General features: G+C 50.4%; 43 protein-coding genes and 1 pseudogene (2 of these 44 running past the window's edge). 16 read left to right on the top strand and 28 right to left on the bottom strand.

The window, feature by feature from the left end:
* Both I2123_RS22670 and I2123_RS22665 read left to right on the top strand, forming a co-directional pair.
* Positions 1 to 239 carry the final stretch of a hypothetical protein gene (locus I2123_RS22670; RefSeq protein WP_213052849.1) on the top strand. It extends 1,144 nt beyond the left edge of the window, so only the last 239 of its 1,383 coding nucleotides appear in the window; its start codon lies off the left edge, out of view; the stop codon is at positions 237 to 239.
* A 230-nt stretch (positions 240 to 469) separates the two neighbouring features.
* Positions 470 to 1,870 (top strand): ISNCY family transposase, encoded by a 1,401-nt coding sequence (locus tag I2123_RS22665; protein ID WP_213050626.1) that lies wholly within the window; start codon positions 470 to 472, stop codon positions 1,868 to 1,870.
* Positions 1,871 to 2,012: 142 nt separating this feature from the next.
* Here I2123_RS22665 and I2123_RS22660 read toward each other — a convergent pair whose 3' ends face one another.
* Positions 2,013 to 2,387, bottom strand: coding sequence for a helix-turn-helix domain-containing protein (locus I2123_RS22660; RefSeq protein ID WP_213052848.1), 375 nt, complete (start codon positions 2,385 to 2,387; stop codon positions 2,013 to 2,015).
* Positions 2,388 to 2,498: 111 nt separating this feature from the next.
* Between I2123_RS22660 and I2123_RS22655 the strand changes: the two genes are divergently transcribed.
* From I2123_RS22655 to I2123_RS22640, 4 genes are all read left to right on the top strand, one after another.
* Positions 2,499 to 2,942 carry a helix-turn-helix domain-containing protein gene (locus I2123_RS22655; RefSeq protein WP_244879950.1) on the top strand — a complete coding sequence of 148 codons (444 nt, stop codon included), beginning with the start codon at positions 2,499 to 2,501 and terminating at the stop codon, positions 2,940 to 2,942.
* Between the two features lie 214 nt (positions 2,943 to 3,156).
* Positions 3,157 to 5,184, top strand: coding sequence for a toxin-antitoxin system YwqK family antitoxin (locus tag I2123_RS22650; protein ID WP_244879949.1), 2,028 nt, complete (start codon positions 3,157 to 3,159; stop codon positions 5,182 to 5,184).
* 24 nt (positions 5,185 to 5,208) lie between these two features.
* Positions 5,209 to 5,916 (top strand): DUF1266 domain-containing protein, encoded by a 708-nt coding sequence (locus tag I2123_RS22645; RefSeq protein ID WP_244879948.1) that lies wholly within the window; start codon positions 5,209 to 5,211, stop codon positions 5,914 to 5,916.
* Positions 5,913 to 8,576 carry a DnaJ domain-containing protein gene (locus tag I2123_RS22640; RefSeq protein ID WP_213052846.1) on the top strand — a complete coding sequence of 888 codons (2,664 nt, stop codon included), beginning with the start codon at positions 5,913 to 5,915 and terminating at the stop codon, positions 8,574 to 8,576. Before I2123_RS22645 ends, I2123_RS22640 begins: the two co-directional genes overlap by 4 nt.
* A 51-nt stretch (positions 8,577 to 8,627) precedes the next feature.
* On the opposite strand, the gene I2123_RS22635 is transcribed toward I2123_RS22640, so the two are convergent.
* Positions 8,628 to 10,319, bottom strand: a complete 1,692-nt coding sequence (locus I2123_RS22635; protein WP_213052845.1) for a molecular chaperone HscC — start codon at positions 10,317 to 10,319, stop codon at positions 8,628 to 8,630.
* Positions 10,320 to 10,511: 192 nt separating this feature from the next.
* Between I2123_RS22635 and uraH the strand changes: the two genes are divergently transcribed.
* From uraH to I2123_RS22620, 3 genes are all read left to right on the top strand, one after another.
* Positions 10,512 to 10,922 (top strand): hydroxyisourate hydrolase, encoded by a 411-nt coding sequence (uraH, locus tag I2123_RS22630; protein ID WP_213052844.1) that lies wholly within the window; start codon positions 10,512 to 10,514, stop codon positions 10,920 to 10,922.
* Positions 10,923 to 11,215: 293 nt separating this feature from the next.
* A complete protein-coding gene (locus I2123_RS22625) occupies positions 11,216 to 12,442 on the top strand; it encodes an MFS transporter (protein ID WP_213052843.1) in 1,227 nt (408 codons plus the stop codon).
* 134 nt (positions 12,443 to 12,576) lie between these two features.
* The gene (locus I2123_RS22620; RefSeq protein ID WP_112167924.1) at positions 12,577 to 13,977 is read left to right on the top strand and encodes a M24 family metallopeptidase; all 1,401 of its coding nucleotides are present in this window, start codon (positions 12,577 to 12,579) and stop codon (positions 13,975 to 13,977) included.
* A 43-nt stretch (positions 13,978 to 14,020) separates the two neighbouring features.
* Here I2123_RS22620 and I2123_RS22615 read toward each other — a convergent pair whose 3' ends face one another.
* Positions 14,021 to 15,457: a glycoside hydrolase family 1 protein gene (locus I2123_RS22615; protein ID WP_112167923.1), complete on the bottom strand. Its 1,437-nt coding sequence runs from the start codon at positions 15,455 to 15,457 to the stop codon at positions 14,021 to 14,023.
* 312 nt (positions 15,458 to 15,769) lie between these two features.
* Here I2123_RS22615 and I2123_RS22610 point away from each other — a divergent pair, with 312 nt between their 5' ends.
* From I2123_RS22610 to I2123_RS22600, 3 genes are all read left to right on the top strand, one after another.
* The gene (locus tag I2123_RS22610) at positions 15,770 to 17,977 is read left to right on the top strand and encodes a DUF4401 domain-containing protein (protein ID WP_213052842.1); all 2,208 of its coding nucleotides are present in this window, start codon (positions 15,770 to 15,772) and stop codon (positions 17,975 to 17,977) included.
* A complete protein-coding gene (locus I2123_RS22605) occupies positions 17,964 to 18,500 on the top strand; it encodes a GDYXXLXY domain-containing protein (RefSeq protein WP_112167921.1) in 537 nt (178 codons plus the stop codon). Before I2123_RS22610 ends, I2123_RS22605 begins: the two co-directional genes overlap by 14 nt.
* Before the next feature lie 313 nt (positions 18,501 to 18,813).
* Positions 18,814 to 19,746 carry a LysR family transcriptional regulator gene (locus I2123_RS22600; protein WP_112167920.1) on the top strand — a complete coding sequence of 311 codons (933 nt, stop codon included), beginning with the start codon at positions 18,814 to 18,816 and terminating at the stop codon, positions 19,744 to 19,746.
* A gap of 120 nt (positions 19,747 to 19,866) precedes the next feature.
* Here the strand turns inward: I2123_RS22600 and I2123_RS22595 are convergent, their stop codons facing one another.
* From I2123_RS22595 to I2123_RS22500, 20 genes are all read right to left on the bottom strand, one after another.
* Entirely contained in the window at positions 19,867 to 20,772 is a 906-nt protein-coding gene (locus I2123_RS22595; protein ID WP_213052841.1) for a LysR family transcriptional regulator, read from the bottom strand.
* A gap of 376 nt (positions 20,773 to 21,148) precedes the next feature.
* Positions 21,149 to 27,556 carry an autotransporter outer membrane beta-barrel domain-containing protein gene (locus I2123_RS22590; RefSeq protein WP_213052840.1) on the bottom strand — a complete coding sequence of 2,136 codons (6,408 nt, stop codon included), beginning with the start codon at positions 27,554 to 27,556 and terminating at the stop codon, positions 21,149 to 21,151.
* A 1,175-nt stretch (positions 27,557 to 28,731) separates the two neighbouring features.
* Positions 28,732 to 29,769 carry a fimbrial protein gene (locus I2123_RS22585; RefSeq protein ID WP_213052839.1) on the bottom strand — a complete coding sequence of 346 codons (1,038 nt, stop codon included), beginning with the start codon at positions 29,767 to 29,769 and terminating at the stop codon, positions 28,732 to 28,734.
* 174 nt (positions 29,770 to 29,943) lie between these two features.
* Positions 29,944 to 30,690, bottom strand: a complete 747-nt coding sequence (locus I2123_RS22580; RefSeq protein ID WP_213052838.1) for a fimbrial biogenesis chaperone — start codon at positions 30,688 to 30,690, stop codon at positions 29,944 to 29,946.
* A 19-nt stretch (positions 30,691 to 30,709) separates the two neighbouring features.
* Complete coding sequence (locus I2123_RS22575) at positions 30,710 to 33,160, bottom strand: fimbria/pilus outer membrane usher protein (RefSeq protein WP_213052837.1); 2,451 nt, start codon at positions 33,158 to 33,160, stop codon at positions 30,710 to 30,712.
* Between the two features lie 268 nt (positions 33,161 to 33,428).
* Positions 33,429 to 34,184, bottom strand: a complete 756-nt coding sequence (locus I2123_RS22570) for a fimbria/pilus periplasmic chaperone (protein WP_213052836.1) — start codon at positions 34,182 to 34,184, stop codon at positions 33,429 to 33,431.
* Positions 34,185 to 34,249: 65 nt separating this feature from the next.
* Positions 34,250 to 34,807 (bottom strand): fimbrial protein, encoded by a 558-nt coding sequence (locus I2123_RS22565; protein ID WP_213052835.1) that lies wholly within the window; start codon positions 34,805 to 34,807, stop codon positions 34,250 to 34,252.
* A 496-nt stretch (positions 34,808 to 35,303) separates the two neighbouring features.
* Positions 35,304 to 36,569 carry a Y-family DNA polymerase gene (locus tag I2123_RS22560; RefSeq protein ID WP_213052834.1) on the bottom strand — a complete coding sequence of 422 codons (1,266 nt, stop codon included), beginning with the start codon at positions 36,567 to 36,569 and terminating at the stop codon, positions 35,304 to 35,306.
* Positions 36,570 to 36,571: 2 nt separating this feature from the next.
* Positions 36,572 to 36,991, bottom strand: coding sequence for a translesion error-prone DNA polymerase V autoproteolytic subunit (locus I2123_RS22555; protein ID WP_112167943.1), 420 nt, complete (start codon positions 36,989 to 36,991; stop codon positions 36,572 to 36,574).
* 246 nt (positions 36,992 to 37,237) lie between these two features.
* Positions 37,238 to 37,972 carry a 3-oxoacyl-ACP reductase FabG gene (gene fabG, locus I2123_RS22550; RefSeq protein ID WP_213052924.1) on the bottom strand — a complete coding sequence of 245 codons (735 nt, stop codon included), beginning with the start codon at positions 37,970 to 37,972 and terminating at the stop codon, positions 37,238 to 37,240.
* 3 nt (positions 37,973 to 37,975) lie between these two features.
* Positions 37,976 to 38,218 (bottom strand): acyl carrier protein, encoded by a 243-nt coding sequence (locus I2123_RS22545; protein ID WP_112167911.1) that lies wholly within the window; start codon positions 38,216 to 38,218, stop codon positions 37,976 to 37,978.
* Positions 38,219 to 38,233: 15 nt separating this feature from the next.
* Positions 38,234 to 38,998 (bottom strand): MaoC/PaaZ C-terminal domain-containing protein, encoded by a 765-nt coding sequence (locus I2123_RS22540; RefSeq protein WP_213052833.1) that lies wholly within the window; start codon positions 38,996 to 38,998, stop codon positions 38,234 to 38,236.
* Complete coding sequence (locus I2123_RS22535) at positions 38,995 to 40,251, bottom strand: beta-ketoacyl-[acyl-carrier-protein] synthase family protein (protein ID WP_213052832.1); 1,257 nt, start codon at positions 40,249 to 40,251, stop codon at positions 38,995 to 38,997. The genes I2123_RS22540 and I2123_RS22535 overlap by 4 nt, the downstream gene beginning before the upstream one ends.
* Before the next feature lie 24 nt (positions 40,252 to 40,275).
* A complete protein-coding gene (locus tag I2123_RS22530; protein ID WP_213052831.1) occupies positions 40,276 to 41,646 on the bottom strand; it encodes an efflux transporter outer membrane subunit in 1,371 nt (456 codons plus the stop codon).
* Entirely contained in the window at positions 41,643 to 43,595 is a 1,953-nt protein-coding gene (locus tag I2123_RS22525; RefSeq protein ID WP_213052830.1) for an ABC transporter permease, read from the bottom strand. The genes I2123_RS22530 and I2123_RS22525 overlap by 4 nt, the downstream gene beginning before the upstream one ends.
* Positions 43,588 to 44,745 (bottom strand): efflux RND transporter periplasmic adaptor subunit, encoded by a 1,158-nt coding sequence (locus I2123_RS22520; protein ID WP_112167906.1) that lies wholly within the window; start codon positions 44,743 to 44,745, stop codon positions 43,588 to 43,590. Before I2123_RS22520 ends, I2123_RS22525 begins: the two co-directional genes overlap by 8 nt.
* Positions 44,742 to 46,865 carry a peptidase domain-containing ABC transporter gene (locus I2123_RS22515; protein WP_213052829.1) on the bottom strand — a complete coding sequence of 708 codons (2,124 nt, stop codon included), beginning with the start codon at positions 46,863 to 46,865 and terminating at the stop codon, positions 44,742 to 44,744. Before I2123_RS22515 ends, I2123_RS22520 begins: the two co-directional genes overlap by 4 nt.
* Before the next feature lie 14 nt (positions 46,866 to 46,879).
* Entirely contained in the window at positions 46,880 to 47,821 is a 942-nt protein-coding gene (locus I2123_RS22510; RefSeq protein ID WP_213052828.1) for an LpxL/LpxP family acyltransferase, read from the bottom strand.
* A 142-nt stretch (positions 47,822 to 47,963) separates the two neighbouring features.
* Complete coding sequence (locus I2123_RS22505) at positions 47,964 to 48,143, bottom strand: DUF4762 family protein (protein ID WP_112167904.1); 180 nt, start codon at positions 48,141 to 48,143, stop codon at positions 47,964 to 47,966.
* Positions 48,144 to 48,396: 253 nt separating this feature from the next.
* Positions 48,397 to 49,149 (bottom strand): hypothetical protein, encoded by a 753-nt coding sequence (locus I2123_RS22500; protein ID WP_213052827.1) that lies wholly within the window; start codon positions 49,147 to 49,149, stop codon positions 48,397 to 48,399.
* A 116-nt stretch (positions 49,150 to 49,265) separates the two neighbouring features.
* Here I2123_RS22500 and I2123_RS22495 point away from each other — a divergent pair, with 116 nt between their 5' ends.
* Both I2123_RS22495 and I2123_RS22490 read left to right on the top strand, forming a co-directional pair.
* A complete protein-coding gene (locus I2123_RS22495; protein WP_213052826.1) occupies positions 49,266 to 49,475 on the top strand; it encodes a DUF6434 domain-containing protein in 210 nt (69 codons plus the stop codon).
* Positions 49,476 to 49,564: 89 nt separating this feature from the next.
* Positions 49,565 to 49,834, top strand: a complete 270-nt coding sequence (locus I2123_RS22490; protein WP_244207814.1) for a hypothetical protein — start codon at positions 49,565 to 49,567, stop codon at positions 49,832 to 49,834.
* 88 nt (positions 49,835 to 49,922) lie between these two features.
* Here the strand turns inward: I2123_RS22490 and I2123_RS22485 are convergent, their stop codons facing one another.
* The 3 genes from I2123_RS22485 to I2123_RS22475 form a co-directional block, all read right to left on the bottom strand.
* Complete coding sequence (locus tag I2123_RS22485) at positions 49,923 to 53,048, bottom strand: efflux RND transporter permease subunit (RefSeq protein ID WP_213052825.1); 3,126 nt, start codon at positions 53,046 to 53,048, stop codon at positions 49,923 to 49,925.
* Positions 53,049 to 53,065: 17 nt separating this feature from the next.
* Complete coding sequence (locus I2123_RS22480; protein WP_213052824.1) at positions 53,066 to 54,217, bottom strand: efflux RND transporter periplasmic adaptor subunit; 1,152 nt, start codon at positions 54,215 to 54,217, stop codon at positions 53,066 to 53,068.
* Between the two features lie 67 nt (positions 54,218 to 54,284).
* The gene (locus I2123_RS22475) at positions 54,285 to 54,620 is read right to left on the bottom strand and encodes a helix-turn-helix domain-containing protein (protein ID WP_112167899.1); all 336 of its coding nucleotides are present in this window, start codon (positions 54,618 to 54,620) and stop codon (positions 54,285 to 54,287) included.
* A gap of 345 nt (positions 54,621 to 54,965) precedes the next feature.
* On the opposite strand from I2123_RS22475, the pseudogene I2123_RS22470 reads away from it, so the two are divergent.
* Positions 54,966 to 55,450, top strand: a pseudogene (locus I2123_RS22470) (aldo/keto reductase).
* A gap of 33 nt (positions 55,451 to 55,483) precedes the next feature.
* The gene (locus I2123_RS22465; protein WP_213052823.1) at positions 55,484 to 56,473 is read left to right on the top strand and encodes an aldo/keto reductase; all 990 of its coding nucleotides are present in this window, start codon (positions 55,484 to 55,486) and stop codon (positions 56,471 to 56,473) included.
* A 59-nt stretch (positions 56,474 to 56,532) separates the two neighbouring features.
* On the opposite strand, the gene I2123_RS22460 is transcribed toward I2123_RS22465, so the two are convergent.
* A complete protein-coding gene (locus I2123_RS22460) occupies positions 56,533 to 57,426 on the bottom strand; it encodes a LysR family transcriptional regulator (protein ID WP_213052822.1) in 894 nt (297 codons plus the stop codon).
* On the bottom strand, positions 57,419 to 57,671 hold the final stretch of the coding sequence (locus I2123_RS22455; protein ID WP_213052821.1) for a LysR substrate-binding domain-containing protein. The gene runs 665 nt beyond the window's last position; 253 of the gene's 918 nt are visible here — the last part of the coding sequence; its start codon lies beyond the right edge, outside the window; the stop codon is at positions 57,419 to 57,421. The genes I2123_RS22460 and I2123_RS22455 overlap by 8 nt, the downstream gene beginning before the upstream one ends.

Below are 57,671 nucleotides of genomic sequence, written 5' to 3'. Positions count from 1 at the left end.
ATGAACCCTCAGAACCCGTGATGAAAGACCACTTCATACCGATGTTTAGTGGTATTTATGCAACTTTCTTCACATTGTCTACGCTATTTGTTGGTTTGGGATTATTCGGTGAATTTCCTTCCTTATTGCTTTCAATACTCATTGCAGTAGCCGTTCTAGTAATTATTATGGGGGGTGGGTACATTTTAACAGTGTTAACTAGCGACCGTGCCTGGGATGAAATGCGTAATTTAAAATAAAAATACTCATAAAGCACCTCGATGTGGTTCTTGCCGATCCATCATTAGCAACGGATGACTGCACGGAAGAACTTAGTCGTAAACAACACCTCAGATATCATATTTAACATAATCATGATTATGCGCACCAAGGTTGTAGCAGCTAAATTGAAATGTCCGGATCTGGCTATTTTCAAATGTCCGTTTTATTGTCGTGGTTCCAGGTGTTTTATCCGCTGAGGACACGACTGATGACGGCACACGGTTCGGAGTTTTTCACGATGAATGAAGTTAACCGCCTCAAGATTTTGCAGGATGTCATTGATAACAGGCTGACCACACGTCTGGCCGCGCTGCGACTTAATATCACGGACCGTCACTGCCGTCGTCTTCTCGAACGTTACCGGCAGTCAGGTCCGCTTTCGGTCGCCAATCGCCGCCGTGGCATGCGCGGTAATCATCAGCTTCAGCCCGGGATCGCAGAACTTGCGCTGTCCATCATTCGTGAACGCTACGCGGATTTTGGACCTACGCTGGCTTGCGAGAAGCTGGCCGAACAGCACGATCTTGTCCTTGCTAAAGAGACTGTCCGCAGGCTCATGACCCAGTCAGGATTATGGATCCCACGGAAGCTTCGGGCGCCTAAAATTCATCAGCCCCGTTATCGGCGGGCCTGCACCGGTGAACTGGTTCAGATTGATGGTTGTGATCATCACTGGTTCGAGGATCGCGCTCCCGCCTGCACGCTGCTGGTCTACGTCGATGACGCAACCAGCCGGCTGATGATGCTCAGCTTTGTCCACAGCGAGTCCACGTTCAGCTATTTCAATGCCACCCGCGCCTATCTTGAACGCCATGGACGCCCGCTGGCGTTTTACAGCGATAAGGCCAGCGTTTTTCGCATAAATAACCCGCACGCTCACGGCGGTTCTGGCCAGACTCAGTTCGGTCGCGCTTTGGAGAGTCTCAACATCACGGGGATTTGTGCCAACAGCAGCCAGGCTAAGGGCCGCGTTGAACGCGCACATCTTACGTTGCAGGATCGTCTGGTAAAGGAGCTGCGTTTGAGGAATATCAGCACACCGGAGGACGCCAATGCCTTTGCCGATGAATATATGGCCGACTACAACCGGCGTTTTGCCAAACCGCCGCGCCATGACTTTGACGTTCACCGGCCGCTGGAACGAGAGGATGATCTGGATGCTATCTTCACATGGCGCGAACCGCGCCGCATCTCAAAAAGCCTGACATTACAATATGATAAGGTATTGTATTTACTTGAGGATAATGAACTCAGTCGCCGTTTTCAGGGAAAATACGCAGAGGTCTGGCAATATCCGAATGGCACGATTGAGCTGCGTGCAAACGGGACTTCCCTGCCCTTTACCACTTATGACCGGCTGGGAGACATTGATCAGGGAGCCATCGTGGACAACAAGCGGCTGGGCCGGACGCTGCAGATGATAAAACTGGTGCAGGAACAGCGGGACAACACGCGCTCGCAGGCGCTGCCGCGTCAGGATGGAGAAGCACCGAGAAGAAAAAAATCACCGGGCAAGAAGTCTCAGCGCTCGCTGAATCAGGGCGATATATTGGACGCGCTCACACAATTACAAACGCAGTCAGAATCCATCTTTGGCAAACCTGGCTAAACCAGACGGTGCTTTATCAGACGGACATTTTAACTTAGCCAAAAGGCGGACATTTAAAACCAGCCTAAACAAAGGTTGTAGTCGCTAAATCGAGACGTCCGCTTTAATGTCGCTCTCAGACAGTGCTTTACAGCAAAACGGCTTAATATCTCGAAGGAATGTTATTTATCGCCTTCAATATCCCTTTTTCCATGGTGATATAATTACCAGTTTTTAACTGTGCCAGGATTTTCATAATGCTACTACGCGAAAGAAACGTACGGTTCATGACATAGGAAACGATGCTGATACTATTTCTCAATTCTTCTGTTTCATACATCAGTTCATACAACTGATAACAAATGATTTCATAGGAAGATAACGCTGATATTTTTGCACAGTGATCATAAACGCGCGTTGCAGAGTAAATTAACATCCAGGCCAGATTTTTCCACAAATTTTCCCGCTCAATAATTTTGTTCGCTTCCTCAAGCGGCAGATAACTCACTTCTGAACCATCATTAATACGGATGAACAAATCTTCCTACTGATCCCACCGGGGAAACGTCTGTATATCCGTATCGACGGTCAGCCGCAATGTTATTTTATCCGTAAAGGCTGGTGCAGCCTGTATCATCACGCCGACGAAGTGCTGATAGGCACCTGTTCTCTGCCAGGTATTATCGGCATTGGCGGCGCCATCCCTGAAGACGCAAAAATGTATATAAAAACGCAGGTTGAATCGGAAATTGCCATCGCTGCGTTTGATGATATGCAGGCAATAATCGAAAATCTCGGGTTATGGGAAGATCTTTCCAAGCACATTGCCCGATTGACAAATCTTCTTTACATAAAAAACGTCCAGCTCACAGCGCCCACCTCCTATGAAATTCTGCGTTTCCAGCTGCTTGAGCTGATAAAAGAACCGGCGGAAATTCGCGAAAATATCGCTGCAGCAAATTACATACAACTAAAAACACAATTGTCGCGCAGCACAATTATGAAAGTGTTGGCGCAATTAAAACAGGGCGGCTACGTGAAGATAGATAACGGTATTCTGAAAGAAATTTCCCACTTGCCGCTGCGATACTAAATTAGGTGCTGCCCCTCACTGTAATTCGCACAGGCGTGTCGCTGTAAATGCAGTGACAAAAGGCTGAGCCCTTGAAATCTGACCGTTGCCGGGACGTTCTCAAAGAATTGATTCAACATAAAATTAACCGTCAGAAACATTTCATGTAACCTAAGCGCTCTTTTTCAAATGAGCAGGTCAGGGAATGAGAGCGATTAAGTCACTGTTGGGCATAATGCTGTTAAGTTTGAGCGCGTTGGCAAGCAACGCTGTTGCGGCTTCCAACGACACGCCACCTCCGTTTTACGAGGGTAAAACGCTGGCGCATCCGATAATCTCGGGCGCGCGCTACAGCAGCGCCCTTTTGGTCTTTATTGAGGAAAATAAGGCCGTAAAAGGCTATTACTGCTTCTGTAGTGAAGAAGACCAAAGTGTCGATCATCTTCCCCACCTGCTCGGTACCTTCCCCGACTCCACCATCGAATCCGTATTTTATGCCGACGTAGATAAGGCAGGTCAGGTCACGCTGGTGCTGAGTAAAAGTCACGGCAAGTTCGCCCTGCGCAGCTGGCGTTATATTGAAGATGACGGCAGCTATATTCCGGTTCAGAGTTTACAACCGGTTCTCGATAAGTTGGTACGCAACAACAAAGACCTCAATGCCACGCTGATAAAACGCGCACTCGGCCAGCTTCCACCTTATGACTACAGCGCGGAATACCCTACGTTCGGCAACCCCGATTTCGATAATATCGACTTTACCCAGGGCAAAGTTGTCGGCTGGTATCTTGACGATGGCACGCCTTCCACTGCGGCGAAACAGCCCGCAGACAACGTCTACGCTTATAAAAAAACGTTTGCCGAAAAAGAGGGCTTATTTCTCACCGCGACTTACCGGCGTGAGGAAGACAGCGACAAACCTGAATTTCGTGTTACCGCCATCAGCTGGCAAGCCGATCCCAGTAAATTCAGCGGCAGCGAGAATGGACCCTATGTCTATTACTCGAAGCAATATGGTTTAGTGAAAGGATTTTTCCAAAAAGGCATTCCCAGCGGGAAATGGGTGACCGTCGGCGAGAACTTTGCCAGTTCCGGCAACTATGTCGCGGGACATCAGCAAGGTCAGTGGACTCTCAGCGATCAGCAAGAAACGTCGACGGGCTTGATGAAAAACGATGAGCGCGAAGGCCGCTGGGAGATAACCGACGGCATGGATGGCGAAACCCCTGAGCTGAGCGGTTTCGATACGTATCAGAATGGTCAACGCCAGGGTCCGAGCGAGCGCCGTCTGGCGGGCGTGTTGCGTTCGAAGGGCGATTATGTCGATGACCAGCCCGAAGGCATGTGGATCACTGAAAACGGCGAAGGCCCGTTCGTGAAAGGCGTGGCTAACGGTATGTGGAAGCTAAAGACGGGCGACGGCGAGATTCAGCAGGTCGAACTGGTCGCGGGCGTAAAACAGGGTGAACTGCGCTGGAGTGACAAAAACGGCAAGCTGATGCAAATCATTCATTACAAAGATAATCTTGCTGACGGCCTATATCAGAAATTTAACGCAGCTGGCACACGGATTTATCAGGCTGACTATGTGATGGGGAAACTGGATGGCCGTGAAATCGACTATTACGACGATGGCACCACTGTGCGCGCCGACCGCGGGTACCGCAATGGCAAACTCGACGGCCTGAATGTCTACAATTTCCCCGACGGCAAACCGAAGTCCGTATCCACCCTCGATCATGGCTATGAAGTCGGTCTGATGCAGGAATTTACCGCGGCCGGAGTCAAAATCACCGAGCGCAACTACTGCCCTCTGTCGCTAAGCGGTCGTGGCTACTGCGGCAAACAGCAAACCTTCAATCCTGACGGCTCCCCGCTCACCGAGGCCGATTATCTGTTTAACCGACAGCAAACCAATAACAGTTGGTACGCCAATGGTCAGCGCCAGGATGAAACACGCATCGGCCCCGACGACAGCTACACCCAAATCAGCTATTACCCTAACGGTCAGATGCAGTGCATTAGTCGCGCTAAGGGATTCAGCCGTTTAGTGGTCGATGGCAAAGAGTACAAAGATTATCAGGGCGCGCTGCGTCAGGGCGAAAGCGCGTGTTATTACCCGGATGGCAAGGTCAAAAGCAGCGGCATCTGGAAAGACGGCAGACTGACTACAGCCTGTGAAACACGTTTCGATGAGAACGGTAAGCAGACCGCTCCCGGCCCGAAAGGCTGCGTCATCCCGAAATGGGAGTATGAAAGCTGATGTACCACACAGGAGAAATTCTCAGTGATTGATGATTCTGCACGGCGCTGGTTGCTCGCGCTCTCAGCCCCGATGGTGGCGATAAATGCCGGACCGGGTGCCGATTACGGCTGCGATAAATTTTATCCCTTTGATACCAGCGTTGACCTGAGTGAGAGCTGGGGCATTGATTCCCGAGAGCAGTTGTTTGAGATGATTCTAAGAATGGTCGACAACGGCCATGCGGATGATCTGGCCCATTACTTCAGACTATGGCACCGTCTGAGCCTGACTGAGTGGCACAATTATGCGGCGCATCAAACGCCGGACGTACAGGTCCTGCTGGCACTGGTGGCAGACAGCGCCGTCATGTGCGGTGACGGCGGGATCCGCGCCTGGGATTTAGCAAGGATGGGCTTTCTTTGCCGTATCGGGCTGCTTAACGGCTGGATAACGCCGGAAGAAAACGTCTGGCTGCACAGCCGTCTTGCGGTGCGCGCCCGTTACTACTACACCAGCTGGCAGCGCTATAACGCCGGTTTTATCATCGGAAGACTCTACTGGCAGTCACTCAACGCCTCTGAAGCCGATGCCCGGCGTTATGCTTTTAGCATCGACGCAGGCAGTACCACCAACATTGAATTAATGCGCCAGCTTTATACGCATCCGGAGAGCCCGATGCCTCAACTTCCGTGGCACATCACGATGATTGAGATGGACAAACCCGCATCCTTACCGGAGATGGAGCTATGAGCAGCCAGCCATGTTGGGAAATACTGGGCATCGAACCGACGCAGGATCAGCAGCTGATCCGCCAGGCCTACCGCGATCTGCTGCCCACGTATCACCCCGAAAATGATCCGGAAGGTTTTAAGCGTCTGCGTGAGGCCTATGAACAGGCGCGAAAAGGTGTGGATGAACCCGCAATCCTGATGCCGTTTGAGCCACCGGCTCCCCCGCCAGAGGCGCCAGCCGCCGATCCCACCGGGCTTATCGACGCCTTCAGCGCACTTATCCATTCTCCTGCTGAGCGATATTTGCCGGTGTCTTGGCTGCGGTTTATCAGCCAACTCGACGATCACCCCGTCACCACTGTCGATAAACTTCGCTGGCCGTTGCTGGAAGCCGTTTTGCAGGTGAATTTTGTTTCTGCCGACTGCCTGATGCTGCTGGCCAACCGCCTGCAATGGCGGATGCGCTTGCCGGAACTTGAGACTGAAATGGCGCAGCGGGCGGACGACTTGCTGAATTTTGCCGAGGGCGGCGATATTTTCGATCTCTCCACCCTCGCCTCTCTCACTCTGGCGGCGCAAGACGAAACGCTGGGCTATTTCCATCAGGTCCGGCATTTTTACTGGGAACAACCGACCGGCTGGTTGCGATACCTGCTGGAGGAACCGCGCGTGATGTTCTGGCCATCATGCCCGCGCCTGATGAACCAGATGGCACGCTGGTTTAATTTAGCGGCGTTGTCGAACGCGCAGCTGCGTGACTACTGTCTGCAACAGCTTGAACTCAATCCGGATGACCCGGAGTGGCTTTATCTGAGCGCCAGCCACAGCAGCATGATGGGCGATGATGAAAGCGCGTTGCCCCTGTGGCTACGTCTGCATGAGAATCATCAACATGCCGAAGCCGAACAGTGGCTGCTGGGGTGGTGTGCACGTCATTATGCGGATTATCTGCCCCTGCTGATCCAGGCACTTGACCGCCCGGATATTCCGCCGGTGGAAACCGGTGCCGGGGAGGATGAATATGCTTACCGGCCGCAGGCACAATCACCTCAAACTCTGGTGCGCTGGGCAGCCGCGACGCTGGTCGAGGTTTCCCCGCTGGCCGCTGACTTTATCAGCTGGAAATCGGGCCGTTATCGCCCGCAGATTATGTTCCCGCATCTTATGCAGGAAGATGGCACCGATGACCTCCTGCACCTCTACTGGCAGGCGAGTATGCTGACGATGGGCAATGAAGCCTTATTACAGGCGATCCTTGACCAGCCACTCCCCGCGATGCCGTTGCAGGCGACCCTCTTACGCGGCCTGCAGCGACAGGCTGCACAGCGTCTGGCATGGCTTCAGGGCTCGCCGGTGCTGGCGCAGTTCAGCACATGGCTATATGCAGCCGATGAGACACCCTTGCCGGAGATTTTTGCCGACAGCGATTCTGCTGCCTGGGAGCAGAGCATTGCCTGGTTGTGGCACTGGCGGCCGCTTCCTCCTCACAGCCTGAGCAAACTGGCGCAACATCCGGCGTATGGCGAGAGCGTATTGCCGGCGCATACCAGCTGGCTGTGCTATCTCATCGAGAACGCGGATATTGATCTGCCGGAAGACGGTCAGACGTCGCCGCATGACGCGCTGCGTCAGGTGATGTTGCTGGAAACAATGCTCGACCTGAAAGTCGACAACATCGCCCTGCTCAGCAGTCTGAAAGATTTTCCGCTGGATGAGCAGCATCCCTTCTGGTCGATGTATGAGGTGTTTACCCGAATTGACCCGGCTCAGGGCGACGAAGTCGGCCAGCTAAAAAGCCATCTGATTCTGGATAACTCGCTGCATTTCAACTGCTGGACCCGGCTGCCGGTCAGTATCGAAGAATATATTGCCCGTAGTGATGAAAGCTCCTCCAGCTCGGCCCACTATTTCTACCGCTATCAGCCAGAGTGGCAGGAACGGCTGGGACAATCCCCCTTCCCTTATCAGGCGTTGTATCACGCGGTATTTCTGTCGCATTACAATGCACGTTGCGCCGAGGACAATCTGGCGGAACTTGAGGCGCTCACCGCCACTTCGCCGGAGGAAGTGGCCTTCAAACAGCAATTGCTGGCGCGCCAGTTGCCGGTATTTCCGACGGACGAAAAGCTTGCCAGCGGGGCAATCTGCGCATCGGCGGTCGCTCAGGGGATCCATCAGTCAGACAGTAATCCGGAGTATTTGCTGGATGATAAACTGAGTACCGCTGCCCGAAACTGTGCGGACGATCCGTCGATGGATATCGCGTTAAGATTAGCGGCAGCAACTCTGCTGCAGGTCAATACCACCCGCCAGAATGAGTTCAGCCAGTACCCGCAGCGCCGCAGTTATTTCTGGCAGTTCTGGCGAATTAATTCACGCGTTGGACGCATGGGGCTGGTTTTGCAGATTGTGCTGGGGAGCGAGCTCGCTATCATGCTGGTTAACGCTATTCTTGCGGAGGGGCAACTGGCGAATACCGCGCTGTCGGCGCTGTTGGTCGTGATGAACCTTTACAGCGCCGTTGTGCGCCGTGGGCGGGATCTGGGTCTGGCCAGTGCGGATAAACTGAAAGAGATTAAAATCCCACCGCTCAAATTGCTGGGAATGTATCTGTTTAAGCGCGGAATGTCTGAACCAAACCGCTATGGCCCGCCGCCCGGCTGGCGGCGAAAAAAATAGTCAAAAAATCGTGTATGCCGCCCTTCTTACCGGGCGGCATACCTTTTCACGTTATAACGTTAATTCCGCAAGCAGACCTTCGAGCCGCTGGCGCAACGGCGAGATCCGACTTTCCTGTTGGCTGGCTAACTCCTTTTCGAACTCTTCCAGCCACACTCCTATCTGCCCGCGGGTATCGCCCAGCGATTGCGCCCAGGCTTTCTCTAAACGCGCCAGCAGATTGCGGTTTGCCAGCGTGTCGCGGGGGTGAATTTTCACCGCGGTTAATCGCTCACGGCTACGCTGTTGCTGTTCAGGGCTAAGGCCAATCGGACTGTGGTCGATCACTTTACTCATTGTCTCACCGCTGTCGGGCAAGTTCACATCCACTTCCAGCAATCCGTTAATGTCATAACTAAAACGCACGTCGATATTCTGTAACGCGCCGTTAGGTTTGACCGGCACCTGCAATTCATCAATAAAGATGTTATTTGCCACCAGAGGATTCTCGCCCTGATAGATAGCAATACGGATAAACGTCTGGTCGACATGACGGGTGGTGAACGTCTCCACCCGCGAAGCAGGCACGACCGTATTGCGCTCAAGGATCGGGGAAAATATCCCGTTCCTTTGCTCGCTGGCGGTGGCAATGCCCAGCGTATAGGGGCAAACATCGGTGAGGATCACCTCTTCAATATCCTCATTGCGCAACCGACAGGCCGCCTGTGCGGCGGCACCCAGCGCCACAATGGTACCGGGATCCAGATGCTGATGAGGTAATTTTCCGAACAGTTTGACGACGAGCTTTTGAATCACCGGCATACGCGATGCCCCGCCTACCAGCACCAGATGATCAAGCTGCTCCGGACGCAGGCGTGCATCGTGCAGCGCCTGTTCTACGGGGGCGCGCAACCGGGTCATCAGCGGCAACCAGATCTCTTCCAGTTTCTGTTCGTCAAAGGAGAGCGTCCATGCCTGATCCTGCCACTGCCAGCACAGCTGATGCGTGGCATTATGCTGACCGAGCTGGCATTTTAGCTGTTCAGCACTGTCGTACAGACGCGCCAGCTCGGTCGCGGGAATTGCCACGACATCGAGTTTCCACTCACTGAGACAGGCTTTAATGATCGCCTGCGTAAAGTCTTCGCCGCCCAGATAGTTGTCGCCCGCCGAACCATGCACTTCAATCAGCGGCAGATCATACTCGAGCACCGTGACGTCAAAGGTTCCACCGCCGAGATCAAACACCAGCGTGCGGCCGGTATTCTGGGTGTGCAACCCGTAGGCCATCGAGGCGGCGGTAGGTTCGTTAATCAGCCTGACGGCATTCAGCCCCGCCAGTTCTGCGGCAAAACGGGTCTGTTTGCGCTGTTCGTCGCTGAAATAGGCGGGAACCGAGATAACCACATCGGTGATGTCATGGCCGAGATAGGCCTGAGCATCCGCTTTCAGGGATTTAAGCACCAGCGCCGACAGCTCCGGTGCATCGAAGGTTTGTGTATCAAGTCGAAACTGTTTTTTGCTGCCCATAAAACGCTTAAAGAGCGCCGCTGAACGCTGCGGATGGGTTGTCAGACGCGAAAGTGCCGGGCGGCCAATTAACATACGGCCATCGTCATCCAGACTCACCACTGAAGGCGTCAAAAATTCATTCAATGCATTGGGGATTAGCCGCGCCTCACCGTCTTGCCAGACACTGATCAGACTGTTGGTGGTGCCTAAATCAATGCCAATCGCCGGGACAGCCATCTTCAGTTCCGTCATGATTCTTTCTCGTCGGGGATGTATTTCGGATGAATAATGACATAAATGTCATCGTTTTGACACGTGGTGGTTAACCTCAGGAAGGTAATATTTCTTTATTCAAACAGTACTGAAAAAACAGGCTGATAATAAATCACCGATTTTCATTCTTTGAATTTAAATATCAACATTTCAAATAAAAAAGGAATTCACATGACCTCCATTAAAACCTTATTCGCTGGCCTTTTTTTGAATGTCGCCTGCCTGACCTCGGCATTTGCAGCGAACCCGCTGAGCGTTCACGTACTGAATTTGCAGGACGGACTTCCTTCTGCCGGTGTCACCGTGTTGCTGGAAAAACAACAAGGTAATCAGTGGGTCCGCCTGAGTGACGGTGTCACTAACGATCAGGGTCGGATCCCAGCGCTCTATCCAAAAGACGGGACGATGGAAAAAGGGAATTACCGTGTGACATTCAAAACAGGCGAATGGTTTGAAAAACATCACACCCCGACATTCTTCCCGGAGATCCCGGTGATATTCAAAGCTGACGGTTCTGTTCCACACTATCATATTCCCCTGCTGGTCAGCCCTTACGGTTTCTCCAGTTATCGCGGCAATTAATAGGCGTTATATAACAGACAGAAAATTTAATAATGGCCGGGGATCCGGCCATTAACTCTCAGGTCAGGCGTCGGCCTGCCATTGTCAGCCTGCTGTTCAATTCCCCAAAAAATCCCGCTGCTGGTCAGAAAAAACCTAAAATAGGGTCTTTGCGCGTTTTTTTCTCATAGACGACCCTGTATGACTGTCTTTCTTTCACTTTTGCACGGTATACAGAAGGAGATACATTCCGTTGCGTACCCTTTTTGACCATTCAAACGGGTAACGAGCATGAATATTGCCTGAGGCTGTTTATGAAATTACGTTCCCTGCAAGTTCTCTGTTTGCTCAACTTTTTCATCGCCGATGTCCGCGACGGGCTGGGGCCATTTTTAGGCATATTTCTGGTGTCCCATCACTGGCGGGCGGAAGAGATTGGTCTGGTTATGACGCTCGGCGGTCTGGCCGGATTAGTCGCCACGTTCCCGTCCGGGATGATTGTGGATGCCACGCGTTATAAGCGACTGTTAATTATCACCTCATCCCTGCTGATCACCCTGAGCACGCTGGCCCTGTGGTACTTCCCTGTCTCTGCCGTCGTGATTGCCTCGCAAATCATCACGGGTTTAGCAGCCGCGATCGTCGCACCCGCCATTGCCGGGATCACCCTGGGGATCGCCGGTCAGCAAGGTTTTTTGGGACAGATGGGCCGAAACGAAGCTTTCAATCACGGCGGTAATATGGCGGTCGCCGTGCTGGCGGCGGTGACATGCTGGATCTGGGGAACCGGATCGGTATTTTTACTGATGACAACAATGGCGGTGTTTACCGTCATAACGACATTAGCGATTAATAAAAACGACATCGATCATAATGTGGCGCGCGGTAGTGAAAAACACGATGGCCTGGCCGTTTCTGTTCCTTTTTTTGCGTTGCTGAAGCGGCCTGAGCTGGCCGTAACGGGCTTTACCCTGCTTCTTTTCCACCTGGCCAATGCGGCACAATTGCCGATGCTGAGCATGCAGGTTGCCTCTTCCCCTTCTGGCTCTATATTCACACCGGGCACTTATGCCGCACTCACCGTCGCTATCTCTCAGGCCGTCATGATCCCGGTGGCTCTGCTCACTTCGCGATACGCATCTCAGTATGGCTATGCAAAACTTATCGTCATTGCGCTTATTGTGTTGCCTTTTCGGGCTGCCATTGCGTCCTTTTGGAGTAACGAGTTCGTGTTATTTCCTGTGCAAGCGCTGGACGGCGTGGCCGCGGGTATTTTAGGTGTTGCCATCCCTGGGCTGATTGCCTCGTTGTTTAATGGCACAGGTCATATCAACGCAGCACTTGGCCTTGTGATGCTGCTGCAAGGGCTGGGCGCCTCGCTCAGCCCGGCGCTGGCCGGTGCCATTGTCAGCCATACTTCCTGGAGTTTTGCCTATCTCATTCTTGGAGGAATTGCCCTGTGTGCCCTTGCCATCTGGCTGATCTTTTGCAGGCACGTCTTTCATTCGGCAGGTGGCATGAAGAGAAATCAATCGGCTTAGCGTTCATTATTTATTGGCAGGCCAGCTCGCTGAGGGTTGTTCATCCCCGAAAGCCGCAAACGGCTTCGGAACGGGATAAGATAGCCGTAAGATCTCAGGCACTACCCTATTTTATTCCGTTAAGGAGAATGGCAATGACCTCGTCACAACCCCGTTTTGAACTGACCGCTGTCCCGTCGCCAAAGACGTTTCCCCATGTGAAAATGCCTGTTATCAGCGACAACGTGATGGCGCTGCGGCTGAAGAAGATTCTGACGGCTATGCAGCAGCATAATCTCGATGCCCTGATCATCTATGCCGATAAAGAACATGGCGGGAATTTTGAATACCTTGCTGGCTTTATTCCCCGTTTTGAAGAGGCATTGCTGATATTGACCGCTGACGGACAACTTAGCTACGTGATGGGAAATGAGAACCTCAAGCTGGTGCCTTATGCGCGAAACAGCGGAAAGTGTCTCCATGCGCCAGCCTTTTCGCTGCCGAATCAGCCGATGGATAACGATGCTCCGCTGACTGAGGTATTGGCTCAGGCTGGTTTGAAGCATGAAAACCGGATTGGCGTCGTTGGCTGGAAGTTGTTCACCAGCAAGCTTGGCGATAATCAGTATCAGTTCGATGTGCCTGCTTTCATTCTGGAAGCGGTTATCGACATTGCCGGAAAACGGGAAAACGTGGTCAATGCCACCTCGCTGTTTATCTCTCCCGCGCACGGCGTACGCCGTTTAAATACAGCCAGCGAAATCGCCTTTTATGAGTACGGCGCAAACCTGGCTTCCACCAATATATTGGCTGCGCTGGATGAGATTGCACCGGGGAAAACGGAGAAACAGATAGGTCAGTTGCTGTCTGCCGATGGGCAGCCGGGCAACGTCGTGATGATCGCCGCCACCGGTGATCGTTTCGCTAATGCCTGTTTGTATCCGACGGATAAAGAGATCCGCCTCGGAGATAAATTCTCGCTAACGGTCGGGTTTAAGGGTGGGCTGAGCAGCCGTTCGGCCTATGTCGTGGCAGCACAACATGAACTGGCGCCTGCGGTGGCGGACTATCTTTCAGCGTTGGCCATTCCTTACTATCACGCGGTTACCACCTGGCTCGAAACGCTTCAACCAGGCCTGACGGGCGGTGAACTTTATCAAACCATCGAAAACGTGATGCCGAAAGAGAAGTTTCACTGGCATCTGAACCCCGGTCATCTGGTGGCCGATGAAGAGTGGCTCTGCTCCCCTGTCTATGCGAATTCAACGATCAGGCTTGAGAGTGGGATGATTTTTCAGATAGACATTATCCCTTCGCTGCCCGGCTACGGCGGATGCAGCATTGAAGATACTGTTGCGCTGGCTGATGCCACACTGAGAAACGAGCTGCAAAGCCACTTCCCGGAAGTCTGGCAACGGATGGAAACGCGCAAAGCCTATCTGCGGGATGTGCTCAATATCAGGGTGTCAGAGGACGTGATTATCCTGTCTAACACGGTGGGATATCTGCGCCCTTTCCTGCTTGATAAAAACCGGGCGCTGGTTCGTCAGCGCTGACAGGCATTTTGAGGGCTGACGACGATGTCATCAGCCCGCATCCTCAGCTCAGGTCCTCACCGTTCGTCGCGATGACTTTCTGATACCAGTGGAATGATTTCTTCCTGTAACGGTTGCCCGTGCCGCTGATGTTATCGTCGAGATCGACATAAATCAGCCCGTAGCGTTTGCTCATCTCACCGGTAGACATACTCACCAGATCGATACAGCCCCACGGGGTGTATCCCATCAGTTCCACACCGTCTTCAACCGCATCGGCCATGGCTTCAATATGCTGACGCAAATATTTAATGCGGTAATCATCGGCAATGTAGTGGTTTTCATCTGGCTTATCGATAGCACCCAGCCCGTTCTCAACAATGAACAGCGGTTTCTCATAACGGTCATAAAGCTGATTGAGCGCAATACGAAGTCCCACCGGATCAATTTCCCAGCCCCACTCGCTGGCCTCCAGGAAAGGATTGCGTGCGCCGCCGAGCAGGTTTCCCTCGGCAGATAATGCATCCGGATTGGTTTTGTTGATGGTGGAAGACATGTAATAGCTAAACCCAATGTAATCCACTGTATGTTGTTCAATAAGCGCCAAATCCCCCGGCTGAATGTCCAGTTCTACGCCCTTCGACGCCCAGAGTCTTTTTGCGTAGTACGGATACTTACCGCCCGCCTGCACGTCGGCACAATAAAAATTGAATGCCTGAGTCTCTTTCAGGGTCTCAAGCTGATTAACCGGATCACAGTCGTAAGCATAATTCGTCGCATAGAGGATCATGCAACCTATCTGAATCTTGGCATTGGTTTCATGGGCAATTTTCACCGCCAAACTGCTTGCGACGAACTGGTTATGCCACGCCTGATATTTGGCCTGATCGTCGAGTGCGCCAGTTTTTACGGTCAGCCCCTGACTCATAATAGGAAAATGCGCCGCGCTGTTGATCTCGTTAAAGGTCATCCAGTAGTTAACTTTATGGCCATAACGCGTCAGCACCGTGCGGGCAAAACGCTCAAAGTGACCTATAAGTTCACGGTTTTTCCAGCCACCAAACTCTTTCGCCAGATGCAGCGGCATTTCATAATGGGAAAGGGTGATAACGGGTTCAATGCCCTGCGCGATGCAGGCGTCGATAACCTCATCATAATGTTTCAATCCCGCTTCATTGGGTTGCTGCTCGATGCCGTTGGGATAAATTCGGGTCCAGGCAATTGAAAACCGGTAACACTTGAAGCCCATTTCCGCAAACAGCGCAATGTCATCCTGAAAGCGATGGTAGTGATCAATACCCTTGTGATTAGGATAAGTATGGCGCGTTGTATCAAGTGAGAAATCAAACTCAGGCGAGGAGACAATACTTAACCGTTTTTTTCCTCCGGGGATGGCATCGACTATCGACAGCCCTTTGCCGTCCTGATCGTATGCCCCTTCAACCTGGTTGGCGGCCGTCGCCCCACCCCACATAAAGTTTTGCGGAAACTTCTCTTTCATCACTTCCTCCTTAAAATCCCGCTCTGGGATCGACTCAATAACGTCTGTCTGATCATTGCTGCCAGCCACATCAACCGCGGTACATTGTCCATGGGCTGACCAATGGGCTAAACGATACACTGTAACGTCCCGACGGAGAAATAAAAGCAGCGATTTCAACGGCCCTTTGAAGATCAGCCTGAGTTCGGTAAAACAGAAATTTGAACGCTAATATTATTGCAAGGTGTTATAAAACCTACGCGGGGTAAACAAGGCTGACTCCTGCAAAAGAATGTTCTCTTACATGCAACCGTGACAAAAGGCAGGGATATCATGAATGACATCGCACCAGATGACATAAGCTGGATGCCTTCACGGACGGCAAAGTATCTTTGCCGTCAGACGGAGCGCTTAGTAAAAGGAGGTAGCCTTACCCCTGATGCCTGTCAGCGTATTTACTCTTTTTGCGGTGTGCGGCCTGGAACTGGCCAGTGGCGGACATTCCTCATCCCCGTGCTCTTTAGCCTGGGTTTATTGTCACTGGTTACCGGCGCTCTGTTTTTTGTTGCCTGGAACTGGGCTGATATGCCGAAGATCACCAAATTCGCACTGACCGAATTATTGATCGTCGCGCTGGCTGCCGTTGTCTGGTGGCGCTGGTATCACCGCGCGGCGCGCAGCGCTTTGCTTGTGGTGGGATTGAGCTTCGGCGCCCTGTTTGCTTTGTACGGGCAGGTGTATCAGACCGGCGCTGACAGCTGGGAGTTGTTCAGAGCCTGGCTATGCGTTCTCCTGCCACTAGCGCTGATTGGGCGGCAAAACAGTCTGTGGTTTTGCAGCTGGCTGGTTGCTAATCTGGGATTTCAACTCTATTACATCACGTTGTCGTTGTCCTTCGTGGACATCTTATCGTTTGATATCTTCGTCCACCTTCCCACAGCGGTGCTCTGCAGTTATTTGGCTGCGCTGGCGTTGTGCCTGATTTTCCGGGAAGTGCTGGCCTTGCGGGCGATAAAACATCATCCCGAAAGCTGGCTGGCGAGCCGCTGGTTCTCCCGGCTTATGGCGGGATTTTTGTTACTGCTGCTGACCTGCATCGTCGCCGGAAACATGTCCGGTTGGGGGCGTGATACCCCCCTTACGCTTATTACCGGCTTCTGGTTAATCACCTTACTGGCGGGCTATTACCTGTATCGTTATCGCTATCCGGATCTTTGCATGCTGACTCTGGGTACTGCCAGCCTGACGGTCACGGGCTGCGTCCTGATCATGCAATTGTTTGATAACTCATACGATGTGGGTGATCTGTTTCTGATCGGTTGCCTGATGGCATTGTGGGTGGCTGGCAACGGTGCCTTACTCCTGCACTGGCGGCGCAAGCTGTATGAACGCGCGCCAGTCGACGTAGCGCCTGCTGAATTAACAGCGCTGACAGAAAAATTGCTTCAGCATGGTTTGCTGAACCAGACGCAGATTCAGGAAATTCAGCAGCATGATCACTCCTCCCATCTTCCCTGGTATCTCAGGCTTGCGCTGAGCATCGGTGGCTGGGTGGCTGCCATGATCATTCTGTTACTGCTGGCGTTGATTCTCTATATGTCCGACTTGCTCAACGACCCTGATGCAACCACCGTCATTATTCCTTCCTTGCTCCTCGCGGCCATCGCGGGCGGCCTCTTACGCACACAGGGAGCGGGAAAACATCATATCGGACTGGCCTGGGCGATTGCGGCGACGTGCGGGCTTTGTGTCGGTGTCTTTATGCTGGTCGAACCCGACGGAGAAACCTTTATTCTGGTGAGTTCTCTGTGCGCTCTGCCGGTGCTGGCCGTGATGGCAATGGTTATGCCCGATCGGACATACCGGTTTATGGCCATCACTGTTATGACGCTTCTGTTGATTCTGTCGGGGCATTCCCTGACCAGTCTGTACTTACCGCCCGTCAGCGGTTTGTGTGCCATTTCGGCGCTGGTCGCCTGTGTCATGATTTTTTGGTTGTGGATCGTCAGGAATCAGCTGAATTTGCAGACGGGTCCTTTTGTTGAAGGGGTTCATCCGCTTATACATGGCATTCCTGCGGGTCTGATTTTACTGTGCTTCCTGGGAATAAATGCTGAGTTTATCTCGGATATTTTCTGGTATACGCCGCAGTTTTCTACTCTTCAATTGGGTTTAGGTGGCGGCATTGCGGCAGGCTTAACATTCAGTGCGCTGTACCAGAGAGTGGTTGAGAAGACGCATTTATCACTATTCACTTTACCGGCTGCGATCCTTTGTGGCGCTGCCGCCGTCTATGCCCCCGGTATGGGGCTGGGTCTGTGGCTGTTACTCATGGCCCGTTATCAGGGGAGTCAGGGGAGTCTGCTGGTCAGTGGTGGTTTCCTAATGCTGTATGTTTCGGGTTGGTACTACTTCCTCGGTGTCACTCTGTTGCATAAATCTTTGCTGCTGTTGGTCAGCGGTTTGGTTTTACTGGTGCTGACATGGGTGGTCAAAAAGTTTTTACCTGCACACAGCGGAGGTGCCTATGAAAACCAATAATCTGAGGAAATGGCTGGCCGGAATGGTGATATTGCTGGCGCTGGTGGCCGTCAATGCCGGGATCTGGCAAAAAGAGCGGATACTGAAAATGGGAGATGTGATGATTTTAGAACTTGCCCCGGTTGATCCGCGCTCTCTCATGCAGGGCGATTATATGGCGCTCAGTTATGCCATTACCCGACCTTTGCAGCTGGAGCTAGATCAGCAACATCAGGTCTGCAACTCCGTCCCCTCCACGCCTTGTTTACCCCTTAGCGGGAAAATTATTGTCGATCTTGATACGCAGCGACAGGTCACTCAGGCAAGGTTTGATCAAGGCCACCCCCTTAAAGCAAATCAGTTACGGGTGAAATACCATATGAATTCCGGTTCGCTGACAGTAGGCACCAACGCTTATTTCTTTCAGGAAGGCCACGGTGAACGTTTCGTCCATGCGCGCTATGGGGCATTTCGGGTGAGTAAAGACGGTACAGCATTACTGACGGCGATGCTGGATGAGAGAGGTGAAGTGATTGAGCCGTAACTGAGCGACTTGTTGTAAGTTTTCCCGTGGGTGATTTTGAACTTTTGTTTTTCCACGGGATATCGCTATAGGATGAGGAATATGCAGATCTGATCCTGATTGCGGCCAAAGTTGGATTCATTCAATAAAGCCCTTATCGGATTAAAAGTAATACAAAAATAGTTCGTTGTTAGATGCCTGATTTCATAGAGTAAATTTTCAGCACGATTAAAGTGATCCTCGATTTCTTCTGCTATAATTATCAAAAATACGTTATTACCTTTAGGTTTTATCTGGTTTTAATAAAAAAATATCAATCAAATCAGGCGATTAAATGTCAAACAATTCACTTATCGCGAGTATCGCAAAAATTAAAGGTTTCGATTTAAACCTGTTGCTGATTTTCGAGGCCATCTTCATTCATAAAAGCGTCTCCAGGGCCGCTGCGTTGCTAAGTGTCAGCCCTTCTTCCGTGAGTCAGTCACTGAGCAGGCTTCGTAGCTATTTTGGCGATCCATTGTTTATTCGCGAAGGCAAGGGGCTGGTCGCCACGACGGTTGCTGAGAATCTGCACATTCATTTGAGTGATGGTTTTAGTCAACTGATTAACAGCCTCGACTATTTTTCGGATACCAGTACAAAAAGCAAATTCGTTATACACTCGACACCCTACGCGGCAATGCGTTTATTGCCAGACATTTGTGCCAAAATCCTGGAGGATAAGCTCAGTTGTGAAATTAGTCATATAAACTCGGACGCGCTTATTGACTCTGTCGAGGATGTTTTGATTTACCGCAAAGCGGATATTGTTTTTGATAGCAAGCCGTATTACAACTTCTCAACGATAACTGAAGTCTATTTGACTGAATACCCTGTCCCCGTATGCCGTAAGGAGCACCCGCGACTGGCGAACAGATTGAGGGCAGAGGATATTGATCATGAAAGTTTTACTTTTTTGAACGCGGGTTCTGAAGGCGTAAAGCGCATGCAAAATGGCATTTTAGATTTCTTCGGACATCGTGACTTTTTCTTCAGCAGCAGTTCAATTATTGCTAATACTTCCGTTATCGAAAAGTCTGATGTGGTTGGATTTATTCCACGATGGTTTGCCGAGAAGTTTAGTCACAGTTTCAATATTAAAATTCTTGAATGTGATTTCGTCCCTGAGGCAGTTCCTTTATATATGACCTACAATAAAAGCTCGCTGAAAAATCCAAGTTTTGTGGCGTTGTTGAAAATAATGAATTCGCTAAAAGAGCTCGTGTAGCAGTTCCGCGATGATAGAAAAAAAACAGGCTGATCTCGGTGCTTTTTTTTCTGGCCGGGTTCTCATGGGGAACTGCGCACTTAAATGACTTATTATTGTTGAGGCGGTAATATCATTTCCTTAGCGCATCTTTTCCATCTTCTTAAGAAGAATGCTTTTGTTTTTGGATTTTTTCAATTCTTTCAAATAGCTCATATAGAGACTAGGTTTTTTGAACCCAAGGTTAAAGTTATAGTTCAATGATTTAACATTGAATGAAGCGCACAGCTTGAGATAAATATTCTGCGGCACGGTGCAAATCATATCGCTGACTTCGACAACGGCAAGGAGATCCAAATAGTAGTGGCTGCAAAAACCAATTATTTTATCTTCGTTCTGAATGTGTTGGCTGTAATCACTTTTTCTCTCGTGGATTGACGGGGCTTCTAACACCGCGTGAGTTTCCTCGGTATACTCTTTCAGGCTAATGGAATGAGTAAGACGTGGGTGATTGTCATAACAAACAATACAATACTCTTCCATGAACAGTCTTCTGAAAAATATATCAGGGTGTTCAACAGGAGTATAGTCGAAAATAATATCCACTTCATTGTCTATCAGAAGACTGGTGTGATCTTTCCTTGAAATGGGTAAGTCAATGTGTTTGATTGAAACGAATGGCAAATCTTGAGTAAGCTGGAATGCTAAAGGGATCACATTCGTTGCAATATGTGGTGAACATGAGATAAGCAGCTGACTCTGATCACCGTCATTGTTCTCCAGCTCATTGGTGATGTTATTTTTTTTAAAATTTTTCTGTATTTCCCGATGTAAATTCCTGGCGAATTTAGTGGGTTCAAGAGCGTTCTTTTCGCGAATAAACAGAGGGTCTGAATATAACTCTCTTAATTTCTTTATCGCCATACTGACTCTTGATGGCGTCATATTGAGTGATAGTGCTGCTTCTCTCATGCTTTTGCGGTTCATTACCACATCAAAAATGTGCAAACGTTCCAGGAAAGCCCTATTATTTTTGTCATGCTCCATGAGGAATATCCTTATCCTGATAGTTTTATGGCCTTGTACATTCTTACAACCTAAATATTTTCCTATATCACCAGTAATTCACTGAACAGGTTAACGTACACCCAATAAGAAGCATAAATTGCGTGCGTAATTTTAACTCAGGTGAGTTCATTAGTCTTGAACTATGGATTAATAATCACATACGGATTATTTAACCATAACTAATGTTCTGGATGTTCAGTTGGGTCACGGAGGATGCAGGCCCAACCCGATATTACGGTTGCATGAAATGAGGAGATCACCCGAGTTTTCAGGTGATCTCCGACGTTTAGAACATCCTTTTTAAAATGTCAGTGACTGACCTCTGAGACGGTATTCCTGACTGCGTTTGCTTTCCTTACCAGGAGTACTTACCGCCCACTTGTCCCTGCACGCTGGAGTAATCATCCTTGCCCGCCTGAACGCCGGTATTTATCCATAACTGCCAGTTTTCAGTGACGTTGGTCTGGGCACCCACTTTCACCTCATAACGATTGACCGGAATATTCTGGTCTACCGTCGTCGCATCCATTTGAATGCTGTTGCTGCTGCCGCCGTGCCACCAGTTCAACTCAACGTAAGGTTCGGTGTGGCCCGTTGTGTCTATTTTTCCGTAAACACGCCCGCCTAACCGGGTCGTTACTCCGCCCGAGTCCTTGCTATGAATTTGCGTGCCATTGGCTTCACTGTGGTCACCCTGACTGTATTTGGAGTAAATCGTCTGGAACTGCGGTTGCAAATAAAGCGCGTGCGCCTCACTCAACGCAATGTCATAACCCGCTTCCACCGACCCGGTCCAGTTGTGGCTGTGGTACTTCTCTTCCGGTAAGTCACTGCCGTTGACCGAGTTATGGAAGGTGCCGTACTGCACCCAACTGTCAACGTACGGCCCGGTTTCCTGCTCCGCGGAGCCGCCATACCAGGTACCGTAAAGACCAAAGTTGTATCCCTTCAGGTTACTGTCCGTCGACCCGCTGACACCCCGTGAATCGCTGTGCGTATCCACGTCGGCATACCCGGTCATGATCCCGGCCTTTATCTGCTGATTACCAAAGTCATGACGGTAGATGTCACTACCAATCCGCAGGACTGCCGTGTCTGAACCGGTGGAAATCGCCCCGCCCGCCGCCTGGCTGTTGACCCGTCCTGCATCAAAGTGTGCCCAGGTCGCTGGCGCATCCTCGCCGGTCTGACGATTGCCACCATTGCGGTCTTGCATTGTCGTCAGGAATACGCTGTTGGCCAGGCTCTGGTTGGCCAGATAAGCCCCCGCCTCAGGACGCAGTACCGGTGCCCGTGGGGACGGGGCCGGAGTTGGCTCTGGCTCAGGCCCTGGAGTTGGCTCTGGGGACGGGGCTGGGGCTGGCTCTGTGGATTGCGAACGCAGATACCAGTTGCCGTCGTTCTCCGTCGGCGTGCCCTGATAGAGAGAGTACTCATAGGCACCAGCAACGGCACGGCCCTGCAGGGCAAAATTGCCATCAGACTGCCCCTGCACGTTCACCACCTCAATGCCGTTTACCGTCTCTTCGCCCAGACCGTGCATATTGTTCACGGTGACCTGGGTACTGCCGCTGGTGTTGCCTTTGATAATCAGCTCATCGGTGGAAGAACTGTCACCGTTCAACTCACTGTTGAGCCACAGCTGACCGCCGTCACTGTTATAGTTACCGTCCACCGTCAGCGTATTGCCGACGGCGTTGTTAGTCAGGTCAACCACCCCGTTGTTGGTCAGGTCTCCGGCAATGCGCAGCTGGCTTGGCGTATCGCTCAGCATGCCGATGTGACCACTGTTGACGACAGAGCCGCCGACGCTGCCGTTGCCGCGCAACGTACCGGCCGTCTCGACATACACTGTGCCGGTGCTGTCCAGACTGCCTGGCGCATCACCAATCTGCAGGGTACCTTGACTGATATGGGTGTCACCGCTGTAGGTCAGGCCATTGTTCACAATCAGCGTGCCGCTGCCGGTTTTGGTGAGCCCGCCGCTGCCGCTGATAGCGTTGGTCAGCGTCCAGTCGGTGGCGGTATCGAGCACCACCGTGCCGTTGTCGGTCACGCTGGACGTGCCCAATGTCCCGGCACCAAAAGCGGTTAACTGCGACCCGGTGGCCACATTGATATCCCCACTCAGGGTATTGAGGCTGTTTGTCAGGCTGACCTGAGCACTATCCTGCAAGGACAACGTACCGGCGCCACTGAGCTGATTGCTCAGGATACCGCTCGCACTGCGCAGCTTCAGGGTGCCGTCAAGGGCAATATCACCGGTGCCGAGGCCCTGAGTATTATCCAGCTCAACGTCTGCAGGTGCGGCTATCCGTGTCGTGGCACTCATTCCCGCATTCGCACCACTGATTTGCATCAGCCCCCCTTCCAGATTGAGCTGTCCTGCGCCGGTTAATGTGCCCTGACTGACACCTCCCTGCGCAATGGTCAGGACGCCGTTACCCATATTAAGGCTGCTGCCCGCCACACCATGCAGTGTAGTGATGGTCTGGGTTTTACCGTTGACGTCCAGATCTGCGCCATTGGCGATGCTAACGTCAGCCGTATTCCCCAGCGCATTATCACTGCCCAGCTGTAAAGTACCGCTGCTGATAACGGTATTGCCGGTGTAGTCGTTGTCGACATTATTAAGTATTACCGTGCCCGCACCCTGCACGTCGAAATTACCGGCACCGGTGAGCTGAGCACTGAGTACATTATCCTTACCCGGCTCATTTTGCAGAGCGAGAGTCTGGCCCGCGTTGGCCTCCAGTTTCAACAGGTCATAACCGATCCAGGCACCGTCGCTGGTCACCACAGCACCGTAATCATAGGTGGCAACACCGAGCTGAGTACCGTCGCTGCTAATATCCACCAGGGTTGGAGTACTGACGGGGGTAACACCATCATAATTGGTCAGAGACAGGTGATTACCCACGCCAGTGACTGTGCCGGTGGTATTGATCGCCTGTATTGTCCGGATGACATCCTGGTCAAAATAGGAGGCATCTACCGGAATGACCGGTGGTGCCAGCGTCGCAGGAACATTGACGGCTATCGAGCCTCCGGCGCTGGCATCCAATGTTTGGGTGGTCAGCGTATAGGTATCGGATGGGGTGTTATTAATCCTCAACGTTCCGCCGCCCGTCGTGAGCCCGCCAATACTGCGGTCAGCGTCCAGCGTCGTCATACCGTTTGGCGACAAGGCTAAAGTGGCGTTCGTCAGTGCCTGCGCGCCGTTGGCATCGAGCAACATGTTCCCTTGTTCCATTTGCACGGTGCCGGTGAAGGCTGAACCTGTGGAGCTGGCAAAGGTGAAATCGTCGTTTTTGCTGTTCTGGTTGATCTGCAACTTGCCGTTGCCGCTCAACGCATTATTGAAATCACTGCTGAAATTGTTCAGCGCAAGCTCGCTGCCTGCGCCGTCAAGTTGTACGCCCGCGCTGCCAAGCTGGGACGCCTGTGTGACGATAGCACTGCCGGTAATATCCCACGCTCCCGTAAAGGCGGTGTTATCGCCTCCCAGTGCAACATCCGTTCCGCTGATGCGTGCTTTGCCATCGCCGCTCACCGCGTTGGCAAAGGTGGCGTTACTGAAAGCCAGGTCAAGCGTGCCTGCGGCATTTATCAGTGCCGTACCGACCCCAATAGCCTGCGCCTTGGCCAGCGACAAGATGCCGTTATCAATCACCGTTCCCCCGGCGTAGGTGTTCGTGCCGCTCAGGGTCAGCGTGCCCGCGCCGTCCTTCGTGACGTTACCGGTACCGGAAATCACGCCGTTGTAAGCTGACGCATCGCTGCGGTTAAACACCAGCGCGGCGTTGTTCACAATATTGCCCGTCAGCGCACCGGACACACCGCCATTGCCGACCTGCAGTGTTCCCGAGGAAATCGTCGTATCGCCGGTAAACGTGTTATTACCGCCCAGCACGAGAGTATCCATGCCGGTTTTATTCAGTGAACCCGCACCGGAGATAACGCCGTCAAACTCACTATTCGCCGTGGCATTCACTACGCCAAGCGTGGCATTCCCGAGGGCAATGTTGCCCGCTCCGCTGAGGGCATTCACATTCTGGTCAAAGCCGTTCAGATCTAAGGTGGCTCCGCTGGCAACGTTGACACCACTGCTGGCATCCAGCGCGTGGGCAACGCCTGTGGTCAGGGTCCCGCCGTTAATTGCGGTAGCGCCGCTGTACGTATTCACGGCGGAAAGGGTTAAATTACCGTCGCCCGCTTTGGTCAGGCTCTTGCCGTCCCAGCCGGTGGCCGCGTTAGCCGCCTGGTCAGACAGCGTCACGTCAACGTTAAAATGGTCGGTCGGATCGCTGAGGGTAAAATTACCGTTTGATCCCGAGGTGCCGGACGTCCAGGCCAGTTCGTTGCCCACGCTGTAGCTCAGATTGTCAGCGGATTTTTTACCGTCAACCAGCAGGTAATCCGGGGAGTCGGTCACACCAAAGTTCACGCTGGCGAAATCGCCGGTGATACCCTGGGTAGTCTGCAATACGGTGGTACGCGACTGCGCCACTGCGCTGGCGCTGGCGGGCATGTCGCTGGACAAGCCGGCAACGGTGAGTGCGGAATCGGTGCCGATTGTGACGCTGTTGGCCGTTATCAGTGGCCCGCCCGTGGAGATATCAACATCCAGCTCGCCGTTGAGGGTAGCAGCACCGCTGGCGGTCAGCCGGGCGGTATCTTCCAGTTTGAGGGTGGACTGGGCGGCAACGTCGAGCGTGCCGGTGTTAAACTGGCCGTTTTGCGCGAAATCGAGAGTGCCCTGATTCACATTGACGGCGCCCTGCGAGGAGCCCGCACCGGTCAGTGTCAGTGTCCCTACGCCAGCCTGGGTCAGGTTCCCCGTCCCGCTCAGCACAGCATCTTCGGTATAGCTATTAGCATGGTTAACAACCAGGGTGCCGCTGTTGCTGATATTGCCTGCCACGCTGCCGGTGGTGCCACCATTACCCAATGAAAGGGTACTGCCGCTGTTGATGGTTGTCTTGCCTGTGTAAGTGTTATCCCCTGTCAGAGTCAGGGTGCTGGCTCCGCCATGTGTGAGGCCGCCAGTGCCGGAGATAATGCCGTCAAACTCACTATTCGTCGTGGCACTCACTACGCCAAGCGTGGCATTTCCGAGGGCAACACTGCCCGCTCCGCTGAGGGCATTCACATTCTGATCAAAGCCGTTCAGATCTAAGGTGGCTTCGCTGGCGACGTTGACACCACTGCTGGCATCCAGCGCGTGGGCAATACCTGTGGTCAGGGTCCCGCCGTTAACTGCGGTAGCGCCGCTGTACGTATTCACGGCGGAAAGGGTTAAATTACCGTCGCCCGCTTTGGTCAGGCTCTTGCCGTCCCAGCCGGTGGCCGCGTTAGCCGCCTGGTCAGACAGCGTCACGTCAACGTTAAAATGGTCGGTCGGATCGCTGAGGGTAAAATTACCGTGTGAGCCCGACGTGCCGGACGTCCAGGCCAGATCCCTGCCCACGCTGTAGCTCAGGTTGTCAGCGGATTTTTTACCGCCAACCAGCAGGTAATCCGGGGAGTCGGTCGTAGCAGCAGCAGAGCTCACGCTGGCGAAATCGCCGGTGATACCCTGGGTAGTCTGCATTACGGTGGTACGCGACTGCGCGGCCGCGCTGGCGCTGGCGGGCATGTCGTTGGACAAGCCGGCAACGGTGAGTGCGGAATCGGCGCCGATTGCGATGCTGTTGGCCGTTATCAGTGATCCGCCGTTGGAGATATCAACATCCAGCTCACCGTTGAGGGTTGCGGCGCCGCTGGCGGTCAGCCGGGCGGTATCTTCCAGTTTGAGGGTGGAGTGGGCGGCAACGTTGAGCGTGCCGGTGTTAAACTGGCCGTTTTGCGCGAGATCGAGAGTGCCCTGATTCACATTGACGGCGCCCTGCGAGGAGCCCGCACCGGTCAGTGTCAGTGTCCCTGCGCCAGCCTGGGTCAGGCTCCCCGTCCCGCTCAGCACAGCATCTTCGGTATAGCTATTAGCATGGTTAACGACCAGGGTGCCGCTGTTGCTGATATTGCCTGCCACGCTGCCGGTGGTGCCACCATTACCCAGTGAAAGGGTACTGCCGCTGTTGATGGTTGTCTTGCCTGTGTAAGTGTTATCCCCTGTCAGAGTCAGGGTGCTGGCCCCGTCTTGCGTGATGTCGCCGGTGCCAGAGATAATGCCTGCATAGGCGAGGTCATCGCTGTGATTGAATATCAGCGTACCGTTGTCAACGATAGCCCCGCTGACCATGCCGGTTGTTCCGCCATTCCCGAGCTGCAGGCTACCCGCCGCGACAGTTGTCAAACCCTGGTAGGTATTATCATTGCTGAGTATCAGGAGTCCTTCGCCGGTTTTAGTCATGGCCCCCGTTCCCGAGATGATGCCACTTTGGCTTGCCGCCCCGGCGTTAACTATCATGCCGGTATCCTGATTAAGCACGATAGCATTCTTCAATGAAACACCATCGAGGTAACCGATATCGCCACCGTTACCACTGATAGTACCGCCCCCCTGATTTGAACTACCAAATACTAAGGTTCCCTCTTCATCGCTCCAGTTAATATCCTGCGTAGCGGTACCATCAAGCGTCCAGGTGCTGGTTCCTTGTTTCTTAAATATTTCAAATCTTTGATATTGTGCCTCATTCCCAATCGTGCTGACGTCAAACGTATCGCCACCAGACTCGGGATTAGCCTCACCGCCCAGCACGAATGTATCCTCTGTATTACTGTTAGCAACGACCTTACCAGTAATGCTGGAACCTTCTTCCAAGATCAGGGTGTCCTGCACAAACGCGCCAAAAAGAATGGCAGTTCCCGTTCCTCCAATTATTTGACCTGAGTTAATTATCGTTAAACCACCGTAACCACTAATTGCGGTGCCCTTTGAGCTTATGACCCCGTCGTTAACCAGAGTTTGGCCGCTGTGGTCAAAGCTTATTGCCGGTGATGATCCCTCGTTAGTTATGGTGCCACTATTTTCAATGCTATTATCATAGAACAGCACGTTTATAGTAGGTTGAGCAGCGTTGGTTTGTGATACCAAGGCATCTTTACCGATCTTAATATGCGAGTCGCTGGTAGTTGTTATGGCGGCTGCTTTTTTTGATCCAGATATAACTTGCGCACCGGACTGCAAAATAATATTGGCATTGTCACCCGTAGTAATCCCCGCGTTACTCCCGGTGTTAAGAATAGCGTCGCTATCTATCGTTACCGTCGCACCGGTCACACTGCTAAAGTCCAGCGTGCTACTATAAGGATTGGGGGAAGAAGTATCACACTCCGCTGATGTGATTGTAATAAGACAATCAGCCTGTGACATCCCGCTTATTCCCGCTAATACGGCAGCAGAAAGAAAACGCAGGGCAAAGGACTTACTGTTTGATTTTTTTAGAGAAACCTTTCTCTTTTGATGTGTCATACATAGAGCCTTTAAATTTAGTCAGTGTTAATATTCATTTTTTATCACGACAGGGTTGCTGGTGCTTTACGATGCCACGAATGGCGACTTATAAAAGTAGTCGTTGAATTTGGAGCGCCAATGGAAGACAACTTTATAACACCCGCTATCATTCATGATAACTAACATTAACTGTGATTATTTCATGACATCATTGAAAACCAACCAGATAAACAACCATCAATGAGGAGGGTCGGATTTAAAAATTTAAAATAATACCGACTTAAGTATTTAGCTGGTTATAGATGGCGCACGGATATTCAGCCGCCTTGCTATTATTCAGGCGCAACTCCACCTCGTAGGTGGCCAGGAAATAACAATCACGACTTTCATAAACTAAGACTTGTATTCTTTAAAGCACCTTAGAATAATCATCGCACTCTCCTATAGCCTTTATATTTTGAGAAAGCATTATGGCATCATTTGCGTACATTATTTTTAAAAGATTATTTTCGTTTTTCTAAATAAGCCATAACCCTTCCTGCTTACTGGTATGAGAGAGTAAAGGTCGCAATAGCCTTGACCGTACCTGCCCGGACATTCCCGGTGCTGATGTATTGGGCTTTGAATGGATACTCAGTGACCCCCGCAACGGATGCTCCCAACAGGAACTGATTGAGATTCCCTGCTGCTGCCGAGTCCGGCCCAAATGCAACGGGTGTATCACTGCTGTTGAGTATCTGGATCCCAACGCCCTGCGCACTAGAATCTGGCGTCAACCCCAGCGTGGTGGTGAGGTTACCCGTATTCGTGGAGTCAGTCAGTGTAACGAAGGTTTTGATACCCTCCGGGCAAGTGAGTGACAGAGTAAATGGCTTGGGAGCAGCGGTGACGCCAATCGGACCGGAAAGTTGGGTGGTCGTCACCGTATCCAGCGTCACGCCAATACTCTTTTGATTGACTGAACAGGTAGATGCAGTCACTGAACCTGATGCCACACCAGAAATGGGTGGGTCCTGAGCCCAGGGGCCGCCTGCTATATCGGAATTCGAAAAGTACAGTTTTATTGCTGATACTGAGGTGAGTGTACTGCTAGCCGGTAATGTGCCCGTAACAATGAAATCCATATTGGCATTAAGAGGATACTTCACATAGGTCGTGCCGGTTGTAAAGGGACAGGAAAACCGGGTTTTCCCCGTTCCAGAAATAATCACCGCATTTGCATCCGTGCAATTTGGAGCATTAAACGTGTAACGCACGCCAATCCCGCTGATGTTGGTCTGATAAACATCCGTATATCCTGACACCAAAGGACCCGTTGGTTGTAAATCTACGTAAGTAATAAAGGAGGCTGATGAACTGGTAGTATCCCTGCACTGCATTATAGATGTTGTCTGAACAGATTTAATCATCGTGCCAGGGGCAGCATTCGCAGGTATCGACATGGCACCCGCTGCAACCGGATCGTTATCAGAATCATTATTACAGGTTGAAGATGCCAATGCTGGCGCGCTGGTCAGCGCCGTAACGGACAATAGAGCCGCCAACATAAAATACCCCGCCACGCTGATATTTTTAAACATACTGAATCCTTTAATCATGATGATGATTTGTAATAGTTCCGCTATAAAACGGCCGCGCTTCGGCGTGAAGCATCACCTTTTCGGAACCGAGCAACTTGTTGATAAGTCAAATAAAAGACTGAATTTTAATGATGTCTCTTTTTAAGAATTTCATGTGTGTTCTACCTTCTTTCTTTAATTCAGCGTCGCACTGCCCGGCAATGCCTCACCGAGATCGCCAATCGCTTTGTAGGTCACCTTCGCGCCCGACGACAGGGGTTTCTGCCCTGTCACTGATAATATTGAGGTTGAAAACGGGGCGACCATGCCGCCTTTATCGTTCTTCAGGGTTTGCCCCTCGCTCTGCACAGCAAATTCACTGAATGAGAGGTAATACGGTGAGGAGTTGGTCACAGTCATGGCACTCTCCCCCGGTTTTTGTGCAGAAGCCGCTTTCCAGCGCAGTTGCGAAACCGCCTCTTTAATGTTGCCCTTCAAACCGGCAGGCCTTACGAACAGCTTGATACGGGTACGGAAGGCAAATTGCAGCCGGTTTGTAACACTCTTCTCGTTGGGTGGCACATCCAGCACGTTCAGCCAGAAAAGAGACTCATGATCGGTGGGCAGAGATTTCCCGGTGTAAACAATGCGCAGCATTTTGGACGAATTAGCCTCCATGCGGAAAATTGCCGGGGTGATGAAGAACGGTGCTTTGCTCTCGCCTGGCGTACTGTTGGGGTCGCCCTCATCTATCCAGGCCTGAGACAGGGAGGGCGAAGAGCTTTGATTATTGAGCTGTACGCTTACGTCAGTTTGAGTCAGCGGGTAAACCACGCGTGTTTTGGTGATCGTGATCCCCGCCATCGCCTGGCTGGTAAGGCAGAGCGCAGCCAGGCCGATGATCAGATGAGTGATATTTTTAAACGTCGGTTTCTTAAACATGTTTATTTTCCCGCTTCGCTTAATTGCAAGGTGCGTCAATCTGACGGTAACCTGTCGAAGCTGCATCGGTTTTCTGATTAACGGTGTAGCTCAGCGTGCAGCTTTCCCCCGCTTTCTCGCCCCATTTCACCTGCAAAGCACCTTGATCTGGCTGGCCACGTAACAGGATTTGCCCGCCCTGACCTACCATTGAGACCAGGCTGTTTTGTTTATCCAACACATTAGCGCCGAAAGGCACAGGCTTGCCGCCAGAAAGTAAGCCACGGACCAGAACCGGTTTACCCACCACGGTGTCAAATTTCAGCCGGCTGATGGAGCCATAGCGTGGAATGGTATTGGCAGAAGTGCTTTGCAGTTCCACATCCGACGATGTCCCATGCGGGTCAAGTAACACACTGTTGGTTTGGTACGGCGTTAACGACGTGACGGCAGAATTTCCCCACCATCCGATACTGCCACCAGAACCTCCGATCACTTCGGCACCATTGGCCCCTTTGGCTTCAATAACCGCCATCGTTTCCCCTTGCGAGGAGGTCATGGCAACGCCACCGCTGTAGCCGATCACGGTTCCGCGCGCGGAGAGTGAATATTGGTTGTAACCACCACCGCCTGAAACCGAGGTACCGACATTGGATAAAGCACCGTTGTAATTCAGGCTGCCGCCGTACTGCTCGCTGGCAGCGCCATCGCTTTCACTGTGCCCGGCAAAACCGTTGTAGCTCAACTGGTTACGTTCACCGGCCGTGCCACTCAGGTTGGTTTGTGTGTTATAACTCTTCGAATCCTGATAGTTCATGGTGTTATTCAATGTGACCGCGTGACTACTCCCTAGCGGTATACTGAACATCAGCGACAGTTGATCGTCATAAACGTCATCGGAGTAGGTACGTCCGAGCGATATGTTGATAGTTCCCCAGCTAAAACCGGTTCCGTATCCCGCCTGATAGGTGGTTGAGCGCCCGGAGTCTTCCCATGACGTTTCGGTAATACCGCTGAGGTAAACATTGCCCCAGTCTCCGACCGGCTGGCTTATGTTCAACTGCAGGCGTTGGCGTGGCCGATAGAGCGTGTCAGTCACGTTACCTTGTAACTGCGCGACGTTTTCCAGAGTCAAATAATCTGAACTGGAATAACGGTAGGCCGCCAGTGCCAGATCGGTATCGGTCGTCTCCAGACGCTTGCTATAAGTGACGCGGTAACTGTGTCCGTTCATCGTACTGTCGATATCGTCCACATCAGCTGGCAGATTTTTGGCGTAGGAATTGGTGATATCAAACGCAAAGGCGCCGAGCGAGGTATTGAGCGCCAGCCCAGCCAGACCGGACAGATAGTCTTCGGCCACTACGCCGCCGCCGTAAAGGGTCACTTTATTGCTGACACCGCGCCGGTAGGTAGCCTGAATGAATTTGGGTTCGCTGTAACCTTCACCGTCCGAGTGTGAAGTGGTATCGCGGTAAGTCCCCGCCGTGGCGCTAAACCGTGAAATACCCGGACGCAGTAACTCGTTCACCGATGCATAAGGCACGACAAAGCTTTTAGTTCGACCATCAGCTTCCGTGATGGTGACATTCAGGTCACCCGAGTAGCCGGTATTGGAAAGATCGTTAATATCGAAAGGCCCTGGTGCTACAGTCGTTTCATAGACAACCTGCTCACCCTGGCGCACGGTAATTTTGGCGTTGGTTTCCGCCGTACCGCGGATTTCAGGCGCGAAGCCTTTCTCAGAATTGGGCATCATGCGTTCGTCACTGGTGATCTGAACGCCGGTAAAAGGAATACTGTCGAAAAGATCGCCCGGCGTATAATACTGCCCCACCGTAGCCATCGCTTCCAGAGCTGAGACATCGTGCTCTGCATAGGTACTGATGCTGTCATAGCTGTGGCTGCTGCTGCTTGGCTCACTGCCTTGCGATTCAGAGACGTTGAGAGCACTGTTATGTCGTATATTCCAGTCCATGATGTTCAGACCGGTATTTAACCCGACATACAGGTTTTTATTGACCTCGCCATCCGGCGATGTCGACTGATAGGCGTTAGCGTTGTAGCTGATAAAACCGGCATTAATACCACTTTCCCAAAATTCCGGCGATACATAACTCCCGGAATTGGAATTTATATAAATTTGCGGAACGCTCAAATGCACCGCTAACGCACTTTGATCAACGTCAATCTGGGTACTTGGCAATAACTGTGTGACATCGATACAATCACTGGCTAATGTTGCGTTTGTCTTATTATTATTAGAAACCTTATTGAGGTTCAGCCCCCATGAAGCGACATCTTTCCCACGAAAACAAACGCTGCTTTTGTCTTTATCTTGGGTAATTCTTACTTTGTTGCGACCAATAAATTTATCATTAATAAAAAGATCGAGTTGATAATCACCTGGCTGTAAGCTGTCTTTTTTCTCGAAACGGGTTATATCGATGGATTTATCTGTGCCTTTGAAAAACCCACTATTAAACGTCACATCCTGTGATTCGATGGTGTTATCAATATCGGCCTGAGCCGCTGGGATTATTGTACAACTGAGAAAAGAAGCTAATATAACGTTAAAATAAAAATAGCGGTTTCTCTTGTTAAATAAAGCGCAATGTAATATTGAATGTTTAAATGATTTATTTTTCACAAGAGTTTCCTGCCACTATTATTTTCAAGTCACAGCCAGTAGTGTTAATAGTTGCCCATCCCTGGCCTAAAAAAGCGATTCAAGAGTCTTCAATACCTTTTTACTGGCATTACCGAATTTCAGTGACGGTAGATTTAGTCGATACAGAATTACCGTAATCATTGACCCAGTTATAAGAGACGACTGACTTAACCGCAGGTGAATTCGTTAATCCTTTCAGGGGAAAGTCTTTACTGCTTTTTGGCGCAACCATACCACCGAGGTCATCCGTATAGGTTTTACCCGCTGAAGTCACACTCACGCTGGTCATGGATACGTTATAGGCCGCCGGATTAATCGCACGCAGCGCATAACCCTGATCGGTCTTCACAGCCTGCCAGGTCAAGCCTGTCGCCGCTTCGGCCGGTACACCTTTCAAACCTTCAGGGCGGTAGAACACTTTAATTCTGGTGCGCAGAGCCATCTCAAGGATGTTCTCATCCGTCTTTTCTTTAGACTTCGCCGGGATATCCAGCATGTTGTACCAGTACACGGATTCGCGGTCCGTTGGAACTGCACTTGAAGAGAGCAACGTTAAACGTACAAGCTGCTTTTTCCCTGCGTCTATGCGGGTGATCGGTGGTGTCACTACGAACGGTGCCGTGCTCAGGCTGGGATCCTGATGAATATCCCCACTGTCAATCCAGGACTGAACCAGCGCCGGTTTTGGGTCGTTGTTGGTCAGCTGGATTGAAACGTCATGCTCATTAGCGGGGTAAATCAAACGGGTGCCGGAAACCACGACGCTGGCCTCGGCGGTACTCAATACCCCTGCTAAAGCAATTGATAAGGCACAGAGTGATAAAATACGTGTGGTAAGCTTCATATTATTTGACTCCAAACATACGGAAGGAAAGCTCCTTCCGTATAATTTAAATCGATGACCACGTTTTACTGGTAATCGAGAGAATAAACAGCTGAGGTTGTTACCTTGCCAGCAATAGCATCAGCAGAAGGTGCGATATATTGAACGTAATACCTCATGGTGGAATTACCATCGACATCGATAGGCTCCACCATATTATTATGGTTAGTCATAAGGTTAATAGGCAATAGGTCACCATTGGTGATTTGTACTTCAACGTTCGTTGCACCTAAACTGGTGCCGCCCGGTGCTGTGGTATTGATCAAATTACCGGTGTCAGGATTAACATTAGTATCTTCAAACACCGCACGTACGCCAACAGGTAATGAACCGCCAGCAGCAGTACAGCCCGATAAATGAATAGCCAACAGTTTAGCCCCTGCTGTATCTCCTTTTTTCAATGCCGACTGCGCAACGGTAGGTAATACAATTTCATAGGCAGTACCAGATTTCCCATCAATAGTAATAGAACAGGACACATTCGTAACCTGGCCATTAATAAGGATGGAGCCGTCAGAGGCGAAAGCGCCTGCAGAAAGCATACTGCAGCCAATAACAGCCAAAGACAACAATGTCTTTTTCATTTAAATATTTCCTTGATTAAGATTATGAGATTTATTTCATAAAACGGCTTGCCGGGCGTCAATGCCGCAGCACGTCCACACAATGTGGCTGGTTGTAATAATTACACCCGGTGCGAGGTTAATAAGCCTTGCATGAATTCATCAACATCAAAACTATTGATGCAATAATTGATTTCATCCAGCAGTAATCATTGCGGCGATATTAATATCATTTAGAATAAATCACTACTTAATGAATAATTAAGAAATCATTAATTTGTTTTATTTCATGTAATTACCTTCACTTTATCTGGAAACACCGACTTTTGATGAGAAGTGAGATGGGAGGGATTTACACTATCTGTCATTTTGCATCTGCGCTGCACGCAGGATCCTGTAGCAACGCACTTTACTGTCAGACGTCACTATCAGGACTCAATGGGCTTTGTTGAATAAATCGGGGCGGGTTTCCTCTCATTCAGCCTGCTCTACGTTCAAAGCTGGCTGTCCGAGTGGGTTACTTCACTGTTAGCAGATCAGCGTATCGTGTGGTGTATCGAGGTGAGAGCATTTCCCGCTTCATCTGCCATTTCTGCTGAATACCTTGCCCGGCGAAGTAAAGCGTTCCTCGCCCGTCTTCAGCATTGAGGCGATCCAACACATCCATCAACTTTTGACTATTTTTCCGCGGTGCATTTTCGTCAAACAGGTTAAGTTGAGCCACACCCTGACTGTAAAAATCGCCCAACATCACGCCAGCTTTCTGATACCGACATCCGTTTTTCCAAATAGTGTCCAAACAACGCGTCGCGGCAAGGATGATATCTCTGCTGTCCTGAGTCGGTGTGAGTAATTTTACCGATGCACTATTGCCGTAATACGGTTCGTTATGCGCGAAGGGTGAGGTTTTAACAAATGCTGAAATAAATCGGCAATACTGATGTTCATTACGAAGTTTCTCTGCTGCCCGGGTTGCATGACTACAGATGGCCTGACGCATATCCTCATATGCCGTGATACGATCGCCAAATGACCGGGAACAGATGATGTCTTGCTTTACCGGCGCAAATTCTTCCAGTTCAAGGCACTGCTCGCCCCGTAATTCACGAACCGTTCTTTCCAGTACGACATTGAAATGTTTCCTGATAAACCGAATATCGGTGTCTGCCAGCTGCAACACTGTCTTGATACCCAGGCTTTCAAGGTTCTTCGTTATACGTCGACCGACGCCCCAAACCTCCTCGACTGACAGCGCCGCCATCAGTTTTCTCTGACGATCCACATTCGATAAGTCAACCACTCCACCGGTCTGCCGCTGCCATCGCTTTGCCGCATGGTTCGCCAGTTTGGCCAAAGTCTTGGTTTGTGCGATACCTACCCCAACCGTCAGATGCGTGCGCTGTAGTACCGTGGCTCGGATTTCACGTCCAAACTCGGTCAGATCGCGACAGTTACGCACACCGGTAAGGTCACAAAAAAGCTCATCAATTGAGTATATTTCGCAGCGAGGGGACATCTCTTCGAGCGTGGTCATCACGCGGTTGGACATATCCGCGTAGAGTTCATAGTTACTACTGAAGCAAACCACACCATGGCGCCTGAAGAGATCTTTCTGTTTGAAGTACGGCTCACCCATTTTCACAAAAGGTTTTGCTTCAGCAGAACGTGCAATAACACAACCGTCGTTATTTGACAAAACGACCACGGGCCGCCCCTTCAAATCCGGGCGAAATACGGTTTCGCAGGACGCATAAAAAGAGTTCACATCACACAGTGCAAACATGATCAGCTCGCAGATTTCACGATAAAGGTGACCACACCAAAAACTTCCAGGTTGTCTTCGCTGCCTATCATAATCGGCTTGTACGCAGAATTTTCTGGTTTGAGCATGACAGTGGGGTGCAGCTGTAAGCGTTTTACGGTGAATTCGCCGTCGACAGCAGCAATGACGATGTCGCCATGCCCGGCCTTACGGGAGCTATCCACTACCAGTAAATCTCCTTCGCCTATCCCTGCTTCAATCATTGAGTCACCGGTGGACTTTACGAAATAGGTCGCACTCGGATGCTGAATCATCAGTTCATTCAGATCGATACGTCGCTCAACGTAGTCCTGCGCGGGGCTTGGAAAACCACAGGGAACACTGTCACTGAACAAAGGGAATGACACTATCTGGCGTAGCTCGGTAGGTATGAAAAACTGCATGATAATCACCATCAATGAATACTGTACATGCATACAGTATTATATATCGATGGCAGAGATCAAGGGGAGCCTACTTTGTGATCGCTCTGGTACAGAGCACAGAAGGACGAACATCATGTCCAAAACTTTTGGCTACGTTGCATGAAAGGGGACATATGAAAACATGGGCACCGTATACCCCGCTTCGCGTCCCCGCTATGTGACACCATGAAGTTTTATCGCGTTATTACATGACTGGCTCGAACGTCAGGCCGACATTCCTCCATCGAGGACTAAAGACTGGCCGGTCATGTAACTGCTTGCTTCACTTATCAAATAGGCCGTTGCCTGCGCGACCTCATCAGCACGCCCCAGGCGGCGCAGAGGAATAGCGCTTTTCAATGCTTTTTGTTCGAGGTCTGACATTTGCGTGGTCATCTCAGTTTCAATTAACCCAGGTAATACACAGTTTACTCGAATATTAAAACGGGCGACTTCGCGGGCCAGCGATCGAGCCATTCCGAGCATAGCCGCTTTGGAAGCTGAATAAGCAACCTGCCCGATATTTCCTTTCAGTGCAGAGACAGAGGATATCATCACAATACTCCCGCTCCCCTGCTCCATCATCGAGGGCAGTAATTGCTGATTCCAATAAAATACCGCATTGAGATTGGTACCTATTAAAGTCTCCCAATCGTTTATGTCTTGCTTAAAATGTAACGCATCGCGTGTAATACCGGCATTATGAATAATACCGAAGGGCGCACCATATTGCGTGAGAAGCTGTTGCGCAAGAGCCTTCACTTCTGTCGGTTTGCTTCCGTCGCAACGATATCCGCTGACACTGAGACTAAGAGCGCTGCACTCATTGAGGAGAGATTCGGCCCGTGATTGCTGATCTTTCCAGGTAAATACGACATCGTATTCTCGTGCGAGATGTTGAACTAAAGCAGCACCAATTCCCCGGCTTCCACCCGTAACCAAAATCCATTTCTTTTGCATCATTTATGCCTTTTGTTCTTCCAATGCTTTACACATTTCACCCAATGTCAGGTTGGGATTATTAACGAACATATCAGCGCTTAATGTCAGATCAAACTCTCGCTTAACCAGCACCATTAACTCAACATAATCCAGACTATCGAGTTTCAAATGGTGAAGGGGCATTTCAGGTGTAAGCATGTCTTGAGTCAGATCTTTTGCATCACATAGCATTTCGCACACAATTGGGTAAACGTTGTTTGTCATAATAAGTTCCTATTATCAAGAAAGAGCCATTGGTTTTAATTTCAACGTAATGGCCGTTGTTATATATGAATGGGTGAAGTAATAACCTTGCATGGCAATACGCACCACCAATCCCTGTTTATAATCCCCCACGACCAAAAGCGGTAACATTCCATAATGGAAGTCGTTTGAGCCCGGCGAAGATAAGAGGAATTGACGACTAAAAACAATCTCATGATGTGTCTGAACAACAGGCATTTCCAGAAAAATGTCTGTCAGCGTCCCGGCATGAAGATCGGGTAATTTAACTTTTATTGCCTCGAATATTTCAGGCGATTTAACGATCAAACGAAATAGTACCGAATCAAGAAAAGACCATTCGCAAACATTTTTCATAAAAGGATATTCACTCCTTATATTCAAAAGTTCATCCGCAGAGAGGGTCAAGTTCTTAGTTGTCACCTGTTCAACAGGAGGCGAAATTCGCTCCAGTCTCGCTGAAAAACAACATGAATCCGTCTCATTTTCAATGAGTTGACATTGATTGTTGGTTTTAACAATCTTATATTCCGTATGGCATTTTATTGGATTGCGTAAACGGGCGTTGAAGCGATAATAATCCGCAGTATCAGAAGGAAAGTCCTGACTCTTTTTCATATCCAGCAAGGCGCGCATGCCGTGCACGGTCAGGCCCTCGATTCCCATTGCTTTCGCTTTGTTAACATCAAAATGAATGGGGTTATAATCGCCGGAAAATTCTGCCCATTCATGAGCATGTTCCAGGGTGTATATCAGTGTCACATTTCACCCCGGCTAATGATCAAGGCAGCGTTCGCCCCCCCGAAACCAAAACTCAGGTTCATAGTATGGAACACAGGTTTTTCACGATGACCTTCTGTAATAAAATCCAAATCACATATCGGGTCAGGCACTCGCAGATGGCAAGTAGAAGGAAGCCTTTGGTGCTTTAAGGTCTGTAGACAGATAATCGTTTCAAAGCTACCCGCAGCTGCAATAAGATGCCCGGAATACCCTTTCGTACTCGACACGGGTATCGAATAGGCTTCATCGCCCAATGCCATTTTGATCGACTCTGTTTCATTACGGTCATTAAGCTCTGTGGAGGTGCCATGAGCATTGATGTAATCAATATCCTGAGCTCTTAAACCTGCCTGTGTGAGCGCCGCATGAATAGTGTTTATCCGTGCCAACTTATCTTCAGCCGGTGCGGTGAAATCTACAGCATCAGAAAAGTTACCGTAGCCGCTTATCTCCCCTAAAATCACTGCACCTCGCCTTAACGCAGATTCCCGCTCTTCCAGGCAAACCGTGGCAGCGCCTTCTGACAAGACAAACCCATTGCGCTCAAGACTAAAAGGACAGCTGGCTTTGGTGATGTCATGTTCTTCACGGGTGAGTGCTTTTAATACATCGATATTCCAGATGGCGGAATCACTGCGCAGCGATTCTGCACCACCGGATAGCATCATATCGGTTCGCCCACTACGGATGGCCTCAAAGGCATCGCCGATCGCCATGGTGCCAGTGGCGCAGGCGGCTACAGGCGAATTTTGATAACCCCGCAGTCCCCAAAACTGGCTGCAGGCGGCGGTGGCAATACTTGGCATCGAAAAGAAACAGGCAAAAGGAGAACCCATTCCCGTGGCTTTATATTGCTCATGAAATTTAAAGGTTTCGTCCAGCCCACCCCAACCGGTTCCTATGATGGCTCCGCATTTGAGCGGATCATAAAATTCTGTAGGGGCTTTTTCGCCAAAAGCCATGTTCATCGCTTCACGAGCAGAGACCATAGCCAGATGAGCAAAACGAGGCAGGCGACGACGAAGTACCGCCGGCAAAAATTTCAAATCCAGATTTTCATCAACCAGGCCATAAAAACGTGATTTGATTCCCGCAGGATGCTTATCAATAAAACGGTAACCGATGCGGTAATCCATGATTGCATCCCAGCTCTCCTGCGCGGTTAAGCCGAGTGGGGTAATCGCGCCATAACCCGTTATGACGACTCGCCGTGGCAGTGTTTTATTATTCATGAGTTAAAGTCCTTAGAAAGAGGGTCATTCCCGGATCTCCTCTCCACCAATAGCGAGCCAGAGTTGCATCGTAGAGTTGAGGTAATTGTTCTGAATATCAGATAACTGATTTTCAACGGTCAGGAGGTTGTTCTGTGCATCCAGCCAGGTTTCAATGGGCTGCGCGCCAGCGAGATACTGACTTTTTGCCAGTTTTAGCCGTTGCTGGCTTAACGCCAGAGAGATCAACGTATTCTCCCTCTGCTGCGACCATTTCTGCCGCTGTGTGAGCGATTTTTCGACATCAGAAAGTGCTGAATACACCTTTTGCTGGAAGGTAGAGGCTGCGGTTTTTACATCAAGTTTTGAGCGTGCGATGGTCAGTTGTACCTTATTCCATTCAACAAATGGCAGGACCACGCTGCTACCAATGACTCTGCCTGGTTCGGAAAACCATTGACTAAATACACTGCTGCCAGCACTTAACACGGCGCTTAAAGACACGGTGGGATAAAAGTTCAATGCGGCGACATCAGAACCTGCAAGCGCGGCGCGTAGTGCCGATTCGGCCGACTGCACATCTGGCCTGCGGCGGATAACCTCAACTGGCAGACTCATCTTCAATTCGATGGTTTGTGTTAAATCCAAACCATCACGCTCTGGCAGTCGCATTGAGGGAGGTCTGTTGAACAAAATCGCAAGAGAATTGCGTATCTCCTCGCGCTGTTGGAATAAATCTTTCAGATTATTTTCTTGTTCCAACACTGACTGGGTGGCTTGCAATACATCCAGCTGACTCACCGCGCCTGCGGTGAATCGTGATGTCGTGACGACTTTGGTTTCTTCGGCGATCGCCAGGCTGCGCTGAGAATTATCAATTTTTTGATTTATTCCGGCTATTTGCCAATAGTACTGGGCAGTCGTCCCAATGAGGGTCAGAGCCGTATTCTGGCGCTCCAACGCCGTTGCCTCAGCCTGCCAGGCAGACTGTTCGCGCATACGTGCCAATTTTCCCCACAGATCAAGCTCATAACTCAAACTCACGGAAGAGCTATAGCCTTCAACGGAATTAGTATGATGCCGGATATTTTTGGTGTTATCCGCACTGCCAGAGACGCTGACATCCGGGGTGAGATTGGTATCCGAAAGATTGCTGTCCAGCCGGGCTTGTTGCAGTCTAAATCCAGCAATAGCTAAATCGTTATTTCGCGTAAGAACGTCATCAATGGCGTGCGTTAATTGAGGATCGCCAAACACAGTCCACCAGTGACCTGAGCTTGCTAACCACGCGGAGCCTGTCTCCTGTGTACTCCACTGCATCGGAAGAGTTAACTCTGGACGCTTATAGTCGGCTTTAACCAATGAGCCACACGCCGTTAATGCAAGGGCGATAAAGGTTACTTGTAGGATCCTCATTCTCGAGTCAGAGCCTCAGTCGGATTTAAACGAGCGGCATTCCGCGCAGGGAAGAAGCCGAATCCAAGTCCAATCAGGCCGGAGAAACAGCAGGAGAATAAAATCGGAGGCATCGTGAAAACGAGGGGGAATTTATTCGTGCATAATGCGAATGTGCAGCCTGCAACGATGGCAAGCACAATTCCGATCAGCGAGCCCATCAGGCAAATCACCACAGATTCCACCAGAAACTGCCGCAAAATATCTTGCTCCCTGGCACCCACGGCTAACCGTATACCAATTTCGTGGGTTCTTTCTTTGACGGAAACCAGCATGATATTCATCACGCCTATGCCACCGACGATGAGCGAGATCCCTGCGATAGTGGCCACCAGGAGGGTCAAAGAATCCGAGGTTTTTTTCACCGCGCTTAACATCATGTCATCGCTCTGAATGAAGAAATCACGGCGGCCATGGACTATGTCCAGCAGATGCTCAACCCGCTGTTGAGAAGATTTCATTGCCAGCCCATCTTTGAGCTGCAACTCAATCAAGTTAAGAGCAACCGGCCCTTCCAGGCGATCCTGCATCGTCGTGAAGGGGATCCATCCCTGCAACCCACTCCTGCTGGGGACTACCCCACTAATTTCCATCACGCCGATAATGACAAATGGCACACCACGAAGTTGAATAATTTCGCCGACTGGATGGCCGTTATGAGGAAATAAACTCTTTGCGGTTTGGGTGTCGATCACTAACCCGGCAGCTCTCTCTGCCAGGTCACCTGAGTTAAAATGCCTGCCCATCACTAAGACCATTCGATGAATAGCAAAATAGCCCTGATCGACACCGTGCAACTCGAGAAAAACATTTTGCCCGTTCGCCAATGCATCGACAGAAGTATTAACAATAGGTGAAATATTTTTAGTGAAATCTTGATGTTGCAGCATTTCTGCATCACGTACTGAAAGACTGAAGGCTAAATCAGGACGGATATCGCTCCACCCAATGCCAGGGTGTATAGTCAGCGATTTGACGCCTAGATCGCTTATATCATGAAGAATTTTTTGCTTTGCACCATTACCCACAGCCATTGACACGATGATGGAAACAACACCAATAATCATGCCAAGCATTGAGAGTAATGCGCGAGCGCGGTGTCCACGTAACGCCTGCCAGGCCATAGAAATAGCGTCTTTCAGGCTTTGAAAGAGTCCCGGACGCTCGGTGCTGGTGGTAATGTGTAACAGTGATGTGTGTTGATGAAAGTCATTTGTCGAGCTGGCCGCATGGTCAGCGACAATTTGGCCATCATCGATCTCAATGATACGTCCTGCCTGATTGGCAATAAGCGGATCGTGCGTGACCAGAATGATGGTATGACCAGCCTGATGAAGGCTATGTAATATTGCCATCACTTCTTTTCCACTCGCAGCATCCAATGCCCCGGTCGGTTCATCGGCAAGAATAATTTCAGCCCCGTTCATTAAAGCCCGTGCAATACTGACGCGCTGTTGCTGCCCACCGGATAATTGCGAGGGTTTATGGAATATTTTTTCATCAAGCCCAAGACGGGTCAGTAAGCTGCTGGAACGTTCAATTTGCTCTGTTTTATCCATCGACGTATAACGCGCAGGCACTGCGACATTATCTTGTGAGTTGAGATAGGGCATCAGGTGATAACGTTGAAAAATAAAACCTATATGCTGGCTGCGCAGCGACGCGAGCTGATTGCTGCTGGCTCCGGTAGTCTCTATACCTGCCACATAAATCTTTCCGCTGCTCGGCTGATCTAAACAGCCCAGCAGGTTCATTAGCGATGATTTCCCCGAGCCTGAAGGGCCCATAATGGCGACCATTTCGCCCTGCTTTATCTCGAGCGAAATGTTCTTAAGCACATGCACCGCAAGATCACCCGAAATGAAGGTACGATTCACATCCACGAGGCGGAACGCAGTCAGATTAGCCATCGATGGCAGTCTCAAGAGCTAAAGGTGGGATCTCAACACTTTGGCCTTCCACAAGCCCCGATTTCACTTCAGCGAAAACGTTATTGTGCGCACCAATTTCAACTTCACGGGAAATCCTCTGCTTTCCGTCAATGAGTGTTACGTAATAGCGCCCTTGTGCATCTCTTTCCTGTAGCGCAGAAAGTGGGATGCGCAGAACGTTTTTCACATCATTCACTACAATCGAAACTTGCGCAGTCATGGAGGTTTTCAGCAAGCGCTCAGTATTGGTTATCTCAAAAACACCACTGTAGTAAATAGCCAAAGACTGCTGTGAGTTATTGGATATTTCATTGGTATTATTAAGCACCCCATCCGGGGCATTTTGAATTTCGCCCATCACGCTGGTATAGAGACGTGATGGTTGGGCGAGAACATAGAATGACAAAGGTTGGCCTGATTTGACCTTAAGAATGTCTGCTTCCGAAATACGGGTCTGAATATGCATAACGCTAAGATCAGCCAGTACCATAATGGTCGGGGCAGTTTGCGAGGAAACGATCGTTTGCCCTTCCTGAGTTACGACGCCCAGGACTTCACCCTCTATTGGGGCAACAAGTCTCGTATAGCCTACATTTGCTCTGGCTGTTTCCACCGCCATTTCGGATTGGACTATCTGTGCCTTATTCATTTCCAGCTGTTCGAGTTGAGAATCAAAAAGGGACTGTGCTTCTTCAAGGTCACTTGCTACTCCAGAGCCTTCCCTCAACATCACTTTCTGACGACGCAAAGCAAGTTGATACTGTTTAAGCAGCACTTGTGATGACCGCAATTGCGCACGCGCGCTTGCAAGTTCTGCTTCGGATTTCCGCAATTCGTTTTGTTGCAAAATCGGGTCTATTTCAGCAAGCAGTTGCCCTTTATTTACTCTGTCGCCCTGATGCACGTAGAGCTTTTTTAATTGACCATTCACCTGCGCACCAATACTGACCTGGCGAATAGGTTTTAATGTCCCGGTGGTAATGACCGTCGTTTGAATATCACCACGGGTGATTTTTGCAAGAACCCCTGCCGGTGATGAATGATGTTGTTGGTTAAAAATAAAGTAAGCTGTGGCAGATACGGCACACAGAATAACCAGGCTCCATATAACGACCGATTTCTTTTTCATAACGGATTCATATCTGATAGCGCAGGAGAAAGGCGGACTAACCTACCCTGTTCAATACAGCAGGCATGGTCAAACAGTGGCAAAATAGCCGTATTATGGGTCACCACGATCAGTGTTTTACCTTCGTTGCGGCAATGCGATATCAAAGCATTAGCCACGGTAAATGCGGTGTCGTCATCGAGATTCGCGGTAGGCTCATCCAGAATAATTACGGGCCTGTTACTGTACATAGCGCGAGCAAGCAATAAGCGCTGGCGTTGCCCAAGCGAAAGTCCAGTGTAACTTTCGCGGATCTTCGCCATCATTCCTCCGGGGAGTTTGTCCACTATATCTCCCATATCTAATGCCTTAAGCAATCCAGACATATATTCAAGCTTGCTTCTGTCAAAATCCGGATCAAAAAGACTTATATTTTCTGCAACGGAAGCATTAAAAAGAATATCCTCCTGGGACAACAAATAAAAAAGCGAACTGATCGCAGAAGCGGTCACTGAAACGCCATCAGCCTGGATCTCCCCTGATTCAGGGATCAGTCCACCCGACATCACTTTTATTAAGGTACTTTTACCTGCCCCCGAATTTCCTGTGATTGCCAGCATTTGTCCCTTAGGAATACAAAGCGAAACATTTTGCAGCGTCGTATCCACACTGTCATAACGGAAAGAAAGGTTTCTGTATTCCAGAGAATGATTGAATGTAGTGACTGCTATGCCAGCTTCAGGTTTGCTAACGTGATCGACTGCGGAGGGAAAGATATCTTCTGCTCGGTTATCAATAACCTGAAGCTGATTCTTCTGGATAACGGAAAAAAATATCTTAGTGATATAAGACGAAAATATTTGTCGAACAAAACTATAGGCAAAGAAATCCCCCAAAGAAAGCCTGCCATCTTTAAGCAATGGTAAAGCCAACAGCATAAAAAACACCATTTCCAGACTTCCTACCAGCTGGTAAATACTGTTCTTCACCTGTTCATAAACATTCTTATCGCGTACACAGCTAAATAATGAATACGTTAACTTCGCAAATCCTTTTTTGCGTAGTTCCACCAGCCCGGAGGATTTGATTGTGTTAAAGCCCTGGAGTGTTTCCAGAATGAATTCATTCTGCTCTGCGGTTCTGATTTGCAGCGTTTGAGTGTAAAAACGGTCACGATAAATTGCCCAAACACTGACTAACCCCATGGCCGTTACCCCGGCAAAAGAGACTAATGCCAACGAAAGATTCATATAAACCAGAACGCTAAATGCCAGCAAGCCAACGAGCCAGTCTGTTCTTAAACTATTATCCAGCTCAATTTTTCGTCCGGCTGCCGCTTCCCATGCCGTAAAACGGCTAAATATGTCCCCTGGTGCACGACGTTCAAAAAAACGAAGCGGATTATTAAGCAGACGGGAAAAACCCGAAGTACTGTTCAAAAATGAAAACTGTTTAATATGTCTTTCAGTTACCCAACGGACAGATAATGCAAGCGCGGTAGAAATGACAAAGACCAGCAGGAAAAGTCCATATGGGAAATCTTGCTGCCCGGCAGACGTGTAAACATTGTTTATCGCCTGGCTGACCATCACTGGCATAACGAAAAGTGTTAAGGATACTAATAGCGTCAGCGTCATCAGCGTATAAATGCCTCTGACTTTCGCGGTTTGACGTAAACTCATGCAGGAGAAAAATGAATTCCCCCTTGATTTATTTTTTTCGTTTGGGCGATGCGTTGTGATTTCTTCATCGATGACAAGCGCGTAACCACTGATGTCTCGTTTAAGTGCATCAATAGACAAAAATTGCTGGCCAACACCAGGATTCATAACGCAAACATGGCGGCCTTTGCGATAGGCCAATATCACATAGTGACCCGCGCCATAATGCAGAATACAAGGTAAAGGAAGCGCATTGAGCTCATCAAAGTCAAATAATACTGGATACGTTGGAATGTCTAATTCCGTCAGGATATCACTGAGTTTATCAAGCGATGTTCCATGCACTGAAATAGGGTGTCTTTCGCGTAAACTGGCCAATGATATTTCAACACCCTGAGTTTCTGCAAGCATTGCAATGCAAGCAAGCCCACACTCATTGATTTCACTTTGAAATACCATTGTAGGAATAGAATTATTCATATCCAATTTTTAACTTAGTGATTAATAAAATATAACGAATGAAGGTGCCATAACAACCAGTCTTGGGGATGTTCCCTGATGGCACTTTCAATCAGCCCAGGCATACTGGTGAATGCTTCCTTTTTATCCATTGGAGGATGGATGTGAATCTTTATCCCATCTTCGTAATAAAGATAAAAGAAAACAACTTTCGCTGAAATGACTTTCGCAAGTCTGAATACCCCACTGTGCAAACTCGCTTTGCGCCCAAACATAGTGCAATTTATTCTCGAAGAAAACGTTGCACCAGTCTTATATGTGTACTCAGGGACAATGTCGGGGAAGATAATAATATTCGTGTCATGTTTAGCTGCACTCAGGCAAGCTGACATAATATTTTCTGCAATCCCTTCATTGTTTCCGTGTATTGAGCAGTAAGTCAGATTGACACCGCCCCTGCGGCGGTCTTCGGACTGATACGCCTCTGCATTTGCGGAAACAATAACGGTACCATTACCCGGATATGCCTTTCCGGCAACGATGCCAGAAAGAATATCTGAGACCATATGCATCGGAGCTAACACAACGGGTGAACCCATATCATGCAAAGGTTTCACTATTTTATTCAGCTGGGCCGCACAATCGTCCAGTTGTGCCATTATCTTCTCGTCCCGGCCAAATGTTGCGGCGTAATCTAAGGCTTCGCGCCGCTGTGTCAGCCAAACGAAATTTATCTTTCTGTTAGGACCTAACAAACACCGAATATTTTCACCAGCAACATCGGCGCATTTGTTTTTATTTTTACCCGTCAGTTTCAAAAAGCGCTGTAAATGTAGAATAGCAAATAATATTCTTAAATTCATACTGCGGGGAGTTAACTTTTCACGAAAAAATTTACTAATACTGTTTATTTTTTTGAAAGTATTATCGAAAAAACACTTCAGTGTAATATAAAAACTAACAACGAAATATCGCATAACAACCCCAAGCTTTTGTTATAACAACTACTGTTAGCAGGGCTCTTTCAGCGCCATTTCTAAATTAACTTCAATAATAGACTGGTGAATGATGTAATTTCTTCATACACCAGACTATTAAGTCTATCAGAACTCGCTTACATTAGTGACCGCAGTTGCGATTACTTACAATGCCCATGTCAGTACTTTTTGTAACGTTGCCATGTTTATCTAATTCCTGGTAATAGGCACGGCAATTGCCGCGCACTGATTGCCATTGATAATCCAGTCGGGAATCGCCACCAACAACTTTCTTTGCTTCAGTCATATTTAATTTAATCATAATAATATTCCTTTATATTTATTAATCGCCTCAATCAAGGCCGGATAACATTAACTTCCCGAGGATATAACGGTCAATGGAAAGCATCTAAATGATTAGTTTAAATAAGCTAAATGCTAAAAAACGTACAATTTCAAAATGTTATTAATATGTGAGAGTTATCTTTCATTTATTGGATTATTTAAATTTTACAATCATCAGGATTGGCCAGGGGAACCGTCGCTGCATGTACGATCCCCCTGCGATTCAGCAGTTAATCGACAAATGAATAAGTCTGCTTAACCTGATTCAGGCCGTAAACGACACTGAAATCGGTTTTGCTGTAGCAATTTAAGGCTATTTGTGAGGAATTATTCAGACGCTCAATGTTTTGGTAAATAGCCGTCATGTAAAATCCAAAATCACATTGATGCAGTTGAGGATCAATGACCTGATCCACTTTCCCTGAAGACTTGTTGAGAGCCATCACTTTATTCACTGACAGGCCATCATCTTTCATTTCATAGATGCCAATAAAACTGTGCGACGCCGTTTGCCCCCAAAATGGAATTTCAATCGTTTTCGCAGGGTTGCCCGAGATGGCGGCTTTATCCATGGAAGCCGTCTTATTCAATACGACATCCAGCGTACGTTTGGCGTTCTGCCACGTACCATGAAGAACATCCCCACCGTTGGTAAGTTTTAACGGGCAGGTATTGAGGTCATATTTTTTACCTTGAGTCAGATAATCGTCGTATTCCTGATCATTAGCGACCTCACAAAGCACGATGGCATCAGACGTTATTTTCCCGTAGAGCGGAATGGGAGAACGATATTTATCGTAATAGTAGCTCCCTTTAACATTTGTTTCTCCGCCAAAGGAATAACGCTGAAGAGAGACGTGAACCGGAGATTTCCCGATCGTTCCTTCGTAGTTATCGAGCACATACCAGCTGTCCGAAGCGGCTGCGGCTGAACCCGATAAAATCCCAAAGAGACTGACTGACAGAATGATTTTTTTTAACATGTTACCCAAAGCCTGCACGGATGTTGTCTGATTGTCCCGATATTCGTCATGCCATTCCCCAAAATATCAATGCCCTGCGCTATAATTCACCATACCATTTTCCGCCGGAGAAATAGATGGCATTTGACTGGCACAGCGAGACGTTAACCCGCGCCACCCCCGTAGATAAGCACTATAAAAATACCCAAAATGTCCGGCGTTTCATGCTTGAGCAATGCGGCGCACACTTTACATTTGACCGGGATTTTATGGCATGGATACGCAATGACCAGCCTAAAAACCTGGGTGACGTGGCAGATGAATGGACGCGTCGGCAGGCGCCTTAAATTACCCACTTTTATTACATGGATATAAAGCCAATTACTTGTTATAACTCATAATATTCAATAACAAAAAAGGTAAAGGGTAACAGGGAATGGAAAATACCAGCTGGAGTTGGGAAACACATTTCGATATAGATAGCCTGGTGCTTCTCAAAATATTGGTTGTATTGATTATTTTTATTTGGATTCGGGAAACCCTGAGAAGGAGAAGAAGAAAAAGGCAGGATCCCGGTGGCGCTATTTCGCAGGCAAACGCCAGAGAACGCCATCAATGGCGCTATGTCCGATGGGTCTTCATTCTGATACAAACCGCATTCGGCCTGTATATGTTAGGGTCACTCATTCAGTTTTTACTCAGGTAGAAGCTGATACAATGAAGAAGCGGAGGAAATATCTTCCTCCGCTCCCCCTGATTAACGACGGTGCCTTAACCGGTAGCCGCGCTAATTTTTACTCTTCGCCCGTACTCGCGGTTTTACTGAAACGACGACGCACCACCACGAAAAACACCGGCACGAAGAAAATCGCGAGCAGCGTGGCGGAAATCATCCCGCCCATCACGCCGGTACCGACGGCATTCTGTGCGCCCGAACCCGCACCGTTGCTGATCGCCAGCGGCAGAACCCCGAGAATAAACGCCAGTGAGGTCATCAGGATCGGGCGTAAACGCATCCGCACCGCCTCCAGCGTTGCTTCAATCAGCGGCTTGCCTTCTTTAAGCATCAGATCGTTGGCGAACTCGACGATCAGGATGGCGTTTTTGGCCGCCAGCCCGATTGTGGTCAGCAGCCCGACCACGAAGTACACGTCATTATTCAGCCCGCGCAGGCTGGTCGCCAGTAACGCACCGACCACGCCCAGCGGCACCACCAGCATGACCGAGAACGGGATCGACCAGCTCTCATACAATGCCGCCAGACAGAGGAAAACCACCACCAGCGAAATGGCGTACAGCGCCGGTGCCTGTTCACCGCTCATGCGTTCCTGATAGGACATTCCCGTCCAGTCATGGCTGATACCCGCTGGCAGTTGCGTCGCCAGTTCTTCCATCAGCGCCATCGCTTCGCCCGAGCTTTTCCCCGGTGCAGGTTGACCCAGGATCTCCAGAGAAGACAGGCCGTTATAGCGCTCCAGACGCGGTGAACCGTAAACCCATTTTGCGGTGGAGAAGCTGGCGAACGGTACCATTTTGCCGTTAGTGGCACGCACGAACCAGTCGTTGAGATCGTCGGGCATCATGCGGTACTGCGCATCACTCATCACATAAACTTTCTTGACGCGGCCATTATCGACGAAGTCGTTAACATAACTGCCGCCCCACGCAGCGGACAGCGTGGTGTTGATATCCGCCAGTGACAGCCCCAGCGCTTTGGCTTTTTCCTGATCGATGGTCACTTTGTACTGTGGCGTATCTTCCATGCCGTTCGCACGCACCGCCATCAGCACGTCAGGATGCTGCGCCGCCAGCGCCAGCAGTTGGTTACGCGCTTCCAGCAGTTTCTCGTGCCCCAGATTGCCCCGGTCGATCAGCTCAAAATCAAAACCGGTGGCGTTACCGAGCGCGATAATCGGCGGCAGATTAAAGGCCACGACGGTGCCGTCGATGATTTTTGAAAACGTCGCATTGGCACGCTGCACAATCGCAGTGACTTTGTTGTCATCCCCTGGCCGCTCGCTCCAGTCTTTCAGGCCGACAAAGGCAATGCCGACATTCTGTCCGCGTCCGGCAAATCCGTAGCCGTTGACCGTCAGAACGTTAGCCACGTTGTTTCTTTCGCCATGCAGATAGTGATCGGTAATGGTATCGAGCACTTTCTGCGTCCGTTCCTGCGTCGCACCCGCCGGTAAAATGGCCTGAGTTGCCAGTACGCCCTGATCTTCTTCCGGCAGAAAAGACGTCGGCAGATGAACAAACATCGCCACCATGCCCGCGACGATCAGCAGATAAATCACGATATAGCGTCCGGAGCTTTGTAAAATCCGCGCGACCGAAGACGTGTAATGCTGCGTACTCTGGTCAAACTTGCGGTTGAACCAGCCAAAGAATCCGGTGGTTTTGCCGTGTTCGCCTTTTGTAACAGGTTTGAGCAACGTGACGCACAGCGCAGGCGTGAGGATCAGTGCAACAAACACAGACAGCGCCATTGCTGACACGATCGTGATGGAGAACTGACGGTAGATAACGCCGGTTGTACCGCCGAAGAATGCCATTGGCACAAACACCGCCGAGAGCACCAGTGCAATGCCGACCAGCGCGCCCTGGATCTGCTCCATTGATTTACGCGTCGCCGCTTTTGGCGACAGCCCCTCCTCGGCCATTACGCGCTCGACGTTCTCCACCACCACAATGGCGTCATCAACCAGCAGGCCGATGGCCAGCACCATGCCAAACATGGTCAGGGTGTTGATGGTAAAACCACAGGCCGCCAGAATGCCGAAGGTGCCCAGCAGTACTACCGGTACGGCGATCGTCGGGATCAGCGTTGCGCGGAAGTTTTGCAGGAACAGGAACATCACCATAAACACCAGCACAATGGCTTCGAACAGCGTTTTCACCACCTCATTAATCGAGATTTTGATAAACGGCGTCGTGTCGTACGGATACACCACCTGCAGGCCGTCCGGGAAGAACGGGCGCAGCTGTTCCAGTTCGGTGCGCACAGCCGCCGCGGTATCAAGCGCGTTAGCCCCGGTTGCCAGCTGGATCCCCAATGCTGATGCCGGTTGTCCGTTGATTTTCACCACAAACTGATAATCCTCACCGCCGCGCTCAATACGGGCGACGTCATGCAACCGCACCTGAGAACCGTCGGCGTTCACTTTCAGCAAAATATCGCCGAATTCATCCGGTGAAATCAGGCGGGTTTGCGCAATCAGGGAAGCATTGAGCTGCTGCCCCGGCACCGGCGGTGCTCCGCCAATCTGCCCGGCGGCCACCTGCGCATTCTGGGTGTTCAGCTCGGCGATGACATCCACCGGCGTGAGCTGGAAATTGTTCAGCTTGTTCGGATCCAGCCAGATGCGCATAGCGTACTGCGAGCCGAAAATCTGCGTATCGCCGACGCCGTCAATGCGGCTAATCGGATCTTTGATATTCGAGCCCACGTAATCCGAAATATCCTGCTGAGTCATCGTGCCGTTGCTGTTCACAAAACCGACCACCATCATGAAGGTGCTGGACGATTTTCTGACGGTGATCCCCTGCTGCTGCACTTCAGAAGGCAACAGCGGCGTGGCCAGCTGCAATTTATTCTGCACCTGAACCTGCGCGATATCCGCATCGGTGCCGGTTTTGAACGACAGCGTGAGCTGCAACGTGCCCGATGAGTCGCTGGTCGATGACATATACATCAGGCCATCGAGGCCATTCATGTTTTGTTCGATGACCTGCGTTACCGAGTTCTGCAAAGTCGTCGCATCCGCGCCGGGATACTGCGCGCGGATCTGCACCGCCGGGGGCGCAACGCTTGGATATTGTTCAACCGGCAAATTGAGGATGGAAATCGCGCCAGCGAGCATCACAATGATGGCAATCACCCAGGCAAAGATGGGGCGATCGATAAAGAATTTAGACATATTTCAGCGTTCCCTGATTAAGACTTTGCTGGCTGCTCATGAGGCTCGACGGCCTCTCCCGGCTTGATTTTCTGTACACCTGATACCACCACGCGATCGCCCGCCGACAGACCGGACAGCACCTGCCATTGGTCATCAAGCGCTTTGCCGGTGGTGATGTTTTTCAGCGCCACTTTGTTATCCGCACCGACCACCAGTGCGGTCGCCTCACCGCGCGGATTACGGGTGACGGCCACCTGCGGCACCAGCAATGCGGTCGGAATAACGCCCTCGTCCAGCCGCGCACGGACAAACATGCCGGGCAGTAAACGGTGCTGAGGATTGGGGATCACCGCGCGCAGGGTAATAGAACCCGTGGTTTCATCGACGGTGACATCGGAGAATTCCAGCGCGCCTTTTGGCGCATAGATACTGCCGTCAGAGAGCATCACGGTCACCTCGGCGTTACCGGCGGTTTGTTTAATTTCGCCGTCCGACATCGCCTGACGCAGGCGCAGGAATTCCTCCCCCGACTGGGTAACATCGACATACATCTGATCCAGCTGCTGAACGGTCGTCAGCGAGGAAGTTTGCGCGTTTTGCACCAGCGCCCCTTCTGTCACCGAAGAGCGCCCGATCCGCCCGGCAATTGGCGACGTGACGGTGGTGTATTGCAGATTAATACGGGCTGATTTCACCGCTGCTTTGGCTGCGACGACCGCGGCCTGAGCCTGTTGGGCAGTGGCCTGCGCCTGATCGAAATCCTGCTGGCTGATGTAATGCGTGCCGGTCAGCGTGCGGTAACGATTCACCGTGGTTACTGCGATCCGCGCGCTGGCCTCGGCTTGTGCGAGGTTTCCCAAAGCGCTGTCCAGAACGGCCTGATACGGCGCGGGGTCAATCTGGTACAGCGCCTGCCCTGCATTCACGTCGCTGCCTTCGGTGAATAACCGTTTTTGAATAATCCCGGACACCTGCGGACGCACCTCGGCAATACGCAGCGCAGACGTTCTTCCCGGTAATTCAGAGGTCATCTTCAGCGGCGCAGTGGTGAGTTTTATAACGTTAACGTCGGTTAATTTTTGCTGCGCAGAGGCGGTATTTCCGCTCTCATCACACCCCGTTAATACCCAACTCCCTGATAACAGACAAAAGGCTGCCAAAGGCTTTAAAAGCCCTAAATGATTCATGAATTCCCACCTCAAATAACAACGTAATGATTAATGCAAAAAAGCGCCCAATAAAAACTCAACATAATTACGCCGGATGTGACTGATGCATTCTCCTGTAGGCCTGTGGCGGTAAGCTGTATTTCCGGGAAAAAGTTCGCGAAAAAGACTGCTGTGAGTCATATCCGTATTTATATGAAATATCGACCACCGGATTTTTAGTATGAAGAAGCTCATCTGCCGCCAGCGCCAGCTTACGGTCACGGATATAATTCCCCAGCGTGTGGCCTGTCTCCTGCTGAAACATCCTCTGCAAGTGCCATTTGGAATAGCCGGATTTTTCAGCGACATCCCGAATTTTTAACGGCTTGTCGATATTTTCTTCAATCCAGCCGATTAAAGACCTGATGATTTCTTTGTGCATCACAAATACCTCTTACAACCGGAGTATGCAGTGCGCGAAACGAAACGGAATCACACGTGATTTTCAATACCCTGACCGCCGCAATAACGGCGATCGGCACAACGATAAGTGAACTGGCAGCAGTAATAAGGCGTGGATAAGAGTAAAAGCGACAGGACTGTCCTGACTCTTATAGGTCGAGATTAGCATTCATGTTTCACGGTTATAAGATCATGAATTACGAATAGCTCTATGAGTTGAATTCATTAATGAGCCCTGCTCATAAAGCCTATCCATTTACAGCCTCTAATCTGATAAATCCTTCTGGGTTATGATTTTCACATACCCAAGTACAAGGATAACGACATGCAAACAGTCAAACTGAACGATGGTCTTGAAATGCCCGTGCTGGGCTTTGGCGTCTTCCAGATGACGGATGCGGCCGAATGCGAACGCGCAGTGCTCGACGCGCTGGAAACCGGTTATCGCCTGATTGATACCGCGGCGTCCTATCAGAATGAAACTCAGGTCGGTAATGCGCTGAAACAGAGCAGCATCCCGCGCAGCGATCTGTTCGTCACTACCAAGTTATGGTTGCAGGACACCAGCTACGAAGGGGCAAAAGCGTGGGTCAGGTCGTTCTGCGCTGGCTAACCCAGCGCGGCATTGCTTCGCTGGCAAAATCCGTTCGCAAAGAGCGCATGGAAGAGAACATGACTATTGAGGATTTCGAACTCAGCGAAGAACAGATGATGCAAATCACCGCGCTGGATGCCGCCACCAGCGCCTTCTTCTCGCACCGTGACCCGGCGATGGTTGAATGGCTGACGGGTCGTAAACTGGACGTGTAATCACGCATTTCACTCAACATGAGGAACTTACCCATGCAAAAACGTTATCTCGGAAAATCCGGACTGGAAGTCTCCGCGCTCGGCTTAGGTTGTATGGGCCTGAGCCACGGTTACGGCCCGGCGACGGATACCCGTCAGGCGGTCGAGCTCATTCGTGCGGCAGTTGAACGCGGCGTGACGTTCTTTGATACCGCCGAAGTGTACGGCCCTTACCTGAACGAAGAAGTGGTCGGGGAAGCATTAAAACCGTTCCGCGACCGCGTGGTGATTGCTACGAAATTCGGCTTTACCTTTGGTGAAGACAATAAGCAGCAGAATCTCAACAGCCGCCCGGAGCACATTCGCGAAGCGGTGGAAGGATCGCTGCGTCGCCTGAAAACAGACGTTATCGATCTCTACTATCAGCATCGTGTCGATCCGGATGTGCCGATTGAAGACGTCGCGGGCGCGGTAAAAGACCTGATTGCAGAAGGTAAAGTGAAACACTTCGGCCTTTCTGAAGCCGGTGCGCAGACCATCCGCCGGGCACATGCGGTTCAGCCTGTAGCGGCGCTGCAAAGTGAATATTCAATGTGGTGGCGTGAGCCGGAGCAGGAAATCATGCCGGTGCTCGAAGAACTGGGGATTGGCTTTGTGCCGTTCAGCCCGCTGGGTAAAGGCTTTTTGACCGGCGCGATCAAAACCGGGACGACCTTTGGCGCGGATGATTTCCGCAGCCAGGTGCCGCGTTTTGCCGCTGAGGCGATCGAAGCCAATGAAAAGCTGGTGGTCTTGCTGTCTGAACTGGCTGCGGGGAAAGGCGTGACGTCTGCGCAAATTGCCCTGTCCTGGCTGCTGGCACAAAAACCTTGGATCGTGCCGATTCCGGGTACCACCAAACTGCATCGTCTGGAGGAAAATATGGGCGCTGCGGACGTGGTACTTTCACCAGAAGACTTGGGGAAAATCACGCAGGCGCTGGACACAGTGAAAATCACCGGCGAACGCTATCCGGCATCATTGCAGGCGCGCGTTGGGCGTTAAAATCTGTTGTGGCCTGCGATATCATCAAGATATCGCAGGCCTTTTTTTTAGCGGGTCAGTTACTCGGAATAGCGCAGCGCATCAATCATCAGCGCAAAGGCCGGTGGATGTTGTTTCCGACTCGGGTAGTAAAGGTAATAACCGGGAAACGACGGGGACCATTCGTCGAGGACCTGAATCAGTTCGCCCGACTTCACCGCCTCTTCCACCAGATCTTCCGGCACGCAGGCAAGCCCGAATCCGCACTTCACTGCATCGATCCGCTCGGACAAATGATTGAAAATCAGCTGCCCTTCTACCCGCACGCGTAACGGCTTACCCTCTTTCTCGAACTCCCAGTGATACAAGCCTCCGGCGGTCGGTAAACGCATGTTGATGCACCGGTGATTTTGCAACTCATGCGGGGTCAGCGGGATACCGTTCTTCTCAAAATAAGCGGGCGAACCCACCACGACCATGCGCATATCCGCGCCCATTTTGACCGCAATCATATCCTTATCCACGCTTTCGCCCAGACGCACCCCGGCATCGAAACGGCCATCAACGATATCGACAAAGCCGTTATCGACCACCATCTCAACATTGATATCCGGATATTCCAGCAAAAAAGGCTTCAGCTTTGGCCAAAGCACGCTTTGCGCCGCATGTTCGCCCGCTGAAATGCGGATATTGCCGGAAGGCGTGCCGTTGAGCTGGAGCAGGGTTTGGAGTTCATGTTCAATCTCGGCCAGACGTGGTTCAAGGCAGGCGATGATCCGCTCCCCGGCTTGCGTTGGCGCCACGCTGCGAGTGGTGCGGGTCAGCAGACGAATGTTTAAGCGCTCTTCCAGCGCTTTGATCGCATGGCTTAACGCCGACTGCGAAACGCCCAACTTCCCCGCCGCCTTGGTAAAACTTCTCTCCCTGGCAACCACCAGAAAGATCTGCAACTCGTTGAAGTTCTCTTTAAGCATTGCGTAATTCCTTACATTTATCCGTTACCATCATTTGCTGCAATATCCACTGGCGTAATGCTTCGATATCAGCGCGTTGTGCGTTTTCTTCAAGAGTGACTAAATAATAACGGGCTCCGGGGAGCGAACCCTCGAAAGGCACCGTCAGCATTCCGCGCTTCACTAAATCCCCCACCAATAACTGACTGGCAATCACCACACCCTGCCCGGCCACAGCGGCCTGTACGGCATGCGTTTCATCACTG

The organism is Rahnella inusitata, from assembly GCF_018288855.1.
In the GTDB taxonomy this organism is placed as follows: Bacteria; Pseudomonadota; Gammaproteobacteria; order Enterobacterales; family Enterobacteriaceae; genus Rahnella; species Rahnella inusitata.
This window is presented reverse-complemented; position numbering and strand designations above follow the sequence as displayed.

Bases quoted from the DNA above. Each gene is read 5' to 3' on its own strand.
- I2123_RS22610 (WP_213052842.1), top strand. From the start codon at position 15,770: ATGAATGACATCGCACCAGATGACATAAGCTGGATGCCTTCACGGACG.
- I2123_RS22585 (WP_213052839.1), bottom strand. From the start codon at position 29,769: ATGTTTAAAAATATCAGCGTGGCGGGGTATTTTATGTTGGCGGCTCTA.
- I2123_RS22560 (WP_213052834.1), bottom strand. From the start codon at position 36,569: ATGTTTGCACTGTGTGATGTGAACTCTTTTTATGCGTCCTGCGAAACC.
- I2123_RS22505 (WP_112167904.1), bottom strand. From the start codon at position 48,143: ATGATTAAATTAAATATGACTGAAGCAAAGAAAGTTGTTGGTGGCGAT.
- I2123_RS22460 (WP_213052822.1), bottom strand. From the start codon at position 57,426: ATGCTTAAAGAGAACTTCAACGAGTTGCAGATCTTTCTGGTGGTTGCC.
- I2123_RS22595 (WP_213052841.1), bottom strand. From the start codon at position 20,772: ATGGAGCATGACAAAAATAATAGGGCTTTCCTGGAACGTTTGCACATT.
- I2123_RS22570 (WP_213052836.1), bottom strand. From the start codon at position 34,184: ATGAAGCTTACCACACGTATTTTATCACTCTGTGCCTTATCAATTGCT.
- I2123_RS22510 (WP_213052828.1), bottom strand. From the start codon at position 47,821: ATGCGATATTTCGTTGTTAGTTTTTATATTACACTGAAGTGTTTTTTC.
- I2123_RS22605 (WP_112167921.1), top strand. From the start codon at position 17,964: ATGAAAACCAATAATCTGAGGAAATGGCTGGCCGGAATGGTGATATTG.
- I2123_RS22520 (WP_112167906.1), bottom strand. From the start codon at position 44,745: ATGAAAAAGAAATCGGTCGTTATATGGAGCCTGGTTATTCTGTGTGCC.
- I2123_RS22615 (WP_112167923.1), bottom strand. From the start codon at position 15,457: ATGAAAGAGAAGTTTCCGCAAAACTTTATGTGGGGTGGGGCGACGGCC.
- I2123_RS22600 (WP_112167920.1), top strand. From the start codon at position 18,814: ATGTCAAACAATTCACTTATCGCGAGTATCGCAAAAATTAAAGGTTTC.
- I2123_RS22545 (WP_112167911.1), bottom strand. From the start codon at position 38,218: ATGACAAACAACGTTTACCCAATTGTGTGCGAAATGCTATGTGATGCA.
- I2123_RS22475 (WP_112167899.1), bottom strand. From the start codon at position 54,620: ATGCACAAAGAAATCATCAGGTCTTTAATCGGCTGGATTGAAGAAAAT.
- uraH (WP_213052844.1), top strand. From the start codon at position 10,512: ATGACCTCCATTAAAACCTTATTCGCTGGCCTTTTTTTGAATGTCGCC.
- I2123_RS22665 (WP_213050626.1), top strand. From the start codon at position 470: ATGACGGCACACGGTTCGGAGTTTTTCACGATGAATGAAGTTAACCGC.
- I2123_RS22555 (WP_112167943.1), bottom strand. From the start codon at position 36,991: ATGCAGTTTTTCATACCTACCGAGCTACGCCAGATAGTGTCATTCCCT.
- I2123_RS22515 (WP_213052829.1), bottom strand. From the start codon at position 46,865: ATGAATAATTCTATTCCTACAATGGTATTTCAAAGTGAAATCAATGAG.
- I2123_RS22620 (WP_112167924.1), top strand. From the start codon at position 12,577: ATGACCTCGTCACAACCCCGTTTTGAACTGACCGCTGTCCCGTCGCCA.
- I2123_RS22640 (WP_213052846.1), top strand. From the start codon at position 5,913: ATGAGCAGCCAGCCATGTTGGGAAATACTGGGCATCGAACCGACGCAG.
- I2123_RS22495 (WP_213052826.1), top strand. From the start codon at position 49,266: ATGGCATTTGACTGGCACAGCGAGACGTTAACCCGCGCCACCCCCGTA.
- fabG (WP_213052924.1), bottom strand. From the start codon at position 37,972: ATGCAAAAGAAATGGATTTTGGTTACGGGTGGAAGCCGGGGAATTGGT.
- I2123_RS22635 (WP_213052845.1), bottom strand. From the start codon at position 10,319: ATGACGGAACTGAAGATGGCTGTCCCGGCGATTGGCATTGATTTAGGC.
- I2123_RS22625 (WP_213052843.1), top strand. From the start codon at position 11,216: ATGAAATTACGTTCCCTGCAAGTTCTCTGTTTGCTCAACTTTTTCATC.
- I2123_RS22490 (WP_244207814.1), top strand. From the start codon at position 49,565: ATGGAAAATACCAGCTGGAGTTGGGAAACACATTTCGATATAGATAGC.
- I2123_RS22580 (WP_213052838.1), bottom strand. From the start codon at position 30,690: ATGTTTAAGAAACCGACGTTTAAAAATATCACTCATCTGATCATCGGC.
- I2123_RS22480 (WP_213052824.1), bottom strand. From the start codon at position 54,217: ATGAATCATTTAGGGCTTTTAAAGCCTTTGGCAGCCTTTTGTCTGTTA.
- I2123_RS22525 (WP_213052830.1), bottom strand. From the start codon at position 43,595: ATGGCTAATCTGACTGCGTTCCGCCTCGTGGATGTGAATCGTACCTTC.
- I2123_RS22465 (WP_213052823.1), top strand. From the start codon at position 55,484: ATGCAAAAACGTTATCTCGGAAAATCCGGACTGGAAGTCTCCGCGCTC.
- I2123_RS22485 (WP_213052825.1), bottom strand. From the start codon at position 53,048: ATGTCTAAATTCTTTATCGATCGCCCCATCTTTGCCTGGGTGATTGCC.
- I2123_RS22565 (WP_213052835.1), bottom strand. From the start codon at position 34,807: ATGAAAAAGACATTGTTGTCTTTGGCTGTTATTGGCTGCAGTATGCTT.
- I2123_RS22500 (WP_213052827.1), bottom strand. From the start codon at position 49,149: ATGTTAAAAAAAATCATTCTGTCAGTCAGTCTCTTTGGGATTTTATCG.
- I2123_RS22650 (WP_244879949.1), top strand. From the start codon at position 3,157: ATGCTGTTAAGTTTGAGCGCGTTGGCAAGCAACGCTGTTGCGGCTTCC.
- I2123_RS22530 (WP_213052831.1), bottom strand. From the start codon at position 41,646: ATGAGGATCCTACAAGTAACCTTTATCGCCCTTGCATTAACGGCGTGT.
- I2123_RS22535 (WP_213052832.1), bottom strand. From the start codon at position 40,251: ATGAATAATAAAACACTGCCACGGCGAGTCGTCATAACGGGTTATGGC.